The sequence below is a fragment of the Pseudomonas sp. 2 genome, assembly GCF_056627435.1.
Genome location: NZ_JBWXNG010000005.1, coordinates 1 through 57671 on the forward strand (window position 1 = coordinate 1; position 57671 = coordinate 57671).

Annotated in this window: 46 protein-coding genes (1 of these 46 running past the window's edge); 26 read left to right on the plus strand and 20 right to left on the minus strand. The window is 63.1% G+C overall.

Annotated features, from left to right (window positions below; all coding sequences use genetic code 11):
• Together AC1MEK_RS09800 and AC1MEK_RS09805 are read right to left on the minus strand one after the other, a co-directional pair.
• Positions 1–190, minus strand: a 190-nt coding sequence (locus AC1MEK_RS09800; protein WP_480396073.1) for a hypothetical protein, incomplete at its 3' end; no start/stop codon positions are given.
• A 280-nt stretch (positions 191–470) separates the two neighbouring features.
• Positions 471–1367: a LysR family transcriptional regulator gene (locus AC1MEK_RS09805; protein ID WP_480396074.1), complete on the minus strand. Its 897-nt coding sequence runs from the start codon at positions 1365–1367 to the stop codon at positions 471–473.
• A gap of 107 nt (positions 1368–1474) precedes the next feature.
• Between AC1MEK_RS09805 and AC1MEK_RS09810 the strand changes: the two genes are divergently transcribed.
• The 12 genes from AC1MEK_RS09810 to pcaC all read left to right on the plus strand — a co-directional run bounded on the left by AC1MEK_RS09810 (position 1475) and on the right by pcaC (position 16090).
• Positions 1475–3025: an MFS transporter gene (locus tag AC1MEK_RS09810; RefSeq protein WP_480396075.1), complete on the plus strand. Its 1551-nt coding sequence runs from the start codon at positions 1475–1477 to the stop codon at positions 3023–3025.
• Between the two features lie 120 nt (positions 3026–3145).
• Entirely contained in the window at positions 3146–4282 is a 1137-nt protein-coding gene (locus tag AC1MEK_RS09815; RefSeq protein WP_480396076.1) for a GGDEF domain-containing protein, read from the plus strand.
• 107 nt (positions 4283–4389) lie between these two features.
• Complete coding sequence (locus AC1MEK_RS09820) at positions 4390–6015, plus strand: NADP-dependent glyceraldehyde-3-phosphate dehydrogenase (protein WP_480396077.1); 1626 nt, start codon at positions 4390–4392, stop codon at positions 6013–6015.
• Positions 6016–6196: 181 nt separating this feature from the next.
• The gene (locus tag AC1MEK_RS09825; RefSeq protein WP_480396078.1) at positions 6197–6793 is read left to right on the plus strand and encodes a LemA family protein; all 597 of its coding nucleotides are present in this window, start codon (positions 6197–6199) and stop codon (positions 6791–6793) included.
• Between the two features lie 24 nt (positions 6794–6817).
• Positions 6818–8710: a M48 family metallopeptidase gene (locus AC1MEK_RS09830; RefSeq protein WP_480396079.1), complete on the plus strand. Its 1893-nt coding sequence runs from the start codon at positions 6818–6820 to the stop codon at positions 8708–8710.
• A gap of 207 nt (positions 8711–8917) precedes the next feature.
• Entirely contained in the window at positions 8918–9466 is a 549-nt protein-coding gene (locus AC1MEK_RS09835; RefSeq protein WP_480396080.1) for a biliverdin-producing heme oxygenase, read from the plus strand.
• The gene (locus tag AC1MEK_RS09840) at positions 9463–11670 is read left to right on the plus strand and encodes an ATP-binding protein (RefSeq protein WP_480396081.1); all 2208 of its coding nucleotides are present in this window, start codon (positions 9463–9465) and stop codon (positions 11668–11670) included. The genes AC1MEK_RS09835 and AC1MEK_RS09840 overlap by 4 nt, the downstream gene beginning before the upstream one ends.
• A 213-nt stretch (positions 11671–11883) precedes the next feature.
• A complete protein-coding gene (gene pcaQ / locus AC1MEK_RS09845) occupies positions 11884–12807 on the plus strand; it encodes a pca operon transcription factor PcaQ (RefSeq protein WP_480396082.1) in 924 nt (307 codons plus the stop codon).
• 126 nt (positions 12808–12933) lie between these two features.
• Positions 12934–13653, plus strand: a complete 720-nt coding sequence (gene pcaH, locus AC1MEK_RS09850; protein ID WP_480396083.1) for a protocatechuate 3,4-dioxygenase subunit beta — start codon at positions 12934–12936, stop codon at positions 13651–13653.
• Positions 13654–13665: 12 nt separating this feature from the next.
• The gene (pcaG, locus tag AC1MEK_RS09855) at positions 13666–14268 is read left to right on the plus strand and encodes a protocatechuate 3,4-dioxygenase subunit alpha (protein WP_480396084.1); all 603 of its coding nucleotides are present in this window, start codon (positions 13666–13668) and stop codon (positions 14266–14268) included.
• Positions 14269–14311: 43 nt separating this feature from the next.
• Complete coding sequence (locus tag AC1MEK_RS09860; protein WP_480396085.1) at positions 14312–15676, plus strand: 3-carboxy-cis,cis-muconate cycloisomerase; 1365 nt, start codon at positions 14312–14314, stop codon at positions 15674–15676.
• Between the two features lie 18 nt (positions 15677–15694).
• Complete coding sequence (gene pcaC, locus AC1MEK_RS09865; protein WP_480396086.1) at positions 15695–16090, plus strand: 4-carboxymuconolactone decarboxylase; 396 nt, start codon at positions 15695–15697, stop codon at positions 16088–16090.
• A gap of 134 nt (positions 16091–16224) precedes the next feature.
• Here the strand turns inward: pcaC and AC1MEK_RS09870 are convergent, their stop codons facing one another.
• Positions 16225–17469, minus strand: a complete 1245-nt coding sequence (locus AC1MEK_RS09870; protein ID WP_480396087.1) for an OprD family porin — start codon at positions 17467–17469, stop codon at positions 16225–16227.
• Positions 17470–17835: 366 nt separating this feature from the next.
• Between AC1MEK_RS09870 and AC1MEK_RS09875 the strand changes: the two genes are divergently transcribed.
• Complete coding sequence (locus AC1MEK_RS09875; protein WP_480396088.1) at positions 17836–18723, plus strand: DMT family transporter; 888 nt, start codon at positions 17836–17838, stop codon at positions 18721–18723.
• A 182-nt stretch (positions 18724–18905) separates the two neighbouring features.
• On the opposite strand, the gene AC1MEK_RS09880 is transcribed toward AC1MEK_RS09875, so the two are convergent.
• On the minus strand, positions 18906–20255 hold the full coding sequence (locus AC1MEK_RS09880; protein ID WP_480396089.1) for an MFS transporter: 1350 nt from the start codon (positions 20253–20255) through the stop codon (positions 18906–18908).
• A 287-nt stretch (positions 20256–20542) separates the two neighbouring features.
• On the opposite strand from AC1MEK_RS09880, the gene quiC reads away from it, so the two are divergent.
• Together quiC and AC1MEK_RS09890 are read left to right on the plus strand one after the other, a co-directional pair.
• The gene (gene quiC, locus AC1MEK_RS09885; protein ID WP_480396090.1) at positions 20543–22450 is read left to right on the plus strand and encodes a 3-dehydroshikimate dehydratase QuiC; all 1908 of its coding nucleotides are present in this window, start codon (positions 20543–20545) and stop codon (positions 22448–22450) included.
• 89 nt (positions 22451–22539) lie between these two features.
• A complete protein-coding gene (locus AC1MEK_RS09890; RefSeq protein WP_480396091.1) occupies positions 22540–23211 on the plus strand; it encodes a TetR/AcrR family transcriptional regulator in 672 nt (223 codons plus the stop codon).
• Positions 23212–23375: 164 nt separating this feature from the next.
• On the opposite strand, the gene AC1MEK_RS09895 is transcribed toward AC1MEK_RS09890, so the two are convergent.
• Positions 23376–24233, minus strand: a complete 858-nt coding sequence (locus AC1MEK_RS09895; RefSeq protein ID WP_480396092.1) for a shikimate dehydrogenase — start codon at positions 24231–24233, stop codon at positions 23376–23378.
• A gap of 231 nt (positions 24234–24464) precedes the next feature.
• Here AC1MEK_RS09895 and AC1MEK_RS09900 point away from each other — a divergent pair, with 231 nt between their 5' ends.
• The 4 genes from AC1MEK_RS09900 (at position 24465) to AC1MEK_RS09915 (ending at position 28847) form a co-directional block, all read left to right on the plus strand.
• Positions 24465–25859 (plus strand): DHA2 family efflux MFS transporter permease subunit, encoded by a 1395-nt coding sequence (locus AC1MEK_RS09900; RefSeq protein WP_480396093.1) that lies wholly within the window; start codon positions 24465–24467, stop codon positions 25857–25859.
• A gap of 125 nt (positions 25860–25984) precedes the next feature.
• On the plus strand, positions 25985–26752 hold the full coding sequence (locus AC1MEK_RS09905) for an SDR family NAD(P)-dependent oxidoreductase (protein WP_480396094.1): 768 nt from the start codon (positions 25985–25987) through the stop codon (positions 26750–26752).
• A gap of 28 nt (positions 26753–26780) precedes the next feature.
• Positions 26781–27977: an acetyl-CoA C-acyltransferase gene (locus tag AC1MEK_RS09910; RefSeq protein ID WP_480396095.1), complete on the plus strand. Its 1197-nt coding sequence runs from the start codon at positions 26781–26783 to the stop codon at positions 27975–27977.
• Between the two features lie 96 nt (positions 27978–28073).
• Complete coding sequence (locus AC1MEK_RS09915) at positions 28074–28847, plus strand: enoyl-CoA hydratase (protein WP_480396096.1); 774 nt, start codon at positions 28074–28076, stop codon at positions 28845–28847.
• A gap of 9 nt (positions 28848–28856) precedes the next feature.
• On the opposite strand, the gene AC1MEK_RS09920 is transcribed toward AC1MEK_RS09915, so the two are convergent.
• Complete coding sequence (locus AC1MEK_RS09920; RefSeq protein WP_480396414.1) at positions 28857–30674, minus strand: type VI secretion system Vgr family protein; 1818 nt, start codon at positions 30672–30674, stop codon at positions 28857–28859.
• 362 nt (positions 30675–31036) lie between these two features.
• On the opposite strand from AC1MEK_RS09920, the gene AC1MEK_RS09925 reads away from it, so the two are divergent.
• Complete coding sequence (locus AC1MEK_RS09925; RefSeq protein WP_480396097.1) at positions 31037–31741, plus strand: YebC/PmpR family DNA-binding transcriptional regulator; 705 nt, start codon at positions 31037–31039, stop codon at positions 31739–31741.
• Positions 31742–31880: 139 nt separating this feature from the next.
• Here the strand turns inward: AC1MEK_RS09925 and AC1MEK_RS09930 are convergent, their stop codons facing one another.
• Together AC1MEK_RS09930 and AC1MEK_RS09935 are read right to left on the minus strand one after the other, a co-directional pair.
• A complete protein-coding gene (locus tag AC1MEK_RS09930; protein WP_480396098.1) occupies positions 31881–33179 on the minus strand; it encodes a leucine-rich repeat-containing protein kinase family protein in 1299 nt (432 codons plus the stop codon).
• Positions 33180–33262: 83 nt separating this feature from the next.
• Positions 33263–33811: a TetR/AcrR family transcriptional regulator gene (locus AC1MEK_RS09935; RefSeq protein WP_480396099.1), complete on the minus strand. Its 549-nt coding sequence runs from the start codon at positions 33809–33811 to the stop codon at positions 33263–33265.
• Positions 33812–33917: 106 nt separating this feature from the next.
• Between AC1MEK_RS09935 and AC1MEK_RS09940 the strand changes: the two genes are divergently transcribed.
• The 3 genes from AC1MEK_RS09940 (at position 33918) to AC1MEK_RS09950 (ending at position 38796) form a co-directional block, all read left to right on the plus strand.
• Positions 33918–35129, plus strand: a complete 1212-nt coding sequence (locus tag AC1MEK_RS09940; protein ID WP_480396100.1) for an MFS transporter — start codon at positions 33918–33920, stop codon at positions 35127–35129.
• Between the two features lie 80 nt (positions 35130–35209).
• Positions 35210–37123 (plus strand): propionyl-CoA synthetase, encoded by a 1914-nt coding sequence (locus tag AC1MEK_RS09945; RefSeq protein ID WP_480396101.1) that lies wholly within the window; start codon positions 35210–35212, stop codon positions 37121–37123.
• Between the two features lie 74 nt (positions 37124–37197).
• Positions 37198–38796 carry a lactate dehydrogenase gene (locus AC1MEK_RS09950; RefSeq protein WP_480396102.1) on the plus strand — a complete coding sequence of 533 codons (1599 nt, stop codon included), beginning with the start codon at positions 37198–37200 and terminating at the stop codon, positions 38794–38796.
• Between the two features lie 110 nt (positions 38797–38906).
• Here AC1MEK_RS09950 and AC1MEK_RS09955 read toward each other — a convergent pair whose 3' ends face one another.
• Positions 38907–39665, minus strand: coding sequence for an anti-sigma factor family protein (locus tag AC1MEK_RS09955; protein ID WP_480396103.1), 759 nt, complete (start codon positions 39663–39665; stop codon positions 38907–38909).
• On the minus strand, positions 39662–40177 hold the full coding sequence (locus AC1MEK_RS09960) for an RNA polymerase sigma factor (protein ID WP_480396104.1): 516 nt from the start codon (positions 40175–40177) through the stop codon (positions 39662–39664). The genes AC1MEK_RS09955 and AC1MEK_RS09960 overlap by 4 nt, the downstream gene beginning before the upstream one ends.
• 191 nt (positions 40178–40368) lie before the next feature.
• Between AC1MEK_RS09960 and AC1MEK_RS09965 the strand changes: the two genes are divergently transcribed.
• On the plus strand, positions 40369–41454 hold the full coding sequence (locus AC1MEK_RS09965; protein ID WP_480396105.1) for a catalase family peroxidase: 1086 nt from the start codon (positions 40369–40371) through the stop codon (positions 41452–41454).
• Positions 41451–41996, plus strand: a complete 546-nt coding sequence (locus tag AC1MEK_RS09970) for a cytochrome b (protein WP_480396106.1) — start codon at positions 41451–41453, stop codon at positions 41994–41996. The genes AC1MEK_RS09965 and AC1MEK_RS09970 overlap by 4 nt, the downstream gene beginning before the upstream one ends.
• A 178-nt stretch (positions 41997–42174) precedes the next feature.
• On the opposite strand, the gene AC1MEK_RS09975 is transcribed toward AC1MEK_RS09970, so the two are convergent.
• The 3 genes from AC1MEK_RS09975 to AC1MEK_RS09985 all read right to left on the minus strand — a co-directional run bounded on the left by AC1MEK_RS09975 (position 42175) and on the right by AC1MEK_RS09985 (position 45115).
• Positions 42175–43314 carry a M14 family metallopeptidase gene (locus tag AC1MEK_RS09975; RefSeq protein WP_480396415.1) on the minus strand — a complete coding sequence of 380 codons (1140 nt, stop codon included), beginning with the start codon at positions 43312–43314 and terminating at the stop codon, positions 42175–42177.
• A gap of 176 nt (positions 43315–43490) precedes the next feature.
• Positions 43491–44018: a sigma factor-like helix-turn-helix DNA-binding protein gene (locus AC1MEK_RS09980; RefSeq protein ID WP_480396107.1), complete on the minus strand. Its 528-nt coding sequence runs from the start codon at positions 44016–44018 to the stop codon at positions 43491–43493.
• A gap of 629 nt (positions 44019–44647) precedes the next feature.
• A complete protein-coding gene (locus AC1MEK_RS09985; RefSeq protein WP_480396108.1) occupies positions 44648–45115 on the minus strand; it encodes an Lrp/AsnC family transcriptional regulator in 468 nt (155 codons plus the stop codon).
• A gap of 222 nt (positions 45116–45337) precedes the next feature.
• On the opposite strand from AC1MEK_RS09985, the gene AC1MEK_RS09990 reads away from it, so the two are divergent.
• Positions 45338–48823 (plus strand): indolepyruvate ferredoxin oxidoreductase family protein, encoded by a 3486-nt coding sequence (locus tag AC1MEK_RS09990; RefSeq protein WP_480396109.1) that lies wholly within the window; start codon positions 45338–45340, stop codon positions 48821–48823.
• A gap of 101 nt (positions 48824–48924) precedes the next feature.
• Here the strand turns inward: AC1MEK_RS09990 and AC1MEK_RS09995 are convergent, their stop codons facing one another.
• The 7 genes from AC1MEK_RS09995 to AC1MEK_RS10025 all read right to left on the minus strand — a co-directional run.
• On the minus strand, positions 48925–50889 hold the full coding sequence (locus tag AC1MEK_RS09995) for an acetyl/propionyl/methylcrotonyl-CoA carboxylase subunit alpha (RefSeq protein ID WP_480396110.1): 1965 nt from the start codon (positions 50887–50889) through the stop codon (positions 48925–48927).
• On the minus strand, positions 50886–51719 hold the full coding sequence (locus tag AC1MEK_RS10000; RefSeq protein ID WP_480396416.1) for a gamma-carboxygeranoyl-CoA hydratase: 834 nt from the start codon (positions 51717–51719) through the stop codon (positions 50886–50888). Before AC1MEK_RS10000 ends, AC1MEK_RS09995 begins: the two co-directional genes overlap by 4 nt.
• Before the next feature lie 27 nt (positions 51720–51746).
• Entirely contained in the window at positions 51747–53354 is a 1608-nt protein-coding gene (locus AC1MEK_RS10005; RefSeq protein WP_480396111.1) for a carboxyl transferase domain-containing protein, read from the minus strand.
• 16 nt (positions 53355–53370) lie between these two features.
• Entirely contained in the window at positions 53371–54534 is a 1164-nt protein-coding gene (locus AC1MEK_RS10010) for an isovaleryl-CoA dehydrogenase (RefSeq protein WP_480396112.1), read from the minus strand.
• Between the two features lie 802 nt (positions 54535–55336).
• Complete coding sequence (locus AC1MEK_RS10015) at positions 55337–56251, minus strand: hydroxymethylglutaryl-CoA lyase (protein WP_480396113.1); 915 nt, start codon at positions 56249–56251, stop codon at positions 55337–55339.
• Between the two features lie 128 nt (positions 56252–56379).
• The gene (locus AC1MEK_RS10020) at positions 56380–56760 is read right to left on the minus strand and encodes a MerR family transcriptional regulator (protein ID WP_480396114.1); all 381 of its coding nucleotides are present in this window, start codon (positions 56758–56760) and stop codon (positions 56380–56382) included.
• 267 nt (positions 56761–57027) lie between these two features.
• Positions 57028–57671 carry the 3' portion of a LysR family transcriptional regulator gene (locus AC1MEK_RS10025; protein WP_480396115.1) on the minus strand. Its footprint extends 289 nt past the window's final position, so 644 of the gene's 933 nt are visible here — the last part of the coding sequence; its start codon lies beyond the right edge, outside the window; its stop codon occupies positions 57028–57030.

Genomic DNA, 57671 nt, shown 5'->3' on the forward strand with positions numbered 1-57671 from the left:
TTGGCTTGCCAGCGATCTGGCGCGAAGCGGCAGCAAATCCTGTGTACGCGGTCTGTCTGACACGACCAGGTCGCCTGACTTTACTGCCGCTTCGCGCCAGATCGCGAGCAAGCTTGCTCCCACGCCCTTCGGGCAGAATCAAAAACACCCAGCTGTTGCCGTTGCCGTTGCCGTTGCTTTTGATCTTCATGCGCAATAGCCCAGACACCACAAACCGCGACTTGGGTGCAGGCCGAACGGAGGTCTCGTGGAGTGGGTCGAGCGGCATGGATGCCGCGAGAGGCGCGCTGGGCCATGGATGGCCCTTCGCGCCGGGCCCATGGAACGAGACCGGAGAGAGGGAACCCGACGAAGTCGGGCCAAACCAGGAGCAGAAGGACTTGGTTACTTGGTCCTTTCAAGTAACTCGACGAAGTCGAAACAGGTCTGACGTTAGGAAGAACGCCTTTGATCTTGATCTTCCACCGCATTCAGCGCAACCGCTCAGCCAGATACTCCAGCACCGCGCGTGTCTTGGCCGGCATGCGCTGGCCCAGTGGGATCAGTGCATGCACCGGCGGCCCCGGCGCATCCACCTGCGGCAGCACCCGCACCAGTCGGCCGCAGTCCACATAAGGCTGGGCGACCTTATCGTACAGTTGCGCAATGCCAAGCCCCACCACCGCCGAATCGATCATCGCCTGGCCATCGGAAAGGATCAGCACCGGCGTGGGTGAAAACTCCCGCACATGGCCGTTCTCCGTCAGCGACCAGGGCCGCAGACGTCCAGTGAAGCCTCGGAAAATCACCGCTTCATGCTGAATCAGGTCCGCAGCCGACTCGATGGGCGCATGACGCGCCAGGTACTCCGGGGCGGCGTACAGGCTCAGGGTGATGTTGCACAGCTTGCGCACGGTCATCTCGCTGTCCTGCGGCAGGTCGCCCGCGCGCACCACGATGTCCCAGCCTTCGCCCACCGCATCGGACATGCGGTCGGTCATCGACAGCTCCAGGGTGACCTTGGGAAAGCGCTCGCGCAGCTGGGAAATGGTCGGCAAAAACAACTGGCGAAACCCCGACGGAATGTCCAGACGCACCCGCCCGGTGGGTTCCTCCTTGCGCGCCGCCAGCGCCTGGGCGGCATCGCGCAGGCCGTCCAGCGCCGCCTGCGCGGCAATCAGATAAGTCTCGCCGTCTTCGGTCAGGCGCACCGCGCGGGTGGTGCGCTGGAACAGCCGCGTGCCCAGGCGGCTTTCCAGGCGCTGGACCGCCTTGCCGACGTTGGATTTGCTGGTGGCCAGGTTCTCCGCAGCCCGTGTAAAGCTACCGGTCTGGGCGACGGCAACGAAGGCGGCGATGTCGGGAAATGAAGTGTCGGCGCGTTCCATGAATTGTCTCTTGGTGGGCGACTAAGTGTCTCGATTCGGCGAGTTTATCAGTGGTCTGGCGTCAGCAACAATTGCACATCTATCGACTCCCACAGGTATTCACGCTGATGAAACATAACGCCCATCCGGCATCCGGGCGCGACAAACTACTGATCCTCGCTGCGATCTGCCTGTCCGCGCTGGTCTTGCCATTGAGTTTTACCGGCGGCGCGGTGGCAACACCCGCCATCGGCCGCGATCTGGGCGGCAGTGCCGTGGCCCTGACCTGGATCACCAACGCCTTCATGCTCTCGTTCGGCAGCCTCTTGATGGCGGCAGGCGCACTGGCCGATGTGTATGGCCGCAAGCGTCTGTTCACCTTCGGCATGCTGCTGTTCACTGCGGCCTCGGTAGCGCAAAGCCTGGCGCCTTCGGTGTTCTGGCTTGATGTCTTGCGCGCTGTGCAGGGCGTGGCGGGTGCGGCGGCGCTGGCCAGTGGCTCGGCGGCGCTGGCTCAGGAGTTCGAAGGCCATGCGCGCACGCGGGCCTACAGCATGCTCGGCACGACCTTCGGCATCGGGCTGGCCTTCGGGCCGCTGGTGGCTGGCGGGCTGATCGAAGCCTTCAGCTGGCGGGCGATTTTCCTCTTCACTGCGCTGATCGGCGTGATCGCCATGGTCTTCGGCCTGCCACGGATGCGCGAAACCCGCGACCCGCAGGCGACTGGCCTTGACTGGCCGGGCACTGTCACCTTCAGCGGTGTATTGGCGCTGTTTACCTTTGGCGTGATTCAGGCGCCGGAAAGCGGCTGGCAAAGTCCGTTGGTGATCAGTTTGCTCGTAGGTGCTGCGGTGTTGCTGGCGCTGTTCGTGATGATCGAGATGCGCGTCAAGCGGCCGATGCTTGACCTGTCGCTGTTCCGTTACCCGCGTTTTATCGGCGTGCAGATGCTGCCGATCGGCACCTGTTATTGCTACATCGTGCTGGTGGTGATGTTGCCGCTGCGCTTTATCGGCGTCGAAGGCCTGAGCGAAATAGACGCCGGCCTGCTGCTGTTGGCCCTGTCCGCGCCGATGCTGGTGGTGCCAATGCTGGCGGCCAGCCTGGCGCGGTTCATTTCCGCGGGCGTGTTGTCCGGTGTGGGCTTTCTCATCGCCGCGCTGGGCTTGCACCTGTTGAGCCTTTACCAGATCGGTGAGCCGAAGTTCGGCCTGATCGCGCCGATGCTGCTGATCGGCATCGGCGCAGGTTTTCCGTGGGGCCTGATGGATGGCCTGTCGGTGAGTGTGGTGCCCACGGAGCGTGCGGGCATGGCCGCCGGCATCTTCAACACTGTGCGAGTGGCCGGGGAGGGCATTGCCCTGGCCAGTGTTGCGGCCATTCTGGCGTCTCTGCTGCACGGCCAGTTGATGGACGTCGTACAGGCCGCGCCCGGCTCAAGCGAGGCGGCGTTGCTCGCCGAAACCGCGCAACGGGTCACCAGCGGCGACATGGCCCATGCCATCGACCGCGTCGACGGGCTGGCCAACACGCAACTGGTGGCCGGCTACGCTCACGCCTTCGAGTACCTGCTGCACATCCTGACGGTGATCACCCTGCTGTCGGCGGCCGTGGTGCTGGGTTTGCTGAGCCGTGGCAGGGCCGCGAGCAGCGAACCTGAGCGCGAAGTCGCTGTTTAGACAGGCAATGACGCAGAACACAGGTGAATTATCCGCAGTTTGGTGGGCTGACGAGTTGAATACCGTCATGGCCGGGTGCCACAATCACGCCGTTACCGTGACATGGACAGGCGGGATCCGATGCACCCTCATGAGTTTCAACTCGAACGCGATGTCCTGATCCGCGCGCAGGTGCGAACCGACCGGTTGCAGCTGTTGTTCCGGCAAACCTTCTTTTCGGTCACGGGAAGCTTTCTGGGTGCGCTGATGCTGAGCTGGCTGTGCTGGCAGCGGGCCGATCACCAGGTGATCGGGCTGTGGCTGTGCGTGCTCGGTGCCTGCACCCTGGTGCGCATCGTGCTGTTGCTCGGCTATTTCCGCTGTGAGCCGGAGGCGCGCACGCCGGATCGCTGGGAGCGCAAGTACTGGGTCACCCTGGTGCTGTCCGCCGTGGTGTGGGGCGCAGGGGCGCTGGCGCTGATGTGCACCGGCGATCTGCTGACCCGCACCCTGGTGCTGCTGTTCGCGGTGGGCATGTCGGTCAGCGCGGTGTCGTGCTACTCGACGTTTCGCTCGATGACCATCGTTTCCATCGGTCTGGTGCTGCTGCCATCGTCGTTCTGGCTGCTGATCCAGCCCGATGGCACGCAGATCGGCATGGCGGTGGCCTCGCTGGTGTTCGCTTCGTTCGTGATCAGCGCCACGCGCAAGTTGTCCGAGGCCATGGAAACCGCGTTTCGCTTGACTCGTGAAATGGAATACGCCCACAAACTCGCCACCCACGCGGCGCAGACCGACGAGCTCACGGGCCTGAAGAACCGCCGGGCGTTTTTCCACGAGGCCGAACTCATCTACGAACGCAGCAAGCGCAACCACCAGCCGCTGTCGGTGCTGATGCTGGACATCGACCATTTCAAGCGCATCAACGACTCCTACGGCCATCAGGCGGGCGATGAAGTGCTGCGCAAGATCGGCGCGGTGATTCGCGACACCATCCGTGACGTGGATATTTGCGGTCGCCTGGGCGGCGAGGAGTTCGCCATCCTGCTGACCGATTCGGCCCTCGATTCCGCGCAGCAAACCGCCGAGCGTCTGCGACATGCGGTCGCGCAGGTGAGTTGCGAATCGGTCGGCGGCATCACCGCAAGCCTGGGCGTGGCGGCCATCGGTGCACACGACCGCAGCCTGGCGATGCTGCTTAACGAGGCGGACAAGGCGATGTTCCGCGCCAAGGCTCAGGGGCGCAATCAGACGGCGGTGGCTCAGGGCTGTTGCTGAAACCTTTCATGTCACCCGATCGTGACATTTGTCGTAACTCTTTTCATTCCCTCCAACCTGTGGCGTAGTGTGTGCAGCACGTTACCGATTGGAAGAGGTAAAGAGAGATGACCCTGCAAAACCGCCTGGAAAACCTGTATCCCCGCGCCGATGAAATCCCTGAGCAGTTTCGTGCAGGTCCTGCCATCGAGCAGCGCGAATACCTGGTCGATGGCGAACTGCGCCAGTGGCACGGGCCGCTGGCTCCGGTGCTCAGCCCCGTCTCGCTGCAAACCGATGCGGGCCTTGAGTCGGTGACCCTGGGCAGCACGCCGCTGATGGACGCCGACACCTCGATGACCGCGCTGGACGCCGCCGTGAAAGCCTACGACCGCGGGCAGGGCGCCTGGCCGACCCTGCGCGTGGTCGACCGCATTCGTCATGTCGAGACCTTCCTCAAACGCATGCGCGAGCAGCGCGAGGCGGTGGTCACGTTGCTGATGTGGGAGATCGGCAAGAACCTCAAGGACTCGCAGAAAGAGTTCGACCGCACCTGCGACTACATTGTCGACACCATCAACGCCCTAAAGGAACTGGACCGCCGCTCCAGCCGCTTCGAGCTGGAACAGGACACCCTCGGGCAGATCCGCCGTGTGCCGCTGGGCGTGACCCTGTGCATGGGGCCGTACAACTACCCGCTCAACGAAACCTTCACCACGCTGATTCCGGCGCTGATCATGGGCAACACCGTGGTCTTCAAGCCGGCCAAGTTCGGTGTGCTGCTGATTCGCCCGCTGCTGGAAGCCTTCCGCGACAGCTTCCCGGCCGGGGTGATCAACGTGATCTACGGCAGCGGCCGCGAGACCGTCAGCGCCCTGATGGCCAGCGGCAAGATCGACGTGTTCGCCTTCATCGGCACCAACAAGGCCGCCAGCGCCCTGAAAAAACTCCACCCCAAGCCGCACCGCCTGCGTGCTGCCCTGGGCCTGGACGCAAAGAACCCGGGGATCGTGCTGCCGGACGTCAATCTGGACAACGCCGTCAGCGAGGCCATCACCGGCTCCCTGTCGTTCAACGGCCAGCGCTGCACCGCGCTGAAGATCCTGTTCGTGCACGAAAACGTGGTGGGCAGTTTTCTGGAGAAGTTCGAGGAAAAACTCGCCCAGCTCAAACCCGGCATGCCGTGGGAAGCCGGCGTGGCCCTGACGCCGCTGCCTGAACCGGGCAAGACCGATTACCTGCAAGGCCTGGTGGACGACGCCGTGGCCAAGGGCGCCAAGGTGGTCAACGAAGGCGGCGGCACCACCCACGGGCAGTTCTTCTACCCAGCGGTGCTGTACCCGGTGACGCCGGAGATGCGCGTGTATCACGAAGAACAGTTCGGCCCAGTGGTTCCGGTGGTGGCTTATCGTGATCTGGAAACGGTGATCGAATACGTACTCGATTCGGACTTCGGCCAGCAGTTGAGTATCTTCGGCAACGACTCCAAGCAGGTCGGGCGTCTGGTCGATGCGTTCGCCAATCAGGTGGGCCGCATCAACATCAACGCCCAGTGCCAGCGCGGCCCGGACAGCTTCCCGTTCAACGGCCGCAAGAACTCGGCCGAAGGCACGCTCTCGGTGCATGACGCCCTGCGCGTGTTCTCGATCCGCACGCTGGTGGCGACCAAGTTCCAGGAGAGCAACAAGGAACTGATCAGCGACATCATCCACAATCGCGAGTCGAGCTTCCTGACCACCGATTACATCTTTTAAGCAACTGGGCTACCATCCGGCAGCCCACAGGCAACACCGATCCTGTAGGAGCGCGCTTGCCCGCGATGCGTAACGTCTGCAAACGCCCAGGCGACTGACACGACGCAATCGCGGGCAAGCGCGCTCCTACAGCTGTCCATGGTTGGGCACCTATTCTTCTTTTGCAGTCAAGGAAGCCCGCATGAGCGTCTCCGCAGTCGTGTTTCTGGTGGTCGTGGTCGGTTCGGTCGTCTACGTGATCGGCGTCTACAACAAGCTTGTCCTGCTGCGTAACCGTTTCAAGAACGCCTTCGCCCAGATCGAGGTGCAGCTCAAGCGCCGTCACGATCTGATTCCCAATCTGGTGGAAACCGCCAAAGCCTATCTGGCCCACGAACGCGACACCCTGGAAGCCGTGGTCACTGCGCGTAATCAGGCCGTTGCCGGACTCAAAGCTGCGGCCGGCCAGCCGGGCGACGAGCGCAGCATGGCGCAACTGGGCAGTGCCGAAGGGGCGTTGACCAGTGCCATGGGCCGTCTGACCGTGACCATGGAAGCCTACCCGGACCTCAAGGCCTCGCAGAGCATGCAGCAACTGACCGAAGAGCTGACCGGCACCGAGAACAAGGTGGCCTTCGCGCGCCAGGCCTTCAACGACGCGGTCATGCAATACAACACCTACAAACAGTCTTTCCCGCCGGTGTTCTTCGCCGCCAACTTCGGCCACAGGGCCGATGCCGCGCTGCTGGAGTTCGCTGATACCGCACAGATTCAGGCCGCGCCCAAGGTGGCGTTCTAATCGACCCTCGGGCGGGATCAGGCGATGAATTTCTTCGAGCAGCAAGACCGTGCCCGGCGCAACAGCGGGCGCCTGGTGCTGTTGATGACGCTGGCGGTGACCAGTCTGGTGGCATTGACCAGCCTGGCGGTGAGCATCGGCCTGCAGTTCATGGCCGACAGCGGCAGCAAGCACCGCACGCTGCATGTGGCCTGGAATCTGGTGCCCTACATTGCCGCAGTGGTCATCGCCGTGGTGCTGCTGGGCGCCTTGTATAAAAGCCTGCAACTGCGCGAAGGCGGCAAGTCGGTCGCCAAACGTCTGGGCGGCAGGCTGATTACACTGGCCCAGCACAACGACGACGAGCGCAAAATGCTCAATGTGGTCGAGGAAATGGCCATCGCCTCGGGCAGCCCTGTGCCGCCGGTGTATGTGATCGAGGACACCAGCATCAACGCCTTCGCCGCTGGTCTGACGCCGCAATCCGCAGTGATCGGCATCACCCGCGGCGCCATCAGGCTGTTGTCACGCGACGAACTGCAAGGGGTGATCGCACACGAATTCAGCCACATTCACAACGGCGACATGCGCCTGAACACGCGTTTGGTGGCAGTGCTGCACGGCATTCTGCTGATCGGGCTGATTGGCGAGTTCGGCATGCGCAGCGCCAAGGACGGCGAAAAGGCCGCCATCCCCTTGCTGGTCGGTGGTGCCGTATTGTGGGTGCTGGGCTATACGGGGACGTTTTTCGGCAGCTGGATCAAGGCAGCAGTCAGCCGCGAGCGTGAGTTTCTCGCCGACGCCTCGGCGGTGCAGTTCACCCGCGATCCGAGCACCATCAGCGGTGCCCTGAAGAAGATCGGCGGCTACAGCGGCGGCTCGCTGCTGGCGGCCAGCAATGCGCCGGAATTCAGCCATCTGTATTTCGGCGCCGGGGTCTCTGCCTATGTCGAAGGTTTCATGGCGACGCATCCGCCGCTGAAAAAGCGCATTCGCCGGATCGAGCCGAACTGGGACGGGCGCTTTCCCGAAGTGGTCTGGCCGACCGAGCACACGCAGCTGCCGGTCGACCCGATGACGAGAGTGCAGGGGTTGAGTCAGGGACTGAACTTCAGCCTGGCCGATGTCGAGCAGTCGGTGGTCTCGGTGGGCGATCCACAACCGGTTCATCTGGCGATCGCCCGCGATGCCCTGGGGCGCCTGAGCGGTGTGCTCAGTGACGCAGCGCACAGTTGCGAAGGCGCACAGGCCTTGATCTACGGCCTGCTGCTGTCTGCCGACAGCGCGCTGCAGAACCAGCAGTTGCAGCTGCTCAAACCGAAGATCGAGGCACGCGTCGAGGACCGGTTGCGGCGCCTCGTCGCGCCGTTGCAGCAGCTCGATCAGGACCTGCGCCTGCCGCTGATCGATCTGGCGATTCCGGCACTCAAACAGATGGACAAACCGGCCTTGCAGGTTTTCAAGGACAACATGACGCTGCTGATCAAGGCTGATCATAAGGTCGAGCTGCTTGAATGGACCTTGCTGCGCATTGTCGAGCGCAATCTCGATCCACCCCGTCAGCGTCAGGCGCGCTTCGATCTGCTCCAGCTGGGCGATGAGGTCTGCACCTTGCTCAGCGCCCTGGCCCGGGCCGGCAACAGTGATTCGGCGCAGGCGCGTGCGGCGTTCATGCATGCCCGCCAGAGCCTGCCAGTGCCACTGGCCGGTATCGAACCGAACGCCGACGCAGGGCTCAAGGCGGTGGCGCTGGCGGTCAATCGCCTGAACCTGTTGTGGCCGCTGCAAAAGCCGCAGCTGCTCAAGGCCATGGCGCGCTGCATCGAGCACGATGGCAAAGTCACGGCGGCCGAGGCGGAACTGATGCGGGCGGTGGCCAGTATTCTCGACTGCCCAATGCCGCCGATTGCCTCGCTCGCTGTACCCTCGCACGGATAACGGCTCTCCAAACGAAGCTATCCACTCGCGTGTTTACTTTCCGGCGCGACGTCCTTAGTGTGCGCGGTATCCCTCTGCCTTGAACCTGCGGATGACTCTGCACTCCAAGCAACTCATCTCTTTTACTGGACGTCGCCGCTCTTGGTTGAAACCATCCCCGAGTTACAACCCCTCAAGCCTGCGACCACGGCGTCTGCGGCATTGCACATGCTGCGTTCAGCCACCGCGATTCAGCACAAGGCCCTGGAAGCCAGGCTGCTGCTGACGCACCCCGATCTGGATCACGCGACCTACCAACGCATCCTCCAGGCCTACTACGGTTTCCATGCGCCGCTGCAGGCGCTCGTCAACGCTTTTCACGCCGATCCCGAGCGCCAGAAAGTCCCCGCGCTGCTCAAGGATCTGCGCGCGCTGGGCCTGAACGACGCACAGATCGCCGCGCTGCCGCAGTGCCGCGACCTGCCGCAGATCGACAGCCAGGCACAGTTGCTCGGCGTGATGTACGTCATGGAAGGGGCGACGTTGGGCGGGCAGGTGTTGCGCCGCATCATCGCCGAGCGACTGGCGATCGACGCCGACAACGGCGGTGAGTTTCTCGACGTCTACGGCCGCGACACCGGCCGTTTGTGGAAGGCGTTTCTGAGCCGCCTGGCCGAGTTCGATGACCCGCAGCGCAACCCACAGATCGTGGACGCCGCCTGCGCGACGTTCGCGTGCTTCACCCAATGGCTGGATCACAACGGAGTGCTGCAATGACGACGGCCACGGAACACAAGCTGGAAGCGTTGTTGCAGACCTGCGCCGATGAGCCGATCCGCATTCCCGGCGCGATCCAGCCCCACGGTGCGTTGCTGACGGTGGACGAGGCGAGCTGGGTGGTGCAGCAGGCCAGCGCCAATGCGCAATCAATGTTGGGCCTGGGCGCTGACGTGAGCGCAGGCCAGCCGCTGGCCCGCTGGCTGGGCCAGGCGCCGTTCGACGGCCTGCAGGCAGCGTTGGCCAGCGGCAGCCTGGCTGACCTCAATCCGCTGTCCCTGACCTTTGACGGCCAGGCCTTCGACGGCTTGCTGCATCGCCACGGCGGGCTGTTGTTCATCGAACTCGAACCTGTGCAGCAGGCCGACCGTGCGCTGGATCAGCAGTTGGGCCGCACCCTGCGCCGCCTGCAAACGGCGCGCTCGCTGGCAGAGCTGTACGAGATCAGCGTCAATGAAATCCGCGCCCTGACCGGCTACGACCGGGTGCTGATCTACCGCTTTCAGGAAGAAGGCCATGGCCAGGTGATCGCCGAATCCGCGACCCCTGAACTGGACGCTTATCAAGGGCTGTTTTTCCCCGCCACCGACATCCCGCAGCAGGCGCGCGAGCTGTATCGCCTGAACTGGCTGCGGATCATCCCCGATGCGGCCTACACGCCGGTGCCGATGCAGCCTACGCTGCGGCCGGACAACGGCGAGCCGCTGGACATGAGTTTCGCCGTGCTGCGCAGCGTCTCGCCGATTCACTGCCAGTACATCCGCAACATGGGCGTGCGTTCGTCCATGAGTATTTCCCTGCTCAAGGATGACCGGCTGTGGGGCCTGATCAGCTGCGGCAATCGCCAGCCGCTGTTGGTGCCGCACAGCCTGCGCAGCGCCTGCCAGACCATCGGCCAGGTGCTGTCGATGCAGATCAGTGCGTTGGAAGAGTTGCACGCCCAGCGCCAGCGCCAGGAGAAGGACAGCCTGCTCAAGACCCTGGCGCTGGCGATGGCCACGGCTGACGGTGATGTCTATCAGGGCCTGATCGATCATGCGCCCGATCTGCTGACCCTGGCCGACGCGGAGGGTGCCGCGGTGATCATCGAAGATGATGTGCACCTGTTCGGCCAGTGCCCGACGCCCGATCAGGTGCAGGCCTTGCGCGAATGGGTGCAGGCCCAGGCCGATTGCGTGGTGCAAACCTCGAACCTGAGCCAGGTGTTTGCCCCGGCGGCTGATTATCAGGCCATCGCCAGCGGGCTGTTGGCGTTCAGCTTGCCCAAGCCGGTCGATAACGCGGTGCTGTGGTTTCGCCCGGAAGTGAAGGGCAGCGTGAAGTGGAGCGGCAATCCAGACGCCTCCAAGGTGGTGGTCGCCAATCGCCTGCAGCCGCGCGAGTCGTTCGAAGCCTGGAAGAAGCAGGTCGACGCCACCGCCCGGGCCTGGACCGTGGGCGAGGTCTACGCGGTGTCGGACCTGCGTCGTTCGGCGCTGGAGGCGGATCTGGCGCGCCAGGTGCTGCGTGAAAAAGACGCCGTGCGCGCCCGCGACGAGTTGGTGGCGGTGGTGTCCCATGACCTGCGCAGCCCGCTGACGGCCATCGTCATGCAGTGCGGAATGATGCAGCGGGTGATCGGGGCTGACATCAGCCCCTCGTCCAAACGCCTGAATTCGGCCATCGACACCCTGCAACGGGCGACGGCGCGCATGACCAACCTGCTGGAAGACCTGCTCGACACCTCGAAGATCGAGGCCGGGCGCTATTCGATCTCGCCGCAGCCGCTGGACCTGGCGCAGTTCTTCGAGGATGCCTGGTCGCTGCTGGCGCCCATGGCGCTGAACAAGTTCATCGAACTGACCTTCACCAGCGAGCCGGGCCTGAAGATCATGGCCGACACCGAGCGCATGTTTCAGGTGCTGTCGAACCTGGTGGGCAACGCCATCAAGTTCACCCCCAAGGAAGGCCGCATCGGCGTGACGGCGGCGGTGGAAGGTGATTTCGTGGCCATCAGCATCGTCGACTCGGGCGCCGGCATCGCGCCGGATCAGTTGCCCCATGTGTTCGAACGCTACTGGCGCATCCGCGAAGGCAACCCCAGCGGCACCGGGCTTGGGCTGTATATTTCCCAAGGCATCGTCAAGGCCCACGGCGGCGAGCTGATTGCCAACAGTGAAGTGGGCGTGGGCAGCGAGTTTCGGTTTACCGTGCCGTTGGCGTAGCCCATACACAATCGGCTTCTGCCCGGAGGGCGTGGGAGCCCGACTTGTCGGCGATCGGCTGCGCAGCAGTCGTAAACCCTGGCGACGCGGTGTATCTGATGCACCGCATGTGCCCGTTTTGCTGCCGCTTCGCGGCAGATCGCGAGCAAGCTCGACTCCTACGCCCTTCGGGCAGAATCAAAAGCCGTATTCAGCAGCGTTCGAGGCTTTTAATTGAACATCGACACCCGCATCAAATTCCGCCACCTGCTGTGCTTTCTCGAGGTGGCGCGTCAGGGCAGTCTGGCCAAGGCGTCGGACAAGCTCGCCATCAGCCAGCCGGCGCTGTCCAAGACCCTCAAGGAGCTGGAAACCCTGCTCTCGGCCAGCCTGTTCGTGCGCAGCAAAAGCGGGGCGGCGCTGACTGAGGCGGGCGTGGCGTTCATGCGCTATGCCGGCCCCAGCGTGCAGGCGCTGCGCGAAGGGGTGAACAGCCTGAGGTCTGGCGAGCACGAACCGGTCGCAGTGCGGCTGGGCGTGTTGTCGACGGTGGAAAGCCTGCTGGTGCCGGAAGTGATCCGGCGTCTGCACGCGCAGCATCCGGCGCTGGTGGTCAGCGTCGCCACGGGGCCCAGCGCCTATCTGCTGTCGCAGTTGCGCCTGGGGGAACTGGATCTGGTGGTCGGGCGCATGACCGACAGCCCGCAGATCCTGGGCTTGAGCTTCGAGCATCTGTACAGCGAGTCGATGACCCTGGTGGTGCGCGACGGCCATCCGCTGCTGGCCACAGATGAAAGCCGCCCGTCGCTGGAGGACTTCCCGCTGGTGCTGCCGCTGGCGGGCACGACGATCCGCAAGTTCGCCGACAGCCTGTTCGTGCAGCACGGCATCGCGCCGCCGCGCCAGCGCCTTGAAACGCTGTCGCTGACCCTGAGCCATCGCTATGTGCAATGCAGCGACGCGGTGTGGATCGCACCGTTCGACGCGGTGCGCCAGGATTTGCAGCGCGGTGAACTGGTGGAACTGGGGATTCGCGAGTCCGGCGGCTCGGTGGGGCTGTGCAGCAACCCGGCCTTGCCGTTGCCCATCGCCGCGCAGTGGTGCGTCGACACCTTGCGCAAAGTGGGGCAGGCCTACCGCGAGGGGCTCTATCCATAACCATTTGGTTATGGATGCCAGTGTTTTTTTCAGTTTTGCCAGCGGCGATTGCGCGGGACACTGCGCCATCGCCTGCGGCCTTCGAGCCCGGGCGCCACCTCCAATAACGAGAAAAAGGAGACTGGCATGTCCGACGCCCACGACAGCCGTTTCGCCATTCGCGACCGCAATTGGCACCCCAAAGCCCTGACCCCTGATTACAAGACCTCGATCCTGCGCTCGCCGCGCCAGGCGCTGGTGAGCATCCCGCAATCGGTTTCTGAGACCAGCGGCCCCGATTTTTCCCACCTGCAATTCGGCCGTTTCGATGCCGACCTGCTGCTCAACTTCAACAATGGCGGCCTGCCGGTGGGTGAACGCATCATCGTTGCCGGTCGGGTCATCGACCAGTACGGCAAGCCGGTACCGCACACCCTGGTGGAGATGTGGCAGGCCAACGCCGGTGGGCGTTATCGCCACAAGAAAGACGCGTATCTGGCGCCGCTGGACCCGAACTTCGGTGGCGTCGGCCGCTGCCTGACCGACCGCGACGGTAACTACAGCTTCCGCACCGTCAAGCCCGGCCCGTACCCGTGGCGCAACGGCCCGAATGACTGGCGCCCGGCGCACATTCACTTCTCCATCAGCGGCCCGTCGATCTCGACCAAGCTGATCACCCAGCTGTATTTCGAGGGCGACCCGCTGATTCCGCTGTGCCCGATCGTCAAGTCCATCGCTAACCCGGACGCCGTGCAGAGCCTGATCGCCAAACTGGACATGAGCATGGCCAATCCCATGGATTGCCTGGCGTACCGCTTTGACATCGTGCTGCGTGGCCAACGCAAGACCCACTTCGAAAACGTCTGAGGAGCGAATTCCATGCCCGTTCAAATTCTGCCGGAAACCCCGTCTCAGACCGCAGGCCCGTATGTGCACATCGGCCTGGCCCTGGAGGCCGCCGGTAACCCGCCGCGCGAGCAGGAAATCTGGAATGAAATGGCAAAGCCCGGCGCGCCGGGCGAGCACATTCTGTTGCTGGGCCACGTTTACGACGGCAATGGCCACTTGATCCGCGACTCGTTTCTGGAGTTGTGGCAGGCCAATGCTGACGGCCAGTACGACACCGATTACGACCTGCGTAAACCGTTCAACAGTTTTGGCCGCACCGCGACCACCGACGAAGGTGAGTGGATCGCCACGACCATCAAGCCGGGCGTGGTGCGCAATGCGGCGGGCGTGCCGATGGCACCACACGTGAACATCTCGCTGTTCGCCCGGGGCATCAACATTCACCTGCAGACGCGCCTGTATTTCGACGATGAAGCGCAAAACAATGCTGCAGACCCGGTGCTGAACCTGATCGAGCAACCGCAGCGCCGTCAGACATTAGTGGCAAAACGCTGCACGGTAGATGGCAAAGTCGCCTATCGTTTCGACATTCGCGTGCAGGGCGACGATGAAACCGTGTTCTTCGATTTCTGACTCGGGCACGACTGGACGACCCACACATGTCAGGAGCAGTACGTTGAACAGACCGGGCAATCAGCTTTTCGAGCGTTATTTCACCCAGGGCGCCATGGGCCAGATCTTCTCCGATCAGGGCCGGGTGCAGGGCATGCTGGATTTCGAGGCCGCGCTGGCTCGGGCCGAGGCCGAAGTGGGCGCGATTCCGGCCAGTGTGGTCGGAGACATCGAGGCGGCCTGCGATGCCTCGCTGTATGACTTCGACGCCCTGGCCGTGGCCATCGGCAATGCCGGCAATTCGGCGATCCCGCTGGTCAAGGCGTTGGGCCGGGAAATCGCCACGCGCAGCGAAACCGCCGAGCGCTACGTGCACATGGGCGCCACCAGCCAGGACGTGATGGACACCGGGCTGGTGCTGCAATTGCGCAATGCCGTGACGCTGCTGGAGCACGATCTGGCGAGTCTGGCCGAGGCGCTGGCGCAGCAGGCCCAGCGCCACGCCGGCCTGCCCATGGCCGGGCGCACCTGGCTGCAACAGGCGACGCCGGTTACCCTCGGGGCGAAAATCGCCGGCTGGCTGGGGGCGATCACCCGTCATCGCCAGCGCTTGAAGGAACTCAAGCCACGCTTGCTCAGCCTGCAGTTTGGCGGCGCCTCGGGCAGTCTGGCGGCATTGGGTGAAATGGCCTTTCCAGTGGCCGAGGCGCTGGCCCGGGAGCTCAAGCTCAACCTGCCGGACCAGCCGTGGCACACCCATCGCGATCGCCTTGTGGAGTTCGCCAGCCTGTTGGGCCTGATCGCCGGCAGCCTGGGCAAGATCGGCCGCGACATCAGCCTGATGATGCAGACCGAGGCCGGTGAAGTCTTCGAACCCGCTGCGGCGGGCAAGGGCGGCTCCTCGACCATGCCGCACAAGCGCAATCCGGTGGGCGCCGCGGTGATGATTGGCGCCGCGACCCGGGCGCCGGGGCTGGTGGCGACCATGCTCAGCGCCATGGCCCAGGAGCACGAACGCAGCCTGGGCCTGTGGCACGCCGAGTGGGAAACCCTGCCGGACCTGTGCTGCGTGGTGTCTGGCTCGTTGCAGCAGGCGATGGCGGTGATTCCGGGCCTGGAGGTGGATGCCCAGCGTATGCTGCGCAACCTGGACCTGACCAAAGGGTTGGTGCTGGCCGAAGCCGTGAGCATTGCCCTGGCCCAGCGTATCGGCCGCGACGCAGCGCATCATTTGATCGAACAGTGCTGCCGCCGCGCAGTGGAGCAGGGCAGGCACCTGCGTGAAGTGCTGGGCGAAGAACCTGCCATCGGCGCGCAGCTTTCGCCACAGGCGCTGGACAGCCTGCTCGACCCGACCCATTACCTGGGGCAGTCGCGGCGCTGGGTCAAGCGGGCGATCGCCGAGCACCAGGCTTTCAATTTTCGTTAAGTGTGTATGGATTGGAAAATGGACGAGAAACAACGTTATGACGCGGGCATGAAAGTGCGCCGCGAGGTCCTGGGCGATGCCCATGTGGACCGCAGCCTGGGAAAACTCAACGCCTTCAATGGCGAGTTTCAGGAAATGATCACCCGCCACGCCTGGGGCGACATCTGGACCCGTCCGGGCCTGCCGCGCCACACCCGCAGCCTGATCACCATCGCCATGCTGATCGGCATGAACCGCGAGGGCGAGCTGCGCCTGCACCTGCGCGCCGCGAAAAACAACGGCGTGACCCGCGACGAGATCAAGGAAGTGCTGATGCAGAGCGCGATCTACTGCGGCATCCCGGCGGCCAACGCGACCTTTCACCTGGCCGAGGAAGTGTGGAACGAGTTGGGTGTCGAGTCGTTGGAAGGCTAAAGACGAACTCAATCCTGTAGGAGCGACCGGGGTGGCGCTCCACTTCATTCGCGAAGGTCTGTCAGGCGATACATCTCTATCGCCTGATCGATGGTTCGCGAATGAATTCGTTCCTACAGGTCATGTAGATTCGGTTACAACACCGAAATCGGGTAACTGACGATCAACCGATTCTCGTCGAACTGGTTGCTGCTGAAATCCCGGCGCATGGTCGAGTTGCGCCAGCGCAGCGACAGGTTCTTGAAGCTCCCGGCCTGGATCACATAGGCCAACTCCGACTCCCGCGCCCATTCCTCGCCATCGGTGATGCTGCCGGTGTGCACGTTGTCGCCCTTGATGTAGCGGTTCATCAGGGTCAGCCCCGGTACGCCCAGCGCGGCGAAATCGAAGTCATGGCGCACCTGCCACGAACGCTCGCGGGCGTTATCGAAGCTTGAGTTGTAACTGTCGTTGGCCAGGGTGCCGCCGCTGGTGCCGTTGACCCGCATCCAGGCGTTGTCGCCGCTGACTTTCTGCAAACCGACATAAAAGACGCTGGCCTGATATCGCGCCGACAGCAGCGCCGACCAGGTGCGGTTGTCCAGATCGCCCGCCCGCGCGCTGCCATCTTCCTTGCCGGTGAAGTACCCCAGATTGGCGCCCAGGGTCCAGCCGCCGAGGGTCTGGCTGTGGATCAGGTTGAGGTACTTCTGCTGGTAAATGTCCTCCAGTTGCGCGTACCAGACGCCGACCTGGGTGTGCTTGTCGTTGAAGCTGTACTCGGCGCCGCCGAAGTTGAAGCGATCGGAGGTGAACGCCGCCTTGCCGGTCATGGACATGTCTTCCATGCTCGCGTCATTGCGCGGGCTGTTGCCGCGGAACTGGCCACCGTACAGCGTCAGGCCAGCAAGCTCTCTGGAGGTGATCTGCCCGCCACGGAAGGTCTGCGGCAGCGAGCGGCCGTCATCGGCGCGCAGGATGGGCAGCACCGGCATCCATTCGCCCACTTTCAATTCGGTATTGGAAACCTTCGCCTTGGCCGCCACCGCCAGGCGCCCGAAGTCGTCGGCAGGGCGGCCGTCATCGTGAATCGGCAACAGCTGGGTGCCGCCCGAGCCCTTGCCGCCATCGAGCTTGACCGAGTACAGCCCCAGCGCGTCAACGCCAAAGCCGACGGTGCCGGGCGTATAGCCGGAGCGGGCATCGAGGATGAAGTTTTGCGTCCACTCCTGTGCGCCGCTTTGCGCGTTGGCCGGGTCGACGAAATTGCGGTTGATGAAGAAGTTGCGCAGGTTCAGGCCGACCTTGGCATCGTCGACGAATCCATCGGCCTGGGCGGCCAGTGGCGAGAGGGCGACGGCGGCGCAGAGCGAGCTGAGAACAGCAGACTTGTTGTGCATCGAGTGGACCTTTTTTGTAGTTATTGGCAAGGCGAAACGCAGGTCCATGGTGCGAGGGCGGGGTGGGCCGTTCAATTGGCCAGACCCGGTTGTGGGCGATTATCGAACGTTAATTAACCGGTTAGTACATTACTTAAATCAGTTTGCGGGATGATTGTTTAGAAGCCGTAGGGCAGTGGTGCGAGCTGCGTAGGAAACGACGTCAATCCAGCGAGGAATACTTTCATAATGTTTCATGTTTCCTTGGTGATCTGACAACGCCTTCTATATGCTTTCCCTGTCTATCGAGTGCTCTTGAAGAAGCAACGCAGCTACTGCCAGGCCACTGACCCGGCAGCGTATTCATGCAAGACCAAAGGACCGCTGATGAGTACCCCGAGCACGCCGCTCTCCGGCGTCAACCAGCCACTCAAGGGCATCGCGCTGATTGTCCTGGCGACGTTTCTGTTTTCCACCCACGACACCCTGTCCAAATACCTGTCCGGCATCTACCCGATCATGATGGTGGTCTGGGTGCGTTACGTGGTGCACACGGGGCTGATGGCGTGCATCTTCATGCCGTCGGCGGGGCTGCGCGTACTGCGCACCAAAAAGCCGGTGCTGCAGGCCTTGCGGGCCATGTGCCTGCTCGGCACCAGCCTGCTGTTCACCACGGGCCTGATGTACATCCCGATTGCCGAAGCCACGGCGGTCAACTTTCTTGCGCCGTTGTTGGTCACGGCGCTGTCGGTGCCGCTGCTCAAGGAAAAGGTCACCCGAGGGCAGTGGGTCGCGGTGCTGGTGGGTTTCAGCGGGGTGATGGTGATTGTCCATCCCGGTGGCGAGTTGTTCACCCCGGCGGTGCTGCTGCCGCTGGCCTCGGCCTTGTGTTTCGCGTTTTATCAATTGCTGACCCGGCTGGTTGCACCCCATGACAGCCCGACCACCAGCAACTTCTTCGCCGGGCTGTTCAACACCCTGTTGATGAGCGCCATCGTGCCGTTCTTCTGGCAAGCGCCGGAGTGGAAACACATTCCGTTCATGCTGGCGCTGGGCACCTGCGGGATGGTCGCGCACCTGATGCTGACCCAGGCCTTCCGCTTCGCCGCTCCGGCGATCCTGGCGCCGTTCAGTTATTGCCAGATCGTGTTTGCCGGGTTGTGGGGCTTTATCGTCTTCAACCACGCGCCATCCCTTACAGCCCAGGCAGGCATCGCGATCATCTGCCTCAGCGGCCTGGCGGCGGCGTGGCAGCAGCGCAAGAAGGGTGGATAGCAGTGACGCCAGTGGGAGTGAGCTTGCGCACGAACGCGGTGTGACCTGCCCCATATGTTTGAAGGTCCTGACGTATTCGTGAGCAAGCTCACTCCCACAGTTACGTTATCCACGCAGGTTTGATGCAAACAAAAAGGGCCGCACATGATCGTGCAGCCCTTTATTTTTTGCCGCCAGTCAAATCACTCGGTGGCCGCCTCGACCTTGCGCGGCGCCATGAAGTACAGCCACAGCAGCGCAATGAAGTACATCGCCGGGATCAGGGTGAACAGCACCGCATAGTTGTTGTTGGTCGCGGTCAGCACCGCGCCGACGATCTGGGTCATGAACATCCCGCCGATGGCCGCGCACATGCCGCCGAAGCCGAACACCGTGCTCATCATGTGCTTGGGCGTGTAGTCCATTACCAGGCTCCAGATGTTGGCGGTCCAGGCCTGGTGCGCGCCGACGGCCAGGGCGATGGCGGCCACGGCCACCCACAATCCGCTGGCGTTGGCGGCGAACACCACGCAGATGATGGTCAGGGCGAAGATCAGCATCGAGATCAGCCGCGAGGTGGCAGGGCGCATGCCGCGACCGATCAGCCACGACGAGAGAATGCCGCCGCCAATGCTGCCGAAGTCGGCGGTGAGCCAGATCAGCATCAGCGGGATGCCCATCTGCGTCACGCTGATCCCCAGGTTGTATTGCTGATTGAGAAACGGCGGCAGCCAGTACAGGTAGAACCAGAACACCGGCGCGGTCATGGCGTAGGCCAGGGCGAAGGCCCAGGTGCCGCGCATTTTCAGGATGCGTGAGAACGGCACCTTCTCGGCGACGGGCTCGGGTTCGCTTTCCTGGTTGATGTAGTCCAGTTCGCTCTGGCGGACAGTGGGGTGCTCTTCAGGGTTGAAGTATTTCAGGCGCCAAGTGATGACCCACACCAGTCCCAGGGTGCCCATGCAAATGAATGCCGCCTGCCAGCCCCACACGCTGAGAATCAGCGGCAACAGCGCCGGGGTGACCATGGCGCCGACGTTGGTGCCGGCGTTGAAGATGCCGGTGGCCACCGCGCGTTCACCGGCGGGGAACCACAACCGTGTGGTCTTGACGCAAGCCGGGTAGTTGGCCGCTTCGGTCATGCCGAGAATGAAACGGCAGACCATGAAACCCACCGCCGAGGTCGCCAGGCCATGGGCGCCGGTGGCGAAACTCCAGAGCAACACGGCGAGAAAAAACGCGCGTTTCACGCCGACCTTGTCGATGAAGCGGCCTTGCAGCACGAAGCCGATGGCGTAGCCGACCTGGAACCAGAAGTTGATGTTGGCGTAGTCCATCGCCGTCCAGCTCATCTGTTTGGCCAGGATCGGTTGCATCACGCCCAGGGCGGCGCGGTCGATGTAGTTCAGGGCGGTGGCGAAGAACACCAGGGCCAGCATGCCCCAGCGGGTCTTGCCGACGGCGAGGGCGCCACGGATCTTTTCGCCGATTCCGGCGTGGGGGTGCACGGGCGTGGCTGCGGCCGGCGCAGGCGTAGCAGGGTATGAGCGCATGAGCATTTAACCTGTCTTGGAATTGTTATGGTCTTGTTCGGGTGTCGCTGGGCGATGCCTGGCATCGGTTGAAACCGTGTCCTTGTCCGACAATGTGCAGTCGATGTTGGGCGCCGGGGCCGTGACCGTCAATTGACTGAGGACGCTTTTGGGCGATTATCGAACACAAAACTAACCAGTCCGTACATTTAAATTGCAGTGGCAGAATACCGGGAGAATAATCGCTTTGACACCTGAGCACGCACACAAGAACGCTCTTTCAGGTGCCTTCAGTCAGGAGTCAGAACATGCAGCGCTCGATCGCCACCGTTTCCTTGAGCGGCACCCTGCCGGAAAAGCTCGAAGCCATTGCCGCCGCCGGATTCGACGGCGTTGAAATCTTCGAGAACGACCTTCTTTACTACGATGGCAGCCCGCGCAACGTGCGGCAGATGTGCGCCGATCTGGGCATCGCCATCACGCTGTTCCAGCCGTTTCGCGACTTCGAGGGATGTCGCCGCGACCGCCTGCAGCGCAACGTCGACCGCGCCGAGCGCAAGTTCGACCTGATGCAGGAACTTGGCACTGACCTGGTGCTGGTGTGCAGCAACACCGCAGCCGACTCCCTCGGTGAAGAAAGCATCCTGCTCGACGACCTGTCGCTGTTGGCCGAGCGCGCCGGTGCACGCAATCTGCGGGTGGGTTACGAGGCGCTGGCCTGGGGCCATCACGTAAACACCTGGCAGCAGGTGTGGAATCTGGTGCGCCAGGTCGACCATCCGGCGCTGGGCGTGTTGCTCGACAGCTTCCACACCCTGTCGCTCAAGGGCGATCCGAGCGCGATCGCCGACATTCCCGGCAACAAGATCTTTTTCGTGCAAATGGCTGATGCACCGGTGCTGGCCATGGACGTGCTGGAGTGGAGCCGGCATTTCCGCTGCTTCCCGGGCCAGGGCGAGTTCGACCTGCCGGGCTTCCTCGCGCCGATCCTGCGCAGTGGCTACAAGGGGCCACTGTCGCTGGAAATCTTCAACGACGGTTTCCGCGCCGCGCCGCCGCGGGCCAATGCCGCCGACGGTCTGCGTTCGCTGTTGTATCTGGAGGAAAAGACTCGCCTGTTGCTGGAAAAAGAGCAGCAGCCGGTCGAACCGAAACTGCTGTTCAGCCCGCCCGCGGCGAGCACCTATGACGGTGTCGAGTTTCTCGAGTTCGCCGTGGATGACGCCCAGGGCGCGCGTCTGGCCGGCTGGCTGGAAAATCTCGGCTTCGCCAGGCTCGGCCAGCACCGCTCCAAGGCTGTGAGCCTGTTGGGGCAAGGCGACATCAAGATCGTGCTCAACGCCGAACCCTATTCATTCGCCCACAGTTTTTTCGAATCCCACGGTCCTTCGCTGTGCGCCACCGCCTTGCGCGTGGCCAACGCCGATGCTGCGCTCGAGCGAGCACGGCAGTACAAGGGCCAGCCCTATCGTGGGCTGGTCGGGCCGAACGAGCGGGAAATCCCGGCGGTGCGTGCGCCGGATGGCAGCCTGATCTATCTGGTCGAAGGCGCAGCGCCGGGGCAGTCGATCTACGACAGCGACTTCAATGTCAACGCCACGGCACCGGTCGAGGGCGGGCTGCAACGCATCGATCACATGGCCATGGCGCTGCCCGCCGACAGCCTCGACAGCTGGGTGCTGTTTTACAAGAGCCTGCTGGACTTCGAAGCCGACGACGAAGTGGTGCTGCCTGACCCTTACGGGCTGGTGAAAAGCCGCGCGCTGCGCAGCCAGTGCAGCACGGTGCGCCTGCCGTTGAACATTTCGGAAAACCGTAACACGGCGATTTCCCACGCACTGTCCAGTTATCGTGGCTCGGGCGTGCATCACATCGCGTTTTCCTGTGACGACATCTTCGCCCAGGTCGCTCGCGCCAAGGAGGCGGGCGTGCAGCTGCTGGATATCCCGCTCAACTATTACGACGATCTGGCGGCGCGTTTCGACTTCGACGACGAGTTCCTCAGCGAACTGGCCTACTACAACGTGCTGTATGACCGCGATGCCAACGGCGGCGAGCTGTTTCACGTCTACACCGAGGCGTTCGACGGGCGGTTTTTCTTCGAAATCCTGCAGCGCAAGAACGGCTATGTCGGGTACGGTGCCGCCAACGTAGCGGTGCGTCTGGCGGCGATGGCCAAGTCGCGCAGCGGCTCGACGCGCCAGACCCGCCTGTGAAGGGCTGATGGCAAGCTGGCATATGCCGCTTCCGTAACGCGGTCATGGGGCTCATACTGGCGCGATTGAACCGTGGTCGTGAGCCCAGCATGAAAAATGTCGACGATACCCTCGCAGAAGCGCCCGTAGAGGCGCCACGCAAGGGCCGCAAGAACAATCCGGAAAAGACCCGCGACGGCATCCTCCAGGCTGCCGTCGCCGAGTTCGTCGCCCAGGGTCTGTCAGGCGCCCGCGTCGACTCCATCGCCGAACGCACCCAGACATCCAAACGGATGATCTACTACTACTTCAACAGTAAGGAACAGCTCTACGCCGAGGTGCTGGAGAAGCTCTACGGCGACATTCGCCACACTGAAAGCAGCCTCAAGCTCGACGTCCTCGCGCCCATGGACGCGATCCGCCGGCTGGTGGAGTTCACCTTCGATCACCACGACCGCAACGTCGATTTCGTGCGCATCGTCTGCATCGAGAACATCCACAACGGCGACAACGTCAAACAGTCCCCGACCATCCGCGCCTTGAGCCAGAACGTATTGCACGCGCTGGACGAGACCTTGCGTCGCGGGGAACAGGAAGGGGTGTTCAGGAAGGGTGTACAGGCGGTGGACCTGCACATGCTGATCAGCTCGTTCTGCTTCTATCGCGTGTCCAACCGCCACACGTTCTCGGAGATTTTCCAGATCGACCTGGAAAACCAGGACACCCGCGAACGGCACAAGGCGATGATCAGCGATTCGGTGACGCGGTATCTGATGCCCTGAGCCGGGGCGCACGCGATCCTCGGTTGATCGCGAATCAACCCGAGGCCAGACGCCCCTCCTGTAGGAGCGAATTCATTCGCGAAAATGATTCATGCGCTGCATCTCTATCGCCTGAAAGATCTTCGCGAATAAATTCGCTCCTACAGTTTCGACCCGCGTGAGTCTTACAGCGTCTTGAAAAACGCCTGCATCCGCGCCGCATCGGCCTTCTCGCCAGTGAACAACTCGAACGCCTTCACTGCCTGAAACACCGCCATGGTGCTGCCGTCCAGCGTGCGGCAGCCCAGGCGTCGGGCGTCGGCGAGCAGTTGCGTCTGCAGCGGGAAGTAGACGATCTCCGCCACCCACAACCGCGCATGCAGCAGCTCAGCCGCCACCGGCGTACCCGGCAACTTGCTCATGCCCACCGGCGTGGTATTGACCAGCCCGTCGGCCTGGGCCACAGCCGTCGGCAGATCCAGCCCGACCTTGGCCCGGCCGGGGCCGAAATGCGCGTTGAGGTTGTCCACCAGGCTCTGCGCGCGGCCGGGGTCGACCTCGAAAATGCTCAACTGCTCGACGCCTTCGCTGAGCAGCGCGTGGGCCACCGCCGCTCCGGCGCCACCGGCACCCATCTGGACCACGCGGCCGCGGGCGACATCCGCCAGCCCTCGACGAAAGCCTTCGGCGAACCCCAGGCAATCGGTGTTGTGGCCGATGCGCTTGCCGTCGCGGAACACCACGGTGTTGACCGCGCCGATGCTGCGCGCCTCGACCGACAGCTCATCGAGCAGGGGAATCACCGCCTGTTTGCACGGGAAGGTGATGTTCAGCCCGGTAAACCCCGTGCGCTGAGCACCTTCGATCAGTTGCGGCAGGGCGGTGACGTCGAGCTTCTGGGCGTCCAGGTCGATGATCCGGTACAGGTAGCGCATGCCCTGGGCATCGCCTTCGTGTTCGTGCAGGGAGGGCGTGCGGGAAGCCTGGATGCCGGCGCCGATGAGGCCCGCGAGAATGGAAGGGCGTGCAGCTGTGGAGGTCATGTCGTTCACTCTTGTTATGGGGCTCTGCGTTGGAAAGCGGCCTGGTTGAATAAAATGTACCAGATAGTTAATTCTGCGAAAGCCCCGCGTCATCTCGCTGGACGGCAATGCGTTCGATAATCGCCCGGTTCCTTGAAGCACTGGTGACTGAGGTGAATTCGCGATGCCCGTAACAGCTTGAAACAGTTACCCTAGAGCATCGCCCGCCACTGGATGCAAGGAACCGCGCGCATGTCGCAACGCCAATCGACGCACATCGCCCTGCTGGTGGCGGTGACGTTCTTCATGGAAAACCTCGATGCCACCGTGATCGCCACCGCCTTGCCGGAAATGGCCAGGACCTTCGGCGTGGCCGCGGTGGACCTGAACATCGGCATGAGCGCCTACATGCTGGCGATCGCCGCGTTCATTCCCATCAGCGGCTGGCTGGCCGATCGCCTGGGCTCGCGGCAGGTGTTCGGCGGTGCGATTGTGCTGTTCACCCTGTCATCACTGTTCTGCGGCATGAGCACCAGCCTGGAAACCTTCGTCGCCGCAAGGGTGCTGCAGGGCATCAGCGGGGCGATGATGGTGCCGGTCGGGCGCCTGGCCGTGATGCGCGCCACCGAGAAAAAGGACCTGGTGCGGGCCATTTCCCTGATCACCTGGCCAGGGTTGGTGGCGCCGGTGTTGGGGCCGCCGCTGGGCGGTTTTATCGTCACCCATGCCTCGTGGCCGTGGATCTTTTACCTGAACCTGCCGCTGGGCGTGCTGGCGCTGATCGCCACCTGGGTGCTGATTCCGGCGCGCAACGAGGTGAATGACCGGCCGTTCGATTTGCTCGGTTTCGTGCTGGTGGCCATCGGCTGTTGCGCCTTGCTCTACGGCATGGAAATGCTGGGGCAGGGGCGCACCGGTCACTGGCCGGGCCTGCTGGTCACGGGCACCGGGTTGATCTGCGGCGTGCTGGCGTGGCTGCACATGCGCAAACGTGCCGAGCCGCTGATGAACGTGGCGGTGATCGGCATTCGGACCTTCAGCGTGTCGCTGCTGGGCGGCTCGGTGTTTCGCATTGCTATCAGCACCTTGCCATTTTTGTTGCCGCTGATGTTCCAGCTGGGCTTTGGCCTGTCGGCGTTCGACTCGGGGTTGCTGGTGCTCGGCGTGTTTGCGGGCAATCTGGCGATGAAGCCGTTTACCAGTATGGTCATGCAGCGTTGGGGGTTTCGTCAGGTGCTGATGGCCAACGGCCTGATCGGCGTGATCGCCATCGCCGCCTGCGCCTTGCTCGACGAGCACATGGCCTGGCCGCTGATTCTGCTGATCCTGTTCATTGGCGGCCTGTCGCGCTCGATGCAGTTCACCGCCTTCAATACGCTGGGTTTTGCCGACGTGCCCAAGGCGCAGATGAGTCACGCCTCGACCCTGTTCAGCATGTTCTTCCAGTTGAGCATGGGCCTGGGCGTGGCGATCGCCGCGCTGTTGCTGCGCGGGTCGATGTACCTGCATGGCAACACCGGCCAGGCGACTACTGGTGATTTTCAGCTGACGTTCCTCTGGGTTGCGCTGATTGCCTTGCTGGCCCTGCTGGACAACCGGCGGCTGTCGGCGCAGTCCGGGGAGGCGGTGTTGCAGCGCAAGGCCTGAAGGCTGCCCAAAAGCGTCACCCGCACTGCGCGCTTTGACTATTGCCGATTCTTCCTCGGGGGCGGAGTATTTCGCTGTTTGAGTCATCAAAGCCACAACAATAAAAGTGTAAGGAAGACACCCTCATGCAGATCCAAGGCAAGGTATTTCTGGTCAGTGGCGGCGCATCGGGGCTCGGTGCGGCCACGGCGCAGATGCTGATCGAGGCGGGCGCCCGCGTCATGCTGGTCGACGTCAACGCCCAGGCCCTTGAGGCGCAGGTCGGGCAACTGGGCAGCAACGCCCGGGCCAGTGTCACCGACATCACCGATGAGGCCGCCGCCCAGGCTGCGGTCGACAAGACCCTGGCCGAATTCGGGCAGGTCAATGGGCTGATCAACTGCGCCGGCATCGTCGGTGCCGAAAAGATCCTCGGCAAGGAAGGCCCCCACGCACTGGCCAGTTTCAGCCGGGTGATCAACGTCAACCTGATCGGCAGTTTCAACCTGCTGCGCCTGGTTTCGGCGGCCATGGCCCAGGCCGATGCCGATGAAGGCGGCGAGCGCGGTGTGATCGTCAACACCGCTTCGGTGGCTGCCTACGACGGCCAGATCGGCCAGGCCGCGTACGCGGCGTCCAAGGGCGCGATCGCCAGCCTGACATTGCCCGCCGCCCGGGAGCTGGCGCGCTTCGGCATTCGGGTGATGACCATCGCCCCGGGCATTTTCGAAACGCCGATGATGGCCGGCATGACCCCGCAAGTGCGCGAGAGCCTGTCCGCCGGGGTGCCGTTTCCGCAGCGCCTGGGCAAACCCGCCGAATACGCGGCGCTGGTCCGCCACATCATCGAAAACACCATGCTCAACGGCGAAGTGATCCGTCTGGACGGCGCCCTGCGCATGGCGGCTCGCTAATCGAACCCGCTGATCGAGGAGAAACATCATGTCACTGAACGAACGCCAGGATCCGGTCGTGATCGTCAGCGCCGTGCGCACGCCCATGGGCGGGTTTCAAGGCGATTTGAGCAGCCAGACCGCGCCGCAACTGGGTGCGGTGGCCATTCGCGCGGCCGTCGAGCGGGCCGGTGTGGCCGCCGCGGATATCGAACAGGTGCTGTTCGGCTGCGTGCTGCCGGCAGGCCTGGGCCAGGCCCCGGCGAGGCAAGCGGCGCTGGGTGCTGGCCTTGGCAATGGCACGCTGTGCACCACGCTGAACAAGATGTGCGGCTCGGGGATGCAGGCCGCGATCATGGGCCACGACCTGTTGCTGGCCGGCAGCGCTGAAGTGGTGATCGCTGGCGGCATGGAAAGCATGTCCAACGCGCCGTATCTGCTGGACAAAGCCCGTGGCGGCTACCGCATGGGCCACGGCAAGATCATCGACCACATGTTTTTCGACGGCCTGGAAGACGCCTACGAGCGCGGCCGTCTGATGGGCACCTTCGCCGAAGAATGCGCATCGTTCGAAGGCTTCAGCCGCGAGGCCCAGGACGCGTTCGCCATCGCCTCGCTGACCCGGGCCCAGGAGGCGATCAAGCGCGGCAGCTTCGATGCCGAAATCGTGCCGGTGCAGGTCACGGTCGGCAAAGAGCAGAAAACCATCACCCAGGACGAACAACCGCCCAAGGCCAGGCTGGACAAGATCCCCGGCCTCAAGCCCGCGTTTCGCGAGGGCGGCACGGTGACGGCGGCCAACTCCAGCTCGATTTCCGATGGCGCGGCGGCGCTGGTGCTGATGCGCCAGTCCGAAGCTGAACGCAGGGGCCTCAAGCCGCTGGCAGTGATTCGGGGTCACGCGGCCTATGCCAACAAGCCGGGCCTGTTTCCCACCGCGCCGATTGGCGCCATTGAAAAGCTGATGGGCAAGACCGGTTGGGCGCTGAGTGAAGTCGATCTGTTCGAGATCAACGAAGCCTTCGCCGTGGTCGCGCTGGTGGCCATGAGCAAGCTGGGCTTGCCCCATGAGAAGGTCAACGTCAACGGCGGCGCCTGTGCGCTGGGGCATCCGATCGGCGCGTCAGGCGCGCGGATTCTGGTGACCCTGCTCTCGGCCCTCAGGCAGCGCGGCCTGCAACGCGGCGTTGCGGCCATCTGCATCGGTGGCGGCGAGGCGACGGCAATGGCGATCGAGCTGGTTTAAACACGAATAGTGCGTACACCGCACATACCGTAGCAGCCGGGCTTGCCCGCGGGAGCGCCCGCAAGGCCGACCACAAAGTCAAACGGAAGAACAACCATGAGCTACACAACCATCCTCAAGGAAATCAAAGGCCGCGTCGCGCTGATCACCCTCAACCGCCCCGAGGCGCTGAACGCCCTCAACGCGCAGTTGATCAACGAACTGAACCATGCGCTCGATGAGTTGGAAAGCGACCGTAACATCGGCTGCATCGTGCTCACAGGCTCGGCCAAGGCCTTCGCCGCCGGTGCCGACATCAAGGAAATGGCCGAGCTGACCTACCCGCAGATCTACCTCGACGACCTGTTCAGCGAAAGCGACCGAGTGGCCAACCGGCGCAAACCGATCATCGCGGCGGTGTCCGGCTTTGCCCTGGGCGGTGGCTGCGAGCTGGCCCTGATGTGCGACTTCATTCTGGCCGCCGACACCGCGAAGTTCGGCCAGCCGGAAATCAAGCTGGGCGTGTTGCCGGGCATGGGCGGCACCCAGCGCCTGACCCGCGCAGTGGGCAAGGCCAAGGCCATGGAAATGTGCCTGACCGGGCGCATGATCGATGCCGTCGAGGCCGAGCGTTCGGGGTTGGTGGCGCGCATCGTGCCTCAGGATCAACTGCTCGAAGAGGCGCTGAAAGTCGCCCAGAGCATTGCCGCCAAGTCGCTGCCGGTGGCGATGATGGTCAAGGAAAGCGTCAACCGCGCCTTCGAGGTCAACCTGACCGAGGGCGTGCGTTTCGAGCGCCGGGTGTTCCATGCCGCGTTCGCCAGTGCCGACCAGAAAGAAGGCATGGCGGCGTTCATCGAAAAGCGCGAGCCGAACTTCCAGCACCGCTGAGCCAGCGTTTCAGCACCGCCGCAAAAAACTCTGCAAAGGCCGACAGTGCCCGGGATGAACCAGCCACAGCGGATCGCCCGGGCGTTGTGTGAAGCCATACAGGCGGGCAAGCGCCTGGGGTGTCAGGCCAAGCCAGCCCTGTGCGTCGCTCTGGCCCTCGAACAGGATGTCGCGGGCCGGGATGCGCGCCAGCTGCGCCATATCAGGCGTGGGCATGCGTACGATGTACCAGGTGCAGTGTGCCAGCGGGCGCTGGTGGTCCTGCGGGTGCATCAGTTGCAGGTCCTGGATCCCAGGGGCGTGATCCGTCACCCTGACGACAGACCCATGGGGGCGCCCGTCGATGCCGTTTCGGGTCATGTTCAGCGTCGCCAACGCACTGCGCAGCGACATCGCCACCGGGCTGTCGATGTGCAGCCGCTCACCATCACGCAATTGCACAATCGATCCCTGGGCTTGCTGCGCCGCGCCGTCCAGGTGCAGGACGTGGTGCAGGTGGGTGAGCGGGGGATGATCATCGCTGTGCACGGCACACACCACGGGTTGATCGGGATCGCCTTCGAAAAACGCCACCTGCAGTCGCGCTCCCGCCTGCAGGGTGTCGATGCCGCTGACCAGCCGGGCCCAGCTGTCCGCAGCACTGGTTTGCCAGTCGTAACGAATCCGCACTCTGCCCGCGGTATCGGCCCGGGTGTCGATCAGGGTCGCGGGAAGGGTCCCGGACACGAGCGGTTTTGAGTGTTCCAGCGACGGGCGATAGGGCATGGTCCAGGGAATCACTCGAAACCGGTTGCTGTAGCTTTCCAGACGCGACTGCTCGAAGCCTTGGCCGAGGTCACGGGGACCCGCTCCAAAGGTCTTTGCCAGATCGTCCGTTGCCATGGCTTGAAGAATCCGGATAACGTTTTGCGCATCGCTGCCACGCAGCGGTTCCAGCCGCCGGGCGCGGTGCCATACCTCGGTCAGCAGCCACTGATCGTTGAACAGGGCATCCGGGTGGCCTTCGATACGGATCACGTGCCCGCAGCGGAACCAGGGGTGGGTGCTGCGTCCCATGATTTCCCGGCGTTCGCAACGCAGATGTTCCAGCATCCGCACGCTGAGCTGGTGGCGGTGCCCCGGGGTGCTCGATGCTGCACATGGCAACCAGAGCGGCTGGTTGTCGGCTTCGTGTTGGCGGGCGTCCATCGCCAGTGGCGGTGCGTAGCCCTCGCCCAGATGGCTGGCGTAGCAGGTCCGGCTGGAGAACTGCTCGGCCAGATGCTCGACCTGTGCCGCCACGGGCCATTCGGGAAAGCCGGCAGGGTCATCGCAAAACACCACCACGCAGTCGTGTTCGCGCTGTTCGAATCGATAACTGATGCCTTCTTCTTCACACAGCCTTTGCAGCAGATGCAGATCGCTTTCGTCGAACTGCACGCAATGTTCCCTGGGCGGGTACTGGCCGGTGAGGTGCTCGAACCTGAATGCGTGACGGCCGACCAGTTGCTCGATGATCTGCACAACGCTGAGGCCGTTGTACGTGTGGCGCCTCGGCTGGCTGGCCAGGCGTTGCAACGGCGGCATCAGGCGCACGCGGTACAGGCTCAGCTGCGGACCCTTGACCAGACGCCGCGCGGTGTGGATCTGCCCGTGGACGCTGTTGGCCGGGGATTGGCCCAGGGTGAAGCTCAGGCTGGCATCGCGATCCAGCCACGCCGTGCAGTCCAGTTGCCCCTCGCGGCTGACCAGGTCGACATCAAAGCAGAACGGCGCATTCAGACGCTCCCGGCCCTGGATGCCGATGACCTGCAGATCGCCTGGCATCTGCGCGAAGGTCAACGTCATTGTCACGTGCTGGTCCTGATGCATTGGCGCTCTGCCTTGAAAATTCGAGGGGCAGAGGGTACGAAAACCCGCCGTTCAAAAGGGCGCTTTCAGAATTTTCGGAAATGCCCTACAAACCGCATCTGCATATCCGGTGCGCTGTGATGCCGTTTTCCTCGAAACTTATCGCTCGCCGTTTGATCGAGGAACACGCGACAGGGGTTTTTTCTGGCGCTATCGCGTATAAAATGCGCCGGGCGCCGGCAATCCGTAGCGGCGCAGGAATTATCGATCACCCTTTTCAAGCATTTATCGAAAGCCGCCCGACGCGCCATGTCGGACGAGCCTTGCGGTCAATCGCCACCGGAACAAAGAGAGCAATCATGGGCGCACAGTGGAAGGTCAAACACAAAGAAGCAGCAGCCAACGCCAAGGGCAAGATTTTCGGCAAGCTGTCCAAGGAGATCATGATTGCCGCGCGTTCTGGCGCCGACCCTGACATGAACTCGCGCCTGCGTCTGGTGGTCGAGCAGGCGAAGAAGGCCTCGATGCCGCGCGATACCCTGGAGCGGGCGATCAAGAAGGGCGCAGGCCTGTTGGGTGAGCACGTTCACTTCGAAAAACTGACCTACGAAGGTTTCGCCCCGCATCAGGTGCCGGTGATCATCGAGTGCCTGACCGACAACGTGAACCGTACCGTCGCCGAGATCCGCGTGCTGTTCCGCAAGGGCCAGCTGGGTGCGGCCGGTTCCGTGTCCTGGGACTTCGAACATCTGGGCATGATCGAAGCCGTGGCCGAGAAGGCCGACGTCGATCCTGACGAAGCCGCCATCGAGGCCGGTGCCCAGGATGTGGAAGCCGGTGACGACGGCGTGACCCTGTTCTACACCGAAACCACCGACCTGGACGCCGTGTGCAAGGCGCTGCCGGAGCAGGGCTTCACCGTCGAATCGGCGAAGATCGGCTACCGCCCGAAAAACCCGGTATCGGGCCTGAGCGACGAGCAGATGGCTGAAGTCGAGGCGTTCCTGGAAGCCATCGACAACCACGATGACGTGCAGAACGTCTACGTCGGGTTGGCGGGTTAAGCAATAGCGTTCGCTGAAGCACCCTCGATCCTGTAGGAGCGAACTTATTCGCGATGCGATGGATCAGGCGATAAAGATGTATCGTCTGATCCGGCCTCTCGCGAATGAATTCGCTCCTACAGTTCGATTGGCGCCAGATTCAGGAAGTCGGTTCAGCCATGAGAAGTGCCGCCACTTCTGAAAAGCGTGGTCTGGCCATGACTTCTCTCTGCACACAGCGCGCCTGCAACCCCCGCAACAGGGCCACCTGCGCCTCACTGGCGTCACAACACGCCAGCAACTCCCCCAGCAGAATCCCGAACGCCTGCACTTCGATGCGTTCCAGCCGCGCTCCCGTCTCGGCATCCGGATAAAACGCCGCTGCGCCGAAATCCCCCAGCAGGCAGTCGCCGTTTTCCGCCCAGAGAATATTGTGGGCGTACAGATCGCCGTGGTTGATGCCGCGTGCATGCAGATGGCGGCAGGCAGACGCGATGCCGCTGGCCATGCGCTGGACCGTCGCCAGGTTCAGCCGTGTGCCGTTGTAGACGTCCCGGGTACAGGATTGAAGGCTCGGTGGCCGGGCCAGGGTGCTGAAACGCGGGGCAATCAACGCCATCACCAAGCCTTTGGCGTTCTGCGGATGGCTGCAGATCTGGCCCAGCACCGGAATCAGGTCCGAGTGCTGCCCGGCGGCGATGCAGGCGGCCATTTCATTGAGCGGCGAGCCATCGCTGGTCAGCTCGCCCTTGTACAGCTTGACCGCCACATCCTGAACGCTGCCTTCTTCATCGCGCCATTCGCCGCGCTGGATCACCCCGGAAGCGCCTTCGCCGAGCACGTCGTGCAGCGTAATTTGCGGCCAGGGAATCTGCCGGATCGGCTCTTCGACATGGGCGTCGTTCAACGGGTTGCCCGAGAACGCCAGCCAGGCTAGCGAAGGCATGTCCAGCAGCCACTGCGGCAGTTGGCGGATGCGGTTGGCGGCGATGCGCACCAGCTCCAGCTTGTTACAGGACGCCAGCGAGGGCGGCAGGGCGGTGAGCCGGTTGCCCGCCATCATCAGCTTTTGCAAGTGCTCGAATTGCCCGAGTTCGTCGGGCAGTGACTCGATGCGGTTGTCGGTCAGCACCAGCGAGCGCAGCCGTGGCGGCAGGGCGCGGGGTGAGACTTCGACGATCTGGCAGGACTTGAAGCCAATGAAAAACAGCTGCTCGCAGCCGGCCAGCGCTTCGGGAAGGCGGGTAAAGGGGTTGTTGGAGCAGAACAGGATCTGCAGGTGCTTGAGCCGGTGCAGGTCGGCCGGCAGGTCGGTCAACTGGTTGCCGGAAAGGTTCAGCACCTGCAGCGAGTCGGCGAGGCTGAAGATCTCTTCGGGAAAATGCGTCAGGCCGCAGCTCAGGTCCAGCCGGGTGATGCCTGCCAGTTTGCCGGCGCGCAGGTCTGCGAGGGTGTGCATGGGAAGGGTCGCCATGGTTCAGGGCCCGCCATCATAACGACTCGGCGGGCACCCTGGCTAACCGGGCGGGCAACGCCGGCGATTCAGCCCAGGCAGCGGTCCAGCAACTGGTACATGCGTTCGAGGGTGGGCGCCGCTTCTGCGTAGAGAATGCGATAGACCATCGGCGCCACTACTGCATCGATCAGTTCGTCGGCACTGGGGCTGCGTTCGCCGCGCTCCTGCGCGCGATCGATGATGATCTGCAACTGATCGCGGACGATGTTCAGGCATTTACCCGAGCACAGCGTGGCGCTGCTGCCGATCACGTCGCGCATCATTTCGCGGCCCGGGGCCGAGCTGGTTTCTTCCAGGTACACCTCGACCCAGGTGCGCAGGTCGGCGCGCAGGTTGCCGCAGTCCACCGGTTCGTCGGGACGCAGGCGCTCGACGGCGGCGTCGGCCAGCAGCGAGGTCAGATCGCCCCAGCGCCGGTAGATGGTCGAAGGCGTGACGCCCGCACGCGCCGCAATCATGGGCACGCTGAGGGCGGAGCGTTCCTGTTCCTGCAACAGATCACGCACGGCGGCGTGGATCGATGTCTGCACCCGGGCGCTGCGCCCGCCGGTGCGAATGCCTTCTTTGATAGCCATGAAGCGGACCCTAACACAAAGTATTTGCTTTAAGCGTTTTTTGCTCGCACACTCGCTAAAGCAAATTCTTAGCTTTTAATGCGCGCTTTTTCGGGAGAGTTTACCCGTGTCTGATTCTTTGCAGAACCCGCGAGACGATGGTCGGAGCCCGCGACAGGGTCACCTGATGTATCTGGCCTTGGTGATGCTCTGCTTTTTTGCCGCCTCCAGTGCGCCGACGCCGCTGTATCACTTGTATCAGCAGGCCTGGGGGTTCTCATCGGCCTTGCTGACGCTGATCTTTGCGGTCTACGCGCTGAGCCTGCTGACCACCTTGCTGGTGTTCGGCTCGCTGTCTGACTATCTCGGGCGGCGGCCGGTGATTCTTGCGGCATTGCTGCTGGAAATCCTCTCGATGCTGCTGTTCATCGGTGCCAGCGACGTCGCCTGGCTGATCGCCGCGCGCACCTTGCAGGGCGTGGCCACCGGCATTGCCTCCAGTGCCTTGGCTGCGGCCATGCTCGACACCGATCAGCAACAGGGCCCGCTGGTGAACAGCATCACGCCGATGTTCGGCATGGCCGTGGGCGCGCTGGGTACTGGCCTGCTGGTGGAGTTCGCGCCGCTGCCGATGCGGCTGGCCTATGCCGTGCTGCTGGCGGCCTTTGTGGTGCAGGCGCTGTACCTGTGGCGGGTGGCGGAAACCGTGACGCCTCAGGCCGGCGTGCTGCGATCCCTGAAACCTGCCATGCACGTGCCGCCCCAGGCCCGCAGCACCTTGCTGCTGGTGTTGCCGGCCGACATCGCGGCCTGGGCATTGGGCGGATTCTTCCTGTCGCTGGCGCCCTCACTGCTGGCCGCGGCCACCGGCTCGACCTCGGTGGTCAACGGCGGGCTGGCGGTGGCGGCGCTGACCATCAGCGGCGCGGTGTCGATCATGAACCTGCGCCTGAAGGCGCCACGCCTGGCGTTGCGTGTGGGCACCAGCTTCCTGGCGGCCGGCGTGTCGGTGGTGCTGGTGGCGGTCAACCTGGGCTGGCTGTGGCTGTTTTTCACCGGTGCGGTGGTCGCTGGTATCGGTTTCGGCGCAAGTTTTCTCGGCTCGTTGCGCCTGCTGCTGCCGCTGGCCCATGCCCACGAGCGCGCCGGGTTGATGTCGACCTTCCTGGTGCTCAGTTACCTGGCGTTCTGCGTGCCGGCGCTGATCGCCGGGCTGGCGGTCAAGACCGAAGGGCTGATCGTCACCACCAACGTCTACGGCGCGGTCGTGGTGGTGCTGGCATTGCTGGCGCTGGGCGGCCTGCTGCTGCAACGCCGCGAACATCCGGAAACGGCATAGGCCACCGCTCGACCTGCGTTCATCCGTGCATCTGCTAGCTTCATTCCTGTCCTCACAAGAACAAGCACAGGGATCCATGGATGAACGATCAGAACGGTGCGCCGCACAGCCCACCCATTGCCGCGCACTACGACTCGCATTACCACCACTCCATCAGCGACCCGCAAACCTACTGGGCCGAGCAGGCCCGGCAGGTGGTCTGGTATCGCCAGCCGCAACAGATTCTGCAAACCCTGCCCGACGGCACCCATCGCTGGTTCGCCGACGGCTCGCTGAACAGCTGCTACCTGGCGCTGGACCGGCAGATCGAACTGGGCCGTGGCGAACAACAAGCACTGATCTACGACTCACCCGTGACCGGCCAGCAGGCCAGCTACACCTACCACCAATTGCGCGATGAAGTGGCGCGGCTGGCGGGGTTGCTGGTCAAGTTGGGCGTAGGAAAAGGCGACGGCGTGATCATCTATATGCCGATGGTGCCCCAAGCGGCGATGGCCATGCTGGCCTGCGCGCGGATCGGCGCCATCCATTCGGTGGTGTTCGGTGGTTTCGCCGCCCATGAACTGGCACTGCGCATCGACGATCTGAAACCCCGGTTATTGCTCACCGCCTCCTGCGGGCTGGAATTCGATCGAGTGATCCCCTACAAACCGCTGGTGGACAAGGCCCTAGACCTGGCCAAACACCAGCCCGATCAGGTGCTGGTGTGGCAGCGCCCGCAATCGCTGGCATCCCTGGTGCCAGGCCGCGATCTGGACTGGCAGGCCGCGCTGCAAGGCGTCGAACCCGTGGCGCCGGTCCCGCTAGCGAGCAGCGATCCGCTGTACATCCTCTATACCTCTGGCACCACCGGCAAACCCAAGGGCATCGTGCGGGAAAACGGCGGGCATGCGGTGGCGATGCTCTACACCTTGCAGCAGGTCTACGGCATGCGCGCTGGGGACGTGTGGTGGGGCGTTTCGGACGTGGGTTGGGTGGTGGGCCATACGCTGATCGTCTACGGGCCGCTGATGGCCGGCTGCACCAGCGTGTTCTATGAAGGCAAACCGGTGCGCACGCCGGACGCGGGCGCCTATTGGCGGGTCATCGAGCAGTATCGGGTCAATGCGCTGTTCTGCGCGCCGACGGCCATGCGGGCAATTCGCAAGGAGGACCCGCAAGGCGAGCTGCTCAAGGGCCGCGACCTGAGTTCCATTCGGCAATTGTTTCTGGCCGGGGAGAAACTCGACTCCAGTACCCACCAATGGCTGGAACAATTGACCGGCAAACCGGTGCTCGACCACTGGTGGCAGACCGAAACCGGCTGGCCGGTGACGGCGCCGTGTCTCGGGCTGCAAGGCCATGTATCGGCACCGGGTTCGAGCAACCGTGCAGTGCCGGGCTACGCGGTGCAGGTCATGGACGAGGAGGGCAAGCTGCTACCAGCGGGCGAGCAGGGCTCGATCGTCATCGCGCTGCCGCTGCCGCCGGGTTGCAGCCAGACGCTGTGGGGCGATCATCAGCGTTATCTGGCGGCATACCTGCAGGCCTTTCCCGGCTACTACAACACCGGCGACGGTGGCTACGTCGATGGCGACGGGCTGGTGTACATCATGGGGCGCACGGACGATGTGATTAACGTGTCCGGCCACCGGCTGTCCACCGGCGAAATGGAAGATTTGGTCGGCCAGCATCCGGCGGTGGCGGAGAGCGCCGTCATCGGCGTGCACGATGAAATCAAGGGGCAGGTGCCGCTGGCGCTGGTGGTGCTCAAGGATGGCGCGCCCTTCGATGCTGGGCAGGTGCAGCAGCAATTGATTGCACAGGTGCGTGAACACATCGGCGCGCTGGCCTGCTTCAACCGCGTGGTGGTGGTCAAGCGCCTGCCCAAGACCCGCTCGGGCAAGACCTTGCGCGCGGTGCTGCGAAAGATCGCCGACGGCGAGGCGTATGCCGTTCCGGCGACCATCGATGACCCGGCCATTTTGCAGGAGATCGCCGCAAGCCTTGCCTGATACGGCTCAAGTTGTCAGGGCAGTTGCCGACACACCGGGTAGGAAAATACGTCCTGTACGAGCAAGGACCTGCCATGTCAGCGATATCTGCCGTTTCTGTCATTCAGCCTCAAGTGGCGGCCAAGGTGGCCGCCAACGAGCCTGCCATCAATACCACTGCCGTTACCAGTGCCAGCACAGGTTCGGCTGCGGACACCGTGACCCTGGGCCAGAACACCCGCGTGACCGACGCCCAGACCTACACCGCCCAGGGCGTCATCACCAACCCTGACGTACCGCCTGCCTGGGAGTACACGCAACAGGACAAGGTGTCGCTGAACATGACCGGCAACTTCGCCAGTTCCGGCGTCGGCTCCCGCTTCCAGGGCCTGGGCGCGACCTTGCTGGCGCAACTGGCCGAGACTGGCAAGAACATCTCGCAATCGGTGATCCGTTCTTCGACCGGCCGGGCGCTTGCGCCGGCGGAACTGACCGCTGCGCAGAACAAGCTGCACAGCAATGCGGCGGACAACAGCATCAGCCTGACCCTCAAGACCGCCAGCGGCAAGACCGTGCAACTGACCCTGACCAGCTCGGATAACGGCCTGGCGGTGCAGGCGCAGGTCAGCGGTGGGGAATTGAGCGACGAGGAACAACTGGCGCTGGGCAAAATGGCCGATGGCTTTCAGGACGCCATCAACGGCCTGACCGCCAAGCCGCCGCAATTGAAACTCGATGCCTTGACTCAGTTCGATTCCAGCGTGTTTTCGTCGGTGGACCTGGACACCCGCATCAAGCTCGATGACAACAACGTGCAGACGCTGACGCTGCACGCCGATGCCGATGGCCGCTCGGTGCGCATGAGCGGCGCTTCCGGGGATCTGGATGTCTCGGTGGACCTGAAAAACAGCGCCATCCTCGGCGACGCCAACCAGCAGGCCAAGGCGCTGAAAAGTTATGTGAGCCAGATCGAGGCGGCACGCAAGCGCGGCGACGGTGATGCGCAGCTGCTGTCGATGTTCCAGGACGCGTTCACCACGCTGCACAGCCATTACCCCGACACTCGCGCAGCCACGGCGCCGCAGACCGTCAGCTCCATCGATTTGACCGATACCGACCACGGCCTGCTGACTGGCCTTGGCGATTTCAGCGCGTCGGTCACCGAGAAGGGCAGCGAAGGCAACCCGGCACGGCCCGGCGAGCTGGACTCTTTCGCCTACAAGCTGTCCCAGGCCACCCAATCGAAGGGCCGCGATCAGCTCAACCGCAGCATCGTCCAGGATCAGCAATCTTCGCTGGTGGCCAGCTTCCACAAGCCGCTGCCAGGCGCGGGCAAGCTGGACCTGTCCAAAGACCCGGCCTCGCAGAATTACCTGTATTACCAGATCAACGACCAGGCCAGCAGCAAGACCAGCATCGGTTACGAGAAGGGCGCGCTGGTCAACGCCACGGTGGCCCAGTCGGCAAGCCAGACCACACGGATTTCGCGTTACGTGATGGGGCATCTGGAATCGGACGCCACCACGCCGGTGAAATCGTCGAAAACCCAGAACTTCTTGCACGTGCTGCAGCAGGCGATTCAGGAGGACAAGGAAGCGAAACAGGGACGCGGGACTTCGTGGCTGAAAGACACCTTGGCCAGCCTGCAGGACAGGATCATGTTGCAGCCGGATCCAGCGAAGTTGAACGGGTGATGGCGGTTATCGCCCAACCCGCCCCGTAGCAGTCCGGCTTGCCGGCGACAGCGATCTTGAGGATGTCTCGCCGGCAAGCCGGACTGCTACGGGGCGGGTGCTTTATCTGGTCAGATCGGCCGCTTCAACGCCAGCCGCGCCGCCTGGGCCGCCGGGTCGTCCGCCGGGCTGACCATCGCATAGTTGTAACCGCCGCCGGACCAGTAATCGGCCTGCAACTCGCCATCGCGGCGGGTGCCGCGCGGCAACATGCGGTGGTTTTCCACGGGCGGGCGAATGTAGAAGCTCAGCGTGCGCCCCTGGGCATCCTTGTACACCACCATCGCCGCCGCGCCCTGTTCGGTGCTGCTCAGTCGCCCACTGACCGGCTTGAACCCGACCGACTCAAGGTCCGGCAGGCGGTTGGCCTGGGCGAAGTTCTTGTCCAGCCAGACCTGCACATTGTTCGGTTTGGCGGTGTTCCAGTCTGTGGCCGCATTGTCGTTGAGGGCGAACATGCGGTAGGCCTGCACCGCGTCGGCCATGGGCAGCACGCCGCTGGCCAGCGTCAGTTCCCGCGCCTGCCAGCCGGTCAGCCCGCCGACGCACACCGCCAACAGCAGCATCGCGGCGCTGGCCAGATGTCGGCTGCGGTTACGACGCAAGCGTTGGCGAATGAAGGCCGGGTCCAGATCCGGGTTCATCGGCCGGTGCAAGTCGCCGCTCAGGCCGGCCCGCAGGTTCTGCGCGTCCAGTTGCCAGGCCAGTACCTGTTTCGCCAGTTCCGGGTTGGCCGCCAGCCAGGTTTCCATGGTCTGCCGGTCGGCATCGTCGAGCTTGCCGTCGACGTAGGCGTGCAAGTCGCGTTCACTGGGGGGCAAGGTAATCATTTGAGTATCCGCAGAGCAGGGGTGGTGATTTCGCCTTCGCTGAGCTGGCGCAAAGCCTGACGCGCGCGAGACAGACGGGACATGACGGTGCCCACCGGTACATCGAGAATGTCGGCGACTTCCTTGTAGCTCAGGCCTTCGACCGACACCCACAGCAGCAGGGCGCGCTGTTCGGTGTTGAGCCGCTCGAACGCCTGGAGCGTGGTCTGGGCGACGACGGTCCGCTCCACGGACGGCTCGTACGGCTCCTCGTCACGGCCGCCGGTGAACAGCTCGAGCATGCGGCTGTAGCGACGCGAACGTCGGTGATTGTCGACGAACTGGCGATAGAGAATGGAAAACAGCCAGGCGCGCAGGTCGCCTTCGGGGCGCCGGTGGGTCCAGGCCGACAGGGCCTTTTCCAGGCTGGCCTGAACCAAGTCATCGGCGCTGCTGTAATCGCGGGTCAGCGACACGGCAAAGCGGCGCAGACGCGGCAACAGCTCGCGTAATTGATCGTCGACATCATTCATGGGTGGGCTTCCAGGTCGAAGGCTCGACCGCTCGGATCGTATGCAGGGGAAGACGTCTGTCGGAGAAGAATATTCCTGCGTCCTGAAAATAAATATTGGCCGATGGAATAACCGCGTCTGCGCCGCGTCACACCCTGTGAACCGTTTCAGTTCCTGACATTTCGAGAGGCCACAGGCCCGGAGCGTGACCGATGATTGAACCTGAGCCGCCACACCTGCGTAAACCTCCCTTGAGCACACCCGAAAAACTCGCCCGCTTGGGCGGTATCGGCCTGATCTTGCTGCTGGCCGCCGGGGCGTTTGCCTACGTCAATGGCAGCCTTGACCCACAACGGCTGACGCCCGCGCGAGTGGTCGATGTGTTTGAGCACAACAACGGCATCCACCCCGGTTATCGCCGCAATCACCCCAAAGGCATCTGCGTGGCGGGGTATTTCGAGAGCAATGGCGCGGCCAGCGCGCTGTCCCGCGCACAGGTATTCGCCGCCGGGCGTACCCCGGTGATCGGCAGGCTGGCGCTGCCCACGGGCAACCCTTATTCGCCGGACAGCGCCGCGCCGATCCGCAGCTTCGCGGTGCAATTCACCCAAAAGGACGGCCAGCAATGGCGCAGTGGCATGAACAGCATGCCGGTGTTCCCGGTGGGTACGGTCGAGGCGTTCGTCGACCTGCAGAAAGCCACGGCGCCCGACCCGAAAACCGGCAAGCCGGACCCGGCCAAGCCGCCGGCATTCTTTGCCGCGCACCCGGAAGCCCAGCCATTTCTGGCGTGGGTCAAGACCGCGAAACCCTCCGCCAGCTTCGTGACCGAAACCTACAACAGCGTCAACGCCTTCGTGCTGGTCGATGCCCAAGGCAAGCGCCAGCCGGTGCGCTGGAGCCTGGTGCCCGAGGCCAAAAGCGATGCCCCGGCGCCGGATGCCAAGGACTACCTGCAACAGGACTTGTCTGAAAAGCTGGCCAGTGGCCCGCAGCGCTGGAGCCTGGTGCTGACCCTGGCCAACCCGCAGGATCCGACCAATGACGCCTCCAAGGCGTGGACCGGCGAGCACAAGACGGTAAATGCCGGGACCCTGGTGGTGGATGGCGACAGTTCGCAGCTGGACGGCGCCTGCCGCGACATCAACTATGACCCGCTAGTGCTGCCCAACGGCATCGAAGGCTCGGACGATCCGTTGCTGGCTGCGCGTTCAGCCGCCTATGCCGCGTCCTACATGCGCCGCACGTCTGAAGTCGGCCAACTGGAGAAATCGTCTGCGCAGGAGAAGCAGCCATGAGTACCTCAACCAAGCACTTCGCTCCGCTGGCCCGGGCCCTGCACTGGCTGATGGCCGTTATGGTCATCGCGATGCTGTTCATCGGCGCCGGCATGGTGGCTTCGGTGTCAGAGCGCCATGAATGGCTGTTGAACCTGCACAAGCCGCTGGGCATCGCGATTCTGCTGCTGGTGATCATGCGTCTGATTGTGCGTTTTTGCAGCGTCACCCCGGCGTTGCCTGCTGATTTGCCGGTCTGGCAGGCGCTGGCGGCGAAGCTCTCGCACTACCTGTTGTACGCGTTGATGCTGGCGATGCCGTTGATTGGCTGGGCGATGATTTCAGCGGCGGGGGACCCGGTCATGCTCGGCAGCTCCATTCGCCTGCCGTCCATCGTCGCCGCTCACGCCGAAACCTTCGCCTTCCTGCGTGCGGCTCATCGTTATTTGGCGTATCTATTCTTTCTGACCATCCTCGCGCACCTTGGCGCGGCGTTGTTCCATGGATGGGTACGGCGAGACGAGGTGCTGGACAGCATGCTGCGGGGCAGATCGCGCGGGTAGATGGTTAGGCGTGCATCTGTAGCAGTCCGGCTCGCCGGCGGCAGCGACCTCAAGGACGCACCCGCCGGCAAGCCGTGCTGCTACGGGGCCGAGGTTGCACACAAATCCCGTAGCAGCCGGGCTTGCCCGCGGGATCGATCGTGAGAGCGCCGCCGCCGGCAAGCCGTACAGACTGACGTCAGCGCAACACCGAAACCATCTCGCCCAGGGTCGCCAGCACGTCACGCGCCAGTTGCTTGGAGCGCTTGCCCGACCAGCCAGTAATGACATCTGGCGCATCGTCGTTGTCCTTGAACGGCATTTCCAGGGTCAGCGCCAGGCATTTATAGCGCTCACCCACGCTGTTGCACGCCAGGTTCATGTTGGCCTGGCCGGGCTCGGCGCGCGGGTAGCCGAAGCGGGTCTGGAAGTCTTTGGTGCGACCACTCAGGCGCGCGCGGAAATCGGCTTCCAGTTCGCGTTGCTTGTCGGTGTAACCCGGGTTGCCTTCGCAGGCAGCGGTGAACACGTAGGGAATTTCCTCGTCGCCGTGTACGTCGAGGAACATGTCCACGCCGTATTTTTCCATCTGCTCCTTGACGAAAAACACCTCCGGGCTCAGCTCCGGGGTCGAATCCTGCCAAGCGCGGTTCAGGTCCTTGCCTTGGGCGTTGGTACGCAGATGGCCATGGAACGAGCCATCCGGGTTCATGTGCGGCACAAGGTACAGATCCGCCGACGCCAGCAGCGCCTGCAATTGCTCGTCGTTCTCCTGCAGGCGCTCGATCACGCCTTCCATGAACCATTCGGCCATGTGCTCGCCGGGGTGTTGCTGGGCGATGATCCAGATCTTGCGCTTGCCCTCACTGCCGTCACCCTTGCGCAGCAGCGGGATGTCGCGGCCTTCGACGCTCTTGCCGGTGGCCAGCAACTCGGTGCCGGTCTTGTTCAGCGCCTGCTCGATCAGCCAGTCGTGACGCTCGCGGCTGTAAGGTTCGAAATAGGCGAACCAGATCTGTGGCTGCTCCGGCGACAGCGCGAAGTTCAGGGCCTTGCCGTCGAAGTGGCTGGGTACGCGGAACCAGGTTTTCTGGTCATAGGACGCGGCGGCGTTGTAGCCGGTCCAGGCGCGGTTGTAGCTCGATTCGCTGGCGTTGGTCAGGCTGAAGGCGTGGGGCTGGCCGACCTGCATGCCGTCGACCTTGAAGTGGAACCACTGGAAATGCGCGCTGCGGGTATCGGGGCGGATGGCCAGTTGCACGTTCTGCGGGTTGCTGGTGTCGAGCACCACGACGTTGCCACTGTCGAAATCACAGGTCACGGAAAGCGGGGTCTGAATCACGGGAAGATCCTGAGTACGTTAATGCCAACTCAACGCCCGTCAGGTGATTGTCCCGATCACTCGGGACGGCCACGCCGGGCTGTTATATGACGATTACTTTACACGGATCAAAGGGGCGTACCGCGACAGAAACTTCTGCCAATGAGTCATCCCGGCCTGCCACGCCGGCACACTCAGACAAAGGCTTCGGCGGTCATCAACAGGCTGCACAGGAAGGCCGTCAGCACCAGCCAGGCGATGTACACCCGGCGCTTGCGGCGGTAGCCACCACTGGCGCCCAGCATCGCAGCCGGCGCTTCGAGCTTGCGCCACAGGCGCTCAGTGTGCTGGAAGGCGCTCAAGTGGCGATGGTCGGCGTCGAGCCAGTGGCGGAATTCGATGCGCTGGCTGGCGGTGGCCAACGGGCTCTGCAGGTGAACGTACCAGCGATGGGCCTGCAGGCGGGTTTCGTCGTCCGCACTCGGCTCGTCGCATTGCTCGAGCAGGCGCACCATGGCGCGTTCTACCGACTCGATGTCGATTTCCAGCAAACGGGCAATATCGGCATAGGCCATCCCGTCCAGGCGGCTCAGCAGAAAGACCTGTTGGGTCTTGCGCGGCAGCTTCTGGATGCGGCGACGGAAAAGGTCGGTTTCAGGGCTGGCCGACGCGTCCGGTTGGCGCGTTGGCAGGGAGAACGGGGAGGTGAGCTGATTAGTCATGGCATTTCACTCGCGTATCGTCCGTGGATCATCCGATGGGAGGAGTGGGGGCATCGTCCGTGATGCGCAACGATGTTAGTGCTTATGAGATTCATTCTCAAGTGTGGCAGGTCGTTTTTCTCAACTTTTTTACCAAATATGTCGTTTTTGACCGCTCTGGCAGTTCAGCGCTCAATTTTCTTTTGCTATCATGCGCGCCATCGCTGAGGCATGACACAGAATCATGACCCGCCAACGCTCTTCATTAGCCTGAAGAAGCAGCACCAGACCGAACCCAGACCCTTGAAGGGCACGAAAAAAAAAGACCCGGCAAAAAGCCGGGTCAAAAACCGTGATTAGCCTGATGAGGAGATAATCCGGAAGCCGACCTAAGGCTTCTGGGTTACCAACCAGTCTCGCGACTGGTTGCGCTCAATAATAATCATTATCATTTGCACGTCAAATGTTTTTTCGCATTTGCGTGAACAATATTTTTCGCGCGTCTTCCCGCATTCAAAGACCTCAAGACTGACCGCCCGTAGCAGCACGGCTTGCCGGCGGGTTGGCCCGTACGATCACCCTCCAGTTCAAGATCGATCCCGCCGGCAAGCCGTGCTGCTACGGGGGCGGCGGTGTGAACACAATCAACGTCAATCCAGCGGCAACTCGGTCGTCCTCTTGACCACGCTCATCGCAATGTTCGAATGCGCCTCCTGCACATGGGGGCTCTGCAGCAGGTGATCGCGCAGGAAGCGCTCGTAACTGGCAATGTCCTGGACCACCACCTTGAGCATGAAATCCATGTCCCCGGCCATGGTGTAGCACTCCAGCACCTCGGGAAAACCGGTGATGGCCTGCTCGAATTCGGTGAGGTAGCGCCGCCCGTGCCCCGACAGCTTGACGTCGACGAACACGGTCATGGTCAGCCCCAGGCTGGCCGGATTGAGCAGCGCGACCTTGCGCTCGATCACGCCTTCTTCCTGCAGCCGATTGATCCGCCGCCAACAGGGCGATTGCGACAGCTCCACGCGCTCGGCGATTTCGGCGGCGGACATATCGGCGTCGCGCTGCAGCAGGCGAAGGATTTTGCGATCGAGGGGGCTCAGTTTGACCTGCATGAATTGACCCTTTTTTATTCTTTAAATGAAACAGGCATGCAGGATTTCAGCAGATCGGGGCCCATTTAGAAAGAAAAAGCCTGCGCGGCGCAGGCAGTATGGGTGCTGTGAATGCTGGGTCAACCGTCCCGGCGTCCGGGCTGTAAAGGCGTCACTCACAAGGCCACGCCAGCACCGCCCGCCACATTCAAAACGCACTAATAAAAACAAAGGAGTGCCTGAATGTCTTTGGCTGATATTCGTCTGGATGATAAGTACCGGCTCGCCACCGGCCATCTGTACCTCACCGGAACCCAGGCTCTGACCCGCCTGCCGATGCTGCAAAAGCAGCGCGACGAAGCCAGCGGGCTCAATACCGCAGGGTTCATTTCCGGTTATCGCGGCTCGCCCTTGGGCAACCTCGACAAGAGCCTGTGGGATGCCAAGGATTACCTGCAGGAAAATGCCATCCATTTTCAGCCCGGCGTCAACGAAGAGTTGGCGGCCACGGCGGTGTGGGGCAGCCAACAGGTCAATCTGTTTCCCCACGGCAAGTACGACGGCGTGTTCGCCTTGTGGTACGGCAAGGGGCCAGGCGTCGATCGCTGCGGCGACGTCTTCAAGCACGGTAACTCGGCCGGTGTCGCTGAAAATGGCGGGGTGCTGATCCTCGCGGGCGACGACCATGGCTGCAAATCCTCGACCATCGCCCACCAGAGCGAGCACGCTTTCATCGCGGCGATGATTCCGGTGCTCAACCCCAGCAACGTCCAGGAAATCCTCGACTACGGCATCATCGGCTGGGAGCTGTCGCGCTACAGCGGGTGCTGGGTGGCGATGAAAACCATTGCCGAAAACGTCGACTCCTCGGCGGTGGTGGAAGTCGATCCGCTGCGCATCCAGACGCAAATTCCCGAAGACTTCGAGCTGCCCGAAGGCGGCCTGCACATTCGCTGGCCTGACCCGCCGCTGGCGCAGGAAGCGCGCCTCAATACTTACAAGATCTACGCCGCCCGCGCGTTCGCCCGGGCCAACAACCTCAACAAAGTGGTGATCGACTCGCCGACGCCGCGCCTGGGCATCATCACCACCGGCAAATCCTATTTGGACGTGCGCCAGGCACTGGAAGAACTGGGCATCGACGAAGCGCTGTGCGCCTCGGTCGGCATTCGCGTGCTCAAGGTGGGCATGAGCTGGCCGCTGGAACCGGTGTCGGTGCACGACTTCGCCGAAGGCCTGGACGAGATTCTGGTGGTCGAGGAAAAACGCAGCGTCATCGAGGACCAGTTGACCGGCCAGTTGTACAACTGGCCGGTGGATCAACGCCCTCGGGTCGTCGGCGAATTTGACGAGGATGGCCGCTCATTGCTGCCAAACCTTGCCGAATTGACCCCGGCGATGATTGCCCGGGTGATCGCCAAACGCCTTGCGCCGATCTACAGCAGCGCGAAAATCGAAGCGCGCCTGCAATTCCTCGCCGACAAGGAAAAGGCCCTGGCCGCGCCGCTGTTCAAGACTCAGCGCACCCCGCATTTCTGTTCGGGCTGCCCACACAACAGCTCGACCAAGGTGCCCGAAGGCAGCCGCGCGCTGGCGGGCATCGGCTGCCATTACATGACCATCTGGATGGACCGGGAAACCGACACCTTCACCCAGATGGGCGGCGAGGGCGTGACCTGGATCGGCCAGGCGCCGTTCACCGAAACGCCTCACGTGTTCCAGAACCTGGGCGACGGCACCTACTTCCACTCCGGCCATCTGGCCCTGCGTGCGGCCGTCGCGTCGAAGGTCAACATCACTTACAAGATCCTCTACAACGACGCCGTGGCGATGACCGGCGGCCAGCCTATCGACGGCATCCTGCGGGTCGATCAGCTCAGCCGCCAGGTGTTCAACGAAGGCGTGCAGCGCATTGCGCTGGTCTCGGATGATCCGGACAAATACCCGAGCCGCGAGGCCTTCGCGCCGATCACTACCTTCCACCATCGCCGCGACCTGGACAGCGTGCAGCGTGAACTGCGCGAATTCAAAGGCGTGTCGGTGATCATTTATGACCAGACCTGTGCCACCGAGAAACGCCGTCGGCGCAAGCGCGGGACCATGCTCGATCTCGACAAGCGCGCGGTGATCAACCCGGCGGTCTGCGAGGGTTGCGGGGATTGCGGCGCCAAGTCCGGCTGCCTGTCGATTCTGCCCAAAGAGACCGCAGAAGGGCGCAAGCGCGAGATCGACCAGAGCGCCTGCAACAAGGATTTCAGCTGCGTCGAAGGCTTCTGCCCGAGCTTCGTCACCGTTCACGGCGGCAAGCTGCGCAAGCCGCAACGGCCCGAGCAGACCCAGGTGTTCGCCCAATTGCCGGAGCCTGAGCTGCCAAGCCTTGCGCATCCGTTCAACATTCTGCTGCCCGGCGTGGGCGGCACCGGCGTGACCACCGTGGGCGCGATGCTCGGTTTTGCCGCGAACCTGGAAGGCAAGGGCTGCAGTGTGCTGGATCAGGCGGGCCTGGCGCAGAAGTTCGGCCCGGTGGTCAGCCATATCCGCATCGCCGCGCGCCAGGAGGACCTGTTTGCCGTGCGTATCGCTGCCGGTGAGGCGCATCTGTTGCTGGGGTGCGACCTGCTGGTGTCCTCGGGGCCGGACGCCATCGCCAAGCTCAACAGCGACAAATCCTACGCCGTGGTCAACAGCCAGCAGACACCGACTGCGGAATTTACCCGAAACCCGGATGCCGAATTCCCCGCTGAAGCCATGATGCAGACCATCAAGGACGCGGTGGGCGCAGAGAAAACCCATTTCGTCCAGGCCACGGATCTGGCAACCAAACTGATGGGCGACAGCATCGCGAGCAACCTGTTCATGCTCGGCTACGCCTACCAGTTGGGCCTGATTCCGCTGACCTCCAAGGCAATCGAGAAGGCCATCGAGCTCAACGGCGTGGCGGTGACGCTCAACCAGCAAGCGTTTCTCTGGGGCCGTCGTGCGGCGTTCGATCTGCCTGCGGTGGAAAAGGCGGCCAATCCTCAGGCCGTGGCGACAAAAGAGCCTGTGGAGCTGACCCTCGAACAGCGCCTGGCGAAGAACGCGAAGGCCCTGAGCGAGTACCAGAACGACGCCTATGCCAAACGTTATCTGGCGCTGGTCAGCAAGGTTCGCGAGGCCGAAGGCCGTCTGTATCCGGGCCAACCGCTGGTGCTGACCGAGGCCGTGGCCTTCAACTACTTCAAGGTGCTGGCCTACAAGGACGAGTACGAAGTCGCACGGTTGTACAGCAATGGCGAGTTCACCCGGCAGTTGCAGGCGCAGTTCGAAGGCGATTACCGGCTGGAATTCCATCTGGCGCCGTCGTGGCTGGCCAAGCGCGATCCGCATAACGGCACGCCGCGCAAGCGCAGCTTCGGTCCGTGGATGGTCAAGGCGTTCGATGTACTGGCGAAGTTCAAATTCCTCCGTGGCACGGCGTTCGACCCATTTGGCCGCAGCCTGGAACGGCGTCAGGAGCGGGAATTGATCGACAGCTACGTGGGTGATGTCGAGCTGATCCTCAATCACCTGACCGCCGGCAATCGCCTCAGCGCGTTGAACCTGGCACGGCTGCCCGAGCGAATTCGCGGTTACGGCCATGTCAAGGAAAGCGCAATGAAGGCCGCGGCATTGCAAGCGGTGCGCATGCGCCAGAGCTTGATCAGCGGGGAAGTGGAATTGCCGAAGTTGTATGAAGTAGCCGCATAGCGTTGTAGGAGCGCGCTTGCCCGCGATGACGGAGTTCCAGCCACCAAGGATGGTGATGGCACAATCGTATCGCGGGCAAGCGCGCTCCTACGGATGGATATTCAATCTGTCTTCAACTCCACCAAAACCGTCCCTTCACTGACCATCTCGCCCTCCGTGCAATACAACGCCGCAACGCTCCCGGCATGGCTGGCACGAATGCTGTGCTCCATCTTCATCGCCTCGAGCACCACCAGCGGCATACCGGCTTCAACCTGATCGCCAACCGCCACTAATACCCTGACGATACTGCCGTTCATGGGCGCGCTGAGGCCGCCTTGCTGGGTGTGGCTGGCCTCGACGGCAGCGATCGGGTCAAAGCGTTTGATCGCGTGCAGCTCGCCTTGCCAGCCCAGATATAGGGTGTCTGCGTCCCGGATCGCCGTTGTCTGGCGACGCAGGCCATCACGCTCGATGATCAGTCGCTCTCCGGTCAGTCGAAGACCGTCTGTTTCGCTCGAACGCAACTTGATCGAGCGATGCTCCGCACCGCACCTCAAATGCACATCGACGTCTTTGGCCAAACCCAGGCGCAGCCCGTCAGTCGCGGCCCAAGGGGAATGCGGGTCATCGTCGCGTACTGTCGCTGGCGTGCTCAGTTGCCAGGCTTGGGCCGCCAATTGCCAGAATTCATCGGACAAACTTTCGGCGTCTGGCAGCAGCTCACTCTGATAACGCGGAATGAACCCGGTATCCAGCTCGGCTGCGGCAAAGGCCGGATGGGCGATGATCCGGCGCAGGAACGCCAGGTTGGTGCGCACACCGGCAATGGCAAACTCGTCGAGCATCGACAGCAGACGCAAGCGCGCCTGTTCGCGGTCTTCGCCCCAGGCGATCAGCTTGCCGAGCATCGGGTCGTAGAACGGCGAGATCTCATCGCCTTCGCTCACGCCGCTGTCGACCCGCCGCCCCGCGCCCTGGGCCGATTCCCGATAGACCGCCAGCGTGCCGGTGGCGGGCAGGAAGTCATTGGCCGGGTCTTCGGCGTACAGCCGCACTTCGATGGCGTGGCCCTTTAGCGGCACCTGATCCTGGGTGATCGGCAGCGGCTCGCCCTGGGCCACGCGGATCTGCCAGGCCACCAGGTCCAGCCCGGTGATGGCTTCGGTGACCGGGTGCTCGACCTGCAGCCGGGTGTTCATTTCCATGAAGAAAAATTCGCCGCGGGCATCCAGCAGAAACTCCACGGTACCTGCGCCCACGTAACCGATCGCTTGCGCGGCCCGCACTGCGGCCTCGCCCATGGCGCGCCGCAAGTCGGGACTCAGGCCGGGAGCCGGGGCTTCTTCCACGACTTTCTGATGGCGGCGCTGGATGGAGCAGTCGCGCTCGTTGAGGTACAGGCAGTTGCCGTGCTGGTCGGCGAACACCTGGATTTCCACGTGACGCGGCTTGAGGACGTATTTTTCCACCAGCATCCGCGAGTCGCCGAACGAGGATTGCGCCTCGCGCTGGGCCGATTCCAGCGCCTGGGCCAGGTCCTCATCGCGTTCGACGACTTTCATGCCCTTGCCGCCGCCGCCCGCCGTGGCCTTGAGCAGCACCGGGTAACCGATGCGTGCTGCGGCGTCGCGGAAGGTCGCTGCATCTTGCGCCTCGCCGTGGTAACCGGGCACCAGTGGCACGCCGGCGGCTTCCATGAGCGATTTGGCTGCCGACTTGCTGCCCATCGAGTCGATGGCCGAGGCGGGCGGGCCGAGGAAGACCAGGCCGGCCTGTTCCACTGCGCGGGCAAACCCGGCGTTTTCAGAGAGGAACCCGTAGCCGGGATGGATCGCCTGGGCGCCACTGCTTTTGGCGGCGGCGATCAGCTTGTCAATCTGCAGGTAACTGTCGGCGGCCTTGCTGCCGCCCAGGTCCACGGCGATATCGGCTTCGCGCACATGCCGGGCGTTGCGGTCGGTGGCGCTGTGGACCGCCACGGTGGTCAGGCCCATGGCTTTGGCGGTGCGCATCACGCGGCAGGCGATTTCGCCACGGTTGGCGATCATGATCGAAGTCAGGGTGGTCTTGGCTACGCCACTCATGTGCGAGGCTCTCCGTTCTTGTCATTCGAGGGCGTGGTGTCGGCGCGCCAGGCAGGCTCGCGCTTTTGCAGAAACGCCCGCAGGCCTTCCTGGCCTTCGGCGCTGACCCGGATGCGGGCGATGGCGCTTTCGCAGAAACGCCGCAGCGGCGCGGTCAACTCGCCGTGGCCTACCTCGCGCAGCAGGTCCTTGCTCACGCGCATGGCCTGCGGGCTGTTGAGCAGCAGGTTGTCGACCCATTGCGTCACCGCCGCCGGCAGTTCTTCGGCCGGATACGCCTCGGCCAGCAGGCCGATTTCCCGGGCGCGTACGCCATCGAAGCGCTCGGCGGTCAGGGCATAGCGCCGCGCATGCCGCTCGCCGATGGCCTGAATCACGAAGGGGCTGATCACGGCCGGGGCCAGGCCAATCTTCACTTCCGACAGGCAGAACTGTGCGTCGCTGGCGCCAATGGCCATGTCACAGCAACTGATCAGGCCCAGCGCGCCGCCGTATGCGGCGCCTTGCACCACCGCCAGGGTCGGCAGCTTGAGCTTGGCGAGGTTGTACATCAGCTCGCCCAGCTCCCGGGCGTCGGCCAGGTTGGTGTTGTAGTCCAGATTGGCCGATTCCTGCATCCAGGCCAGATCCGCGCCGGCGCTGAAATGCCGGCCGCGGGCGCGCAGCAGCATGAAACGCAGGCTGGCGTCGGCCTGGATGCGCTCCAGGGCGATGAGCAGCTCGCGGATCATCTGCGCGTTGAAGGCGTTGTTCTTTTCCGCGCGGTCGAGCCACAGGGTGACAAAGCCGCGCGGGTCGCGTTCCAGTTCCAGCGTGTCGAAGTCATTCATGACGTCGTTCATGACAGCTCCCTTGGGTCACATGCGGAACACGCCGAAGCGGGTCGCTTCGACGGGCGCGTTCAGTGAGGCGCTGATGGCCAGCGCAAGGATGTCGCGGGTTTGCGCCGGGTCGATGACCCCGTCGTCCCACAGCCTGGCGCTGGAATAGTAGGGGTGGCCCTGGTGTTCGTACTGGTCGAGGATCGGCCGCTTGATCTCGACTTCCTGCTCGGCGCTGAACGGCTGGCCGCTGCGTTCGGCCTGCTCGCGCTTGACCTGTGCCAGCACGCCCGCCGCCTGCTCGCCGCCCATCACGCCGATCCGCGCGTTGGGCCACATCCACAGGAACCGCGGGTCGTAGGCGCGGCCGCACATGCCGTAGTTGCCGGCGCCAAAGCTGCCGCCGATGATCACCGTGAACTTGGGCACACTGGCGCAAGCCACGGCGGTGACCAGTTTGGCGCCGTGCTTGGCGATGCCGCCGGCCTCGTACTTCTGGCCGACCATGAAGCCGGTGATGTTCTGCAAAAAGATCAGCGGGATGCCGCGCTGGCAGGCCAGCTCGATAAAGTGCGCGCCTTTTTGCGCAGCTTCGGCGAACAGGATGCCGTTGTTGGCCAGGATCGCCACTGGATAGCCATGCAGATGGGCGAAGCCGCAGACCAGCGTGGTGCCGAACAGGGCCTTGAATTCGTCGAACACCGAGCCATCCACCAGCCGCGCGATCACTTCGCGCACATCGAAAGGCTGCTTGGGGTCGGCAGAGATAACGCCGTAGAGTTCGTCAGCGGGGTAGAGCGGCGCGATCGCTGCCCGTTGCTGAACTTGGCCCAGTTTGCGCCAGTTGAGGTTGGCGACGCTGCGTCGGGCCAGTTCCAGTGCGTGTTCGTCGCTGTCGGCGTAATGATCGGCCACGCCGGAGATCTTGCAATGCACGTCGGCGCCGCCCAGATCCTCGGCGCTGACCACCTCGCCGGTGGCGGCTTTGACCAGCGGCGGACCGGCCAGGAAAATCGTCGCCTGCTGGCGCACCATGATCGCCTCGTCGGCCATCGCTGGTACATAGGCGCCACCGGCGGTGCAGGAGCCCATGACCACCGCGATCTGCGGGATGCCCTGGGCGCTCATGTTGGCCTGATTGAAGAAGATTCGCCCGAAGTGCTCGCGATCGGGGAACACTTCGTCCTGGCGCGGCAGGTTGGCGCCGCCCGAATCCACCAGGTAAATGCAGGGCAGGCGGTTTTGCTGGGCGATGGCCTGGGCGCGCAGGTGCTTTTTCACCGTCAGCGGGTAATAGGTGCCGCCTTTGACCGTCGCGTCGTTGGCAATGATCATGCACTCGACGCCTTCGATGCGGCCGATCCCGGCGATGACCCCGGCGGCCGGCACGTCCTCGCCATACACCTCGAAGGCGGCCAACTGGCTGATTTCGAGGAACGGCGAGCCTGTGTCCAGCAAGCGGTTGATCCGCTCGCGAGGCAGCAACTTGCCTCGCGAAGTGTGGCGCTCCTGCGCTTTGGCGCCGCCACCTTCATGAACCCGGGCGAGCAGGGTGTGCAGCTCGTCCACCTGCTTGCACAACGCCTCGCTGTTGCCCTGAAACTCTGCCGAACGCGGATTGATGCGGGTCTGCACAATACTCATGCTGCCTCCTGCGCGCTTAGCGGGTTTCGTTGAACAGTTCGCGGCCAATCAGCATGCGACGGATCTCACTGGTCCCGGCGCCGATTTCGTACAGCTTGGCGTCGCGCAACAGACGGCCAGCGGGGAATTCGTTGATGTAGCCGTTGCCGCCGAGGATCTGGATCGTGTCCAGGGCCATCTGGGTGGCGCGCTCGGCGGTGTAGAGGATCACCCCGGCGGCGTCCTTGCGCGTGGTTTCGCCGCGCTCGCAGGCCTGGGCCACGGCGTACAGGTAGGCGCGGCTGGCGTTGAGCTGGGTGTACATGTCGGCGACCTTGCCTTGGATCAGCTGGAACTCGCCGATGCTCTGGCCGAACTGCTTGCGGTCGTGAATGTAGGGCAGCACCACGTCCATGCAGGCCTGCATGATCCCGGTCGGGCCGCCGGACAACACCACGCGCTCGTAATCCAGGCCGCTCATCAGCACCTTGACCCCGCCGTTGAGTGCGCCGAGCAGGTTTTCTTCAGGCACCTCGACATCGTCGAAGAACAGCTCGCAGGTGTTGGAGCCGCGCATGCCGAGCTTGTCGAACTTGTTGCTGCGGGAAAAACCCTTCCAGTCGCGCTCGACGATGAATGCGCTGATGCCGTGGGGGCCCTTGTCCAGGTCGGTCTTGGCGTAGATCACGTAGGTGTTGGCGTCCGGGCCGTTGGTGATCCAGGTCTTGCTGCCGTTGAGCACGAAGCGGTCGCCGCGCTTGTCGGCGCGCAGCTTCATCGACACCACGTCGGAGCCGGCATTGGGCTCGCTCATCGCCAGGGCACCGATGTGCTCGCCGCTGATCAATTTGGGCAGGTAGCGGGCTTTCTGCTCGGGATTGCCGTTGCGGTTGATCTGGTTCACGCACAGGTTGGAGTGCGCACCGTACGACAGCGCAACGGACGCCGAGCCACGGCTGATCTCTTCCATGGCCACCACGTGGGCCAGATAACCCAGGCCCGCGCCGCCGTACTCTTCGCCGACGGTAATGCCCAAAAGGCCCATCTCGCCGAATTTGCGCCACATGTCGGCGGGAAACAGGTTGTCCTTGTCGATCTGCGCGGCGCGGGGAGTGAGCTCTGCGGCGACGAAGGCCTGAACCTGATCGCGCAGCATGTCGAGGGTTTCGCCGAGGCCGAAATTGAGGGTGGGGTAGTTCATGAGACTGCGTTCCCTTGTTGTTCTTGGAGGGGCTGTCAGAGAGAGGTGATCTGCATAACCTTTACGTTAACGTAAACCTGTAGCTGATCGAATGTCAACGAGCGTGAGGTGCCGGCCGGTGGGTACGATACAAAACCGTAGCAGCACGGCTTGCCGGCGGGCGGTGTATCAGACGACATATTCGTCACAGACACACCGCACCCGCCGGCAAGCCGCGCTGCTACGTGTGCGAAGGGGGGAGGGAGAGTAGCGTTTTGCAAACGCCAGACAGCATGAAGGGGAGCCTGGGCTCCCCTCCGAATCGTTGCATGCTCTTTTTTGTTTTTAGGCGGCCTGTTGTTGTTTTTGGTGGCCAGACCTTTTTTGCTTTTTTGAGCGGCCCCCATCCGGGGCCAAGAGCAAACGTATTTTTTTGAGCGCTGATACTGCTTCGATCGTGCGATTCATCCGGTAGGTCGCTGCCTGCTGGCAGTTTTATTGTTCTCTGTCCGGGTGAGAGGCCTGGGCCTCACAAAGCGATCCACTCCAAAAAAATCAGTTAGCTGCGCCTCTGTCCGTATTGTTCTTGTTATATCAGAGCCGGTACGTCTTGTTTTTATTGGTTTGCTACGATTTTTTATTTTTGTTGTACGTAAGACATAGCAGATGCCATGCCAACTTTTTCAGGTTCCCGGAAACCGGGGCTTTGCGGGAAATCAGGGATTTGGCCAACCGCAAGAATCATGTCTGGGTGTTTCCGTGTTACCCGTTTCCAGCACCTCATTGCCGAACAGGGTAACACTCTGTGACAAGTTGTCGCACATCAGCCCGACAAACGCGGCTCTTTTTGAAAAGCTCGTGCCACCCGCGAGCCAGTGGCGCGCCCCAGCACCTGGCTGATGCGCTGGCCGGCGTGGATCAGTTTGTTCAGATCAATGCCGGTCTCGATGCCCAGCCCGTCGAGCATGTACAGCACGTCTTCACTGGCGACGTTGCCGCTGGCGCCTTTGGCATAGGGGCAGCCGCCCAGCCCGGCCACCGAGCTGTCGAAGGTCTGGATGCCTTCCAGGAGGCCTGCGTAAATGTTTGCCAGCGCCTGGCCGTAGGTATCGTGAAAATGCCCGGCCAACCGCTCGCGAGGGACCTGTGCGGCGACTGCCTCGAACAGCTGCCGGGTGGCGCCCGGTGTGCCGGTGCCGATGGTGTCCCCCAGTGACACTTCGTAACAGCCCATGGCGAACAGTTCGCTGGCCACTGCGGCCACCTGTTGCGGTGCCACCACGCCTTCGTACGGGCAGCCGAGCACGCAGGATACATAGCCACGTACCTGCACCCCGTGCAGGCGCGCGGCTTCCATGAGCGGCCGGAAGCGATCCAGGCTTTCGCTGATCGAGCAGTTGATGTTGCGCTGGGAAAATGCCTCGGACGCTGCGGCAAACACCGCGACTTCACGCACGCCTGCGGCCAGCGCATCCTCGAAACCGCGCAGGTTGGGTGCCAGGGCGGCGTAGGTCACGCCGTCCACGCGCTGGATACCGGCGAACACCTCGGCTGATCCGGCCATTTGGGGCACCCACTTGGGCGAAACGAAACTGCCGGCCTCGATGTAGCGAACGCCGGCGTCGGTCAGGTCGTGCACCAAACGAATCTTGTCCGCCACGCTGATGGGCTGCGATTCGTTCTGCAGCCCATCCCTGGGGCCGACCTCGACCAGGCGAACGTGTTGCGGGAGGGACATGGCGGTGCTCCTTTTATTCGTTGATGGCCAAACACGTTCCCGTAGCAGCCGGGCTTGCCCGCGGGACGATCTCAAGGGCGATGGTGACAGTGCGACTGTTCCCGCCGGCAGGCCGTGCTGCTACAGCGTTAAATCGCGCTACCTAATGCCAGCTTGCAACGCTCTTCAGCGGTATCCAGTTCCAGCTGCATCTGTTGAATATCCAGCAACTGCTGATCCAGCTGCGCCCGGCGTTCGGCGATCTTCTGCAGCATGGTGGTCAACTGCTTCTGGTTATCCCCGGTCGGGTCATACAGGCCGATCAGGTCGCGGCATTCGGCCAGGGAAAAACCGATGCGCTTGCCGCGCAGGATAAGCTTGAGGGTGACCTTGTCCTTGGCCGAGTAGATGCGTTCCAGGCCTCGGCGCTCAGGGCTGAGCATGCCTTGCTCTTCATAGAAACGAATGGTGCGGGTGGTGATGTCCAGCTCGCGGGCCAGATCGGAAATGCTGTAGGTGGGATGGCTCATGGATAGCTCGAAGAAGGGTGCTTCGGGCTAAGCTACGGCGAGGTTGACGTTAACGTCAAGGCAAACGTTCGAGATGGCGGATCTGTAGGAGCGAATTCATTCGCGAACGATGGTGCAGCTGACACTGATATGTCGGATGTACCGGCCAATCGCGAATGAATTCGCTCCTACAGGATCGGGCTCTATCCTCGAAATTACATGAGGTATTGCAATAAATAACTTTATAAATATGAGTTAAATATCTGATTTATAACGATTATGTATTTCTTAAAGTGCTTTCTCAGCTTTGCGTTCCTGCGCCGTCACCAACTGGCACAGCTCGATGATCTGCTCGCGCATCCAGCGGTTGGCCGGGTCCTGGTCGGTGCTCTCGTGCCAGTACAAATGGGTTTCCACGGTGGGTACGTCGTTGACTGGCAGGTAGACGAAATGCAGGTCGTTGCGCCGGGCGAAGCGCTCGGGCACGGTCATGACCATGTCGGTCTGTTGCAGCACCTGCGAGGCCATCAGGTAATGCTGGGAGCGCAGGGCGATCTTGCGCTGGATGCCCATCTTGCCCAGTGACAGGTCGACATAGCCCAGGCCGCTGCGGCGGCTGGAAATATGGATATGCGCTACGCCCAGGTAATCGTCCAGGGTGATGCTCTGCTTCTGCGCCAAGGGGTGGCCCTTGCGCATGGCGCAGACGTACTGGTCTTCCATCAGCTTGACGTGGCGCACCTGCGGGTCGGTGTTAAGCGGTGCGTCCACGGCAAAGTCCAGGCGGCCGGCTGCCAGTTCCTTGGTGGTTTCCCGGCGTCGGGACAGAAAACTCTCGATGGTCACCGCCGGTGCCAGGCGGCGCAGGCGCTGGAACAGCACGGGCAGAATCACCGCTTCGGTGAGGTCGGTCATGCTGATGCGGTAGTTCT

What these genes read in the sequence shown, in the direction of transcription:
- AC1MEK_RS10015 (WP_480396113.1), bottom strand. Translation starts at nt 56,251, where the DNA reads ATGTCCCTCCCGCAACACGTTCGCCTGGTCGAGGTCGGCCCCAGGGAT.
- AC1MEK_RS09880 (WP_480396089.1), bottom strand. Translation starts at nt 20,255, where the DNA reads ATGCGCTCATACCCTGCTACGCCTGCGCCGGCCGCAGCCACGCCCGTG.
- AC1MEK_RS09820 (WP_480396077.1), top strand. Translation starts at nt 4,390, where the DNA reads ATGACCCTGCAAAACCGCCTGGAAAACCTGTATCCCCGCGCCGATGAA.
- AC1MEK_RS09930 (WP_480396098.1), bottom strand. Translation starts at nt 33,179, where the DNA reads ATGCACACCCTCGCAGACCTGCGCGCCGGCAAACTGGCAGGCATCACC.
- AC1MEK_RS09875 (WP_480396088.1), top strand. Translation starts at nt 17,836, where the DNA reads ATGAGTACCCCGAGCACGCCGCTCTCCGGCGTCAACCAGCCACTCAAG.
- AC1MEK_RS09915 (WP_480396096.1), top strand. Translation starts at nt 28,074, where the DNA reads ATGAGCTACACAACCATCCTCAAGGAAATCAAAGGCCGCGTCGCGCTG.
- AC1MEK_RS09910 (WP_480396095.1), top strand. Translation starts at nt 26,781, where the DNA reads ATGTCACTGAACGAACGCCAGGATCCGGTCGTGATCGTCAGCGCCGTG.
- AC1MEK_RS09890 (WP_480396091.1), top strand. Translation starts at nt 22,540, where the DNA reads ATGAAAAATGTCGACGATACCCTCGCAGAAGCGCCCGTAGAGGCGCCA.
- AC1MEK_RS09960 (WP_480396104.1), bottom strand. Translation starts at nt 40,177, where the DNA reads ATGAATGATGTCGACGATCAATTACGCGAGCTGTTGCCGCGTCTGCGC.
- AC1MEK_RS10000 (WP_480396416.1), bottom strand. Translation starts at nt 51,719, where the DNA reads ATGAATGACTTCGACACGCTGGAACTGGAACGCGACCCGCGCGGCTTT.
- AC1MEK_RS09810 (WP_480396075.1), top strand. Translation starts at nt 1,475, where the DNA reads ATGAAACATAACGCCCATCCGGCATCCGGGCGCGACAAACTACTGATC.
- AC1MEK_RS09950 (WP_480396102.1), top strand. Translation starts at nt 37,198, where the DNA reads ATGTCAGCGATATCTGCCGTTTCTGTCATTCAGCCTCAAGTGGCGGCC.
- AC1MEK_RS09870 (WP_480396087.1), bottom strand. Translation starts at nt 17,469, where the DNA reads ATGCACAACAAGTCTGCTGTTCTCAGCTCGCTCTGCGCCGCCGTCGCC.
- AC1MEK_RS09900 (WP_480396093.1), top strand. Translation starts at nt 24,465, where the DNA reads ATGTCGCAACGCCAATCGACGCACATCGCCCTGCTGGTGGCGGTGACG.
- AC1MEK_RS09965 (WP_480396105.1), top strand. Translation starts at nt 40,369, where the DNA reads ATGATTGAACCTGAGCCGCCACACCTGCGTAAACCTCCCTTGAGCACA.
- AC1MEK_RS09830 (WP_480396079.1), top strand. Translation starts at nt 6,818, where the DNA reads ATGAATTTCTTCGAGCAGCAAGACCGTGCCCGGCGCAACAGCGGGCGC.
- AC1MEK_RS09920 (WP_480396414.1), bottom strand. Translation starts at nt 30,674, where the DNA reads ATGACGTTGACCTTCGCGCAGATGCCAGGCGATCTGCAGGTCATCGGC.
- AC1MEK_RS10005 (WP_480396111.1), bottom strand. Translation starts at nt 53,354, where the DNA reads ATGAGTATTGTGCAGACCCGCATCAATCCGCGTTCGGCAGAGTTTCAG.
- AC1MEK_RS09980 (WP_480396107.1), bottom strand. Translation starts at nt 44,018, where the DNA reads ATGACTAATCAGCTCACCTCCCCGTTCTCCCTGCCAACGCGCCAACCG.
- AC1MEK_RS09945 (WP_480396101.1), top strand. Translation starts at nt 35,210, where the DNA reads ATGAACGATCAGAACGGTGCGCCGCACAGCCCACCCATTGCCGCGCAC.
- AC1MEK_RS09815 (WP_480396076.1), top strand. Translation starts at nt 3,146, where the DNA reads ATGCACCCTCATGAGTTTCAACTCGAACGCGATGTCCTGATCCGCGCG.
- AC1MEK_RS09925 (WP_480396097.1), top strand. Translation starts at nt 31,037, where the DNA reads ATGGGCGCACAGTGGAAGGTCAAACACAAAGAAGCAGCAGCCAACGCC.
- pcaC (WP_480396086.1), top strand. Translation starts at nt 15,695, where the DNA reads ATGGACGAGAAACAACGTTATGACGCGGGCATGAAAGTGCGCCGCGAG.
- AC1MEK_RS09895 (WP_480396092.1), bottom strand. Translation starts at nt 24,233, where the DNA reads ATGACCTCCACAGCTGCACGCCCTTCCATTCTCGCGGGCCTCATCGGC.
- AC1MEK_RS09970 (WP_480396106.1), top strand. Translation starts at nt 41,451, where the DNA reads ATGAGTACCTCAACCAAGCACTTCGCTCCGCTGGCCCGGGCCCTGCAC.
- AC1MEK_RS10020 (WP_480396114.1), bottom strand. Translation starts at nt 56,760, where the DNA reads ATGAGCCATCCCACCTACAGCATTTCCGATCTGGCCCGCGAGCTGGAC.
- AC1MEK_RS09905 (WP_480396094.1), top strand. Translation starts at nt 25,985, where the DNA reads ATGCAGATCCAAGGCAAGGTATTTCTGGTCAGTGGCGGCGCATCGGGG.
- AC1MEK_RS10010 (WP_480396112.1), bottom strand. Translation starts at nt 54,534, where the DNA reads ATGAACTACCCCACCCTCAATTTCGGCCTCGGCGAAACCCTCGACATG.
- AC1MEK_RS09935 (WP_480396099.1), bottom strand. Translation starts at nt 33,811, where the DNA reads ATGGCTATCAAAGAAGGCATTCGCACCGGCGGGCGCAGCGCCCGGGTG.
- quiC (WP_480396090.1), top strand. Translation starts at nt 20,543, where the DNA reads ATGCAGCGCTCGATCGCCACCGTTTCCTTGAGCGGCACCCTGCCGGAA.
- AC1MEK_RS09805 (WP_480396074.1), bottom strand. Translation starts at nt 1,367, where the DNA reads ATGGAACGCGCCGACACTTCATTTCCCGACATCGCCGCCTTCGTTGCC.
- AC1MEK_RS09985 (WP_480396108.1), bottom strand. Translation starts at nt 45,115, where the DNA reads ATGCAGGTCAAACTGAGCCCCCTCGATCGCAAAATCCTTCGCCTGCTG.
- pcaG (WP_480396084.1), top strand. Translation starts at nt 13,666, where the DNA reads ATGCCCGTTCAAATTCTGCCGGAAACCCCGTCTCAGACCGCAGGCCCG.
- AC1MEK_RS09825 (WP_480396078.1), top strand. Translation starts at nt 6,197, where the DNA reads ATGAGCGTCTCCGCAGTCGTGTTTCTGGTGGTCGTGGTCGGTTCGGTC.
- AC1MEK_RS09990 (WP_480396109.1), top strand. Translation starts at nt 45,338, where the DNA reads ATGTCTTTGGCTGATATTCGTCTGGATGATAAGTACCGGCTCGCCACC.
- AC1MEK_RS09840 (WP_480396081.1), top strand. Translation starts at nt 9,463, where the DNA reads ATGACGACGGCCACGGAACACAAGCTGGAAGCGTTGTTGCAGACCTGC.
- pcaH (WP_480396083.1), top strand. Translation starts at nt 12,934, where the DNA reads ATGTCCGACGCCCACGACAGCCGTTTCGCCATTCGCGACCGCAATTGG.
- AC1MEK_RS09835 (WP_480396080.1), top strand. Translation starts at nt 8,918, where the DNA reads ATGCTGCGTTCAGCCACCGCGATTCAGCACAAGGCCCTGGAAGCCAGG.
- AC1MEK_RS09955 (WP_480396103.1), bottom strand. Translation starts at nt 39,665, where the DNA reads ATGATTACCTTGCCCCCCAGTGAACGCGACTTGCACGCCTACGTCGAC.
- AC1MEK_RS09995 (WP_480396110.1), bottom strand. Translation starts at nt 50,889, where the DNA reads ATGAGTGGCGTAGCCAAGACCACCCTGACTTCGATCATGATCGCCAAC.